Source organism: Variovorax sp. KK3 (assembly GCF_001984055.1).
Taxonomy (GTDB): Bacteria; Pseudomonadota; Gammaproteobacteria; order Burkholderiales; family Burkholderiaceae_C; genus Variovorax.
Window position 1 is genome coordinate 1 of record NZ_LYVO01000040.1, and the last position, 55,791, is coordinate 55,791.

Genomic DNA, 55,791 nt, shown 5'->3' on the forward strand with positions numbered 1-55,791 from the left:
CTGCTGGTCGACGCGCACGTGGGCTACTACCAGGACCGCAGCATCGTCGACCGCCTGCGCATCGACGTCGTCGAGCCTGCGATGGCCGCGGGCAGGCCGTCGATCTGGCTGGCCGGCATCTCGCTGGGCGGGCTCGGTGCGTTGCTGTATGCCGATGCGCATTCCGGCGACATCGCGGGCGTGTTGACGCTGGCGCCTTACCTTGGCGAGCCTCGAGCAGTGCCGACGTCGCTTCGGGAGGCCGGCCTGAGGAACTGGCAGGCGCCGCAGGAGGTGCAGGTCACGAAGGCCGACGATGAAGACGTGGGCTTGAAAGCCTGGCGCATCGCGCAGCGCTTCGTGCGTGCGGATCCGCCATCGACAAGGCCGCCGCTCTATCTGGGCTTCGGACTTTCCGACCGATTCGCGCCGGCCGAGCAGGTGCTGGCCGAAGCGTTGCCGCCGGCGCGGGTGTTCACCGCGGCGGGCGGGCATGACTGGAACCCTTGGCTGGGGTTGTGGCAGCGCATGCTCGCGGCGTCCGATCTGCCGCGTTGCCGCGCATGAGGACGGCGAGGACCGTGGCGACCACGAAGACCATGACGACCGAACGCCCGTCTTCCAACGCCGAGCCGGTGCGCCGCCTCGACGAATCGCTCATCCGCTCGTTGAATGCGCTGCTGGTCGACGCCAGCGTGTCGCGGGCCGCAGCGCGGCTCGGCATCGCGCAGTCCGCGCTCAGCCGGCACCTGAAGGCGTTGCGCGAGATCATCGGCGACGAGTTGCTCGTGCGCGTGGGCAATCGCATGGTGCTGACCGAGCGCGGCGAGGCGCTGGCCGCGCCGGTGCGGCGCATCCTGGGCGATCTTTCGCTGCTGACGGCCGGCGGGCCCGAGTTCTCCCCGACCACGTCGCGCCAGAAGTTTCGGCTGGCCGCCTACGATTTCCTGCCGAAGCGCTTCTATGCCGAGCTGATCCGGCGCGTGAGCCTCGCGTCGCCCGAATCGGAGATCACGGTGCGCGGGCTGGGCGACCGCTTCGACCACTACCGGCAACTCGCCGATGGCGAGATCGACATGGCGATCTCCGTGTGGCCTGAACTGCCGCCGCACCTGCGTGCCACGCATCTGCTGAGCGACGAGTTCGTGTGCGTGGTGCGCAAGGGGCATCCGCTGGCCAAGGGCACGCTCTCGCTCGACGCGTATCTGCGTGCGGGGCATCTGTCGTCGCTGGAGCACGTGGCGGGGCAGGGCTCGGTGATGGACGCGTTGCTGTCGACGCTGGGCGTGTCGGTGCACACGGCGGTGCGCACGCAGTTCCTGAGCCTCGCGCCGGCGATCCTCGCGAGCACCGACCTGGTGTTCTCCACCGGCCGCCTGCTGGCCGAGCAGATGGCGGCGGAGTCTCCGTTGCGGGTGCTGCCGTTTCCGGCGGCCATCAAGCCGCTTCGATATCACCTCGTGTGGCACGAGCGCACCCACAAGCATCGGGCGCTGGCCTGGTTCCGCGCCGAGCTGATCGAGGCCGCACGGGGGCTGAAGCGCAGGCAGGCCTCCGGCGGGTCATGACAGCGCAGCCATAACCTGCAGTACACCGGCCGGTCTGGCGCATCGTCGCTTCGAAGCCTACCGTGGAGGCCATCCAGAGGCTTCTTCGAAAGAGACGACGACACCATGACATGGACCGCATCGCAAGTGGCGCAGCAAGTGGCACAGCTGCCGAAGGTGGAACTGCATTGCCACGTGACCGGGACCCTGCGCCCCGCGACCCTCGCGGCGCTCGCCGGCAAGTACGGGTTGCAGTTGCCGCGCCCGGTCGACCAGCTGTACACCTACCGCGACTTCTACGACTTCCTCGAAGTGCTCCGCCTGGTCGCCCTCGTGCTGCGCGAGCAGGACGACTTCGAGCGCGTCGCCTACGAAGCCATCGAAGACGCTTACAAGACCAGCAACGTGCGGCACATCGAGATGTCCTTCAATCCGCAGTACTTCATTCCGTCGGGTGCCGGCTATGCGGCGCAAGTGGCGGGACTGGTGGCGGGCATCGAGGCGGCGGAGCGGGACTTTCCGGTGTCGGCCCTGTTACTGGCCTCGTTCGACAGGGAATGGGACGCGGCCAGCGCCGAAGAGACCATGGACCTGATCCTGTCGCACCGCCACGAGCGCGTGGTGGGCATCGGCCTCGACGGGCCCGAGCGCGCGGGGCCGCCGGCGAAGTTCGAAGCCGTGTACCGCCGCGCCACGCAGGCCGGCCTGAAGAAGACCGCCCACGTCTGCGAAGACAACCAGACCCTCGCCGAGGCACCGCCTTCGCACCTCGATGCCTGCCTCGACCTCCTGCGGTGCGATCGGCTGGACCATGGCTACAACTTGATGGCTTCCGACGCGGCCATCGCGCGCGCCAGGGACAGCGGTGTCTACTTCGCGGTGTGCGGCATCACGAGCGTGGCTGCCAACCGCGAGCGTCGCCTCGATGCGATCGGCCGCATGGCGGCGGCCGGCCTCAACACCACGTTGAACACCGACGACCCGGCGATGTTCCATACCGACATGGCGCACACCTACCAGCACGTGCTCGACGGCCTGGGCTGGGGCTGGCAGGAAGCCAGGCAGTTCAGCCTGAGCGGCGTCGAGGCCTGCTGGCTCGACCCGCAGGCCAAAGCCGATCTGCGCCGCGATTTCCAGGCGCAGATCGTCGAGCTCGAAGCGCAACCCGCCTGAAGGCAAACAACCCCATTCACCGCAGAGCGCACACCATGAACAACCTGCCGACTTTTTCGCGACGCGTACCGGCCATCGCCGCCTTTGCCGCGTCCGCCGCCTTCGCCGCGGTCGCACTGACTGCCGCACACCCCGCCGCCGCGGACACCTGGCCGTCCAGGCCGATCACGATGATCGTGCCGTACTCGGCCGGCGGCAACGTCGACGTGATGGCGCGCTGGGTCGCGCCCGAGCTGGCCAGGCGGCTGGGCCAGCCGGTGGTCATCGACAACGTCGTCGGCGCCGGCGGCGTGCTGGGCACCGAGCGGGCGACGCGCGCCAAGCCCGATGGCTACACCTTGCTGCTGTCGGTCGAAAGCTCCGTCGTCATCGCCAGGATGGTCACGCCGCAGACCGTGAAGTACAACGGCCTGAAGGACCTGGAGCCCGTGACGCTGCTCGGCTCGCAGCCCCTGGTGCTGGTGGGCAAGCCCGAACTCGCTGCGCGCTCTGCCGGTGAACTCTTCGCCGACATCCAGCGCTCGCCGGGCAAGTACAGCTATGCCACCTCGGGCGTCGGCACCTCGCTGCACCTGGGCGGCGAGATGCTCAAGCAGCAAGGAGGCGTGTCGATCGTCCACGTGCCATACAAGGCGGGGCCGCAGATCGTGACCGACCTCGCCGGCAACCAGATCGAGCTGGCGGTGCTACCGCTGTCGATGGTCATGCCGCAAGTGCAGGCCGGAAAGATCAAGGCTTACGGGCTCATGGCCGAACAGCCCTCCGCGGCCATGCCGGGCATCGCGCCGCTGGCGGCGGTGCCGGCCTGGAAGGGCGCGAACGTCTCGGTGTGGCAAGGCATCTTCGCGCCGGTGGGAACCGACAAGGCGATCATCGCCAGGCTGAACCAGGAACTCGGCGAGATCCTGCGCACTGCGGACATCCAGAAGAAGTTCGACGAGGCGGGCGTCACGCGTCTGGGCCTGGGGCCGAAGGAGTTCGCCGAGTTCCTGAAGTCCGAAGACGCCAAGTTCTCGGCGATCGTGAGGCGTGGGCAGATACGCGCGGACTGAGCCGCGCTCAGGCGGTGGACCGCAGGCAATCCGCGTTGTGCGGCTTCTTGAGCGAGCGCCGCGCGTAGTAGTCGAAAGCGACGGCGTTTCGCGTAGGCCGCAGGATCCAGTCGTGCGCCTCGGCGCCGAGCGCCGGGTCGATGGGCTGAATGATGCCTGAGGCGCTCGCCAGCAGCTGCATGCGCGCTGCGCGCTCGAAGGCGAGGGCGAGCACGCAGGCCTGCTCCACGGTGGCGCCCGCGATCAGCAGGCCGTGGTGCGACAGCAGCAGCGCGTGCTTGCTGCCCAAGGCGGCGGCGATGAACTCGCCTTCCTCGTTGCCGACGGGCACGCCGGGCCACTTCGCGACGAAAGCGACGTCGTCGTAGAGCACGCAGTTGTCCATGTGCGAAACCTGCAGCGGCTGCTCCAGCATGCCGAGCGTCGACGCATGCAGCGCGTGGGTGTGGACGATGCAGTTCACGTCCGGACGCGCCCGGTACACCCACGAGTGGAAGCGGTTGGCCGGGTTCGGGATGCCATCACCGTCTAGCACTTCGAGGTCTTCGTCGACCAGCAGCAGGTTGTCTTCGGCGATCTCGTCGAAGCCCAGGCCCAGGCGCTGCGTGAGGAACTGGCCCGGCGTGCCGGTGCGTGCGGTGATCTGGCCGGCCAGGCCCGAGTCGTGCCCGTTGTCGAAGAGGATGCGGCAGGTCAGCGCGAGCTTCTGGCGCAGCGTGTAGCCGCTGTCCTTGAAGTGCTGGTCCATGCGGCGGGTGGACTGCGTCACCAGCGCCGCCTTGTCGAGGCCGAAGGTATCGGGCATATCAGGGGTGGCGTTCATGCGATGGGCAATGGCGGCACGCCGTGCGTCTGGCGCGTCCAGTAGTCGAAGGTGGCGTTGACGATCGACGGCTTGAGCAGGTAGTCGTGCGCTTCTGCCGCCAGCGCATCGTCCACCGGCGTCAGGGGGCCGAAGGCCTGGGCACGGATCTGCATGCGCGCGGCGCGCTCCAGGTACACCGAGAGGTAGGTCGCTTCCTCGCAGGTCGCGCCGGCCGTCAGGTAGCCGTGGTGCGCGAGGATGATGGCGCGCTTGGCGCCCAGCGCCTTCGAGATGATCACGCCTTCCTGGTCGGCGATGGGCACCCCCGGCCATTCGCCGAGGAATGCGCAGTCGTTGTGCAGCGGCGTCATGTCCATCTGCGCGATGACCAGCGGTTGCCGTGCCGCGGCCAGGGCGGAGGCCCAGGGCGAATGCGTGTGGATGATCGAGTGCACGTCGGGCCGCGCGTCGTAGACCCACAGGTGGAAACGCGTGGCGGGGTTGGGCATGCCGTCGCCCGTCAGCGTGTTGAGATCGCGGTCGACCTCGATGAAGTCGTCGGGCGTGGCCTCGTCGAAGCCCAGGCCGAAGCGCAGGGTCCAGTAGGCGCCGGGCCGGTCCGACCGCACGCTGATCTGGCCGGCGAGGCCGGCTTCCTGCTCCGTCATGGCGAGGATGCGGCAGGCGTAGGCCATGGTCTGCTGCCTGCTGCGCTTGGCGGTCTGCAGGTGCTTGGCCATGTCCTGCGTGGCGCGCTGGTCGAAGTAGGCTTTTTCTCTGAGGGGTGCATCCATGTCGCAGGTCTCCGTCGAAGTGGTTAGGACACTTTGTGTCATTTAGGAAGCAATGATAGGTTCGCCTGCGCGCCGTGGCAAGTGCTGCGCGTCGGCTTTTTGGGGGCGTGCCAGAATCGCGGCCTCATGCAACTTCCGGAGGGTCGAGAGCAACGGGTCAGCCGGTTGCCGACCCCTTCAAGGCCTTGGCACTCCATCTCAAATACCTTCGCGTCCAGGCCGGAATGACCCTGGAAGACCTGGCCCGCGACTCGGGGCTGACACGCAGCTATTTGTCCAAGGTCGAGCGCGGCATGTCCACGCCTTCGATCGAGTCGGCCCTCAACATCGCGAAGGCGCTCGGCGTGACGGTGGACCGGCTCTTCGGCCAGCAGTCCGAGCAAGACCCGATCACCATCGTGCGGGGCAACGGCTCGATCGGCGGCGATGCCGCCACGCACCTGTCGCTGGTGGCGGGGCTGCAGACCGACCGCGTGATGCGCGCCTTCATCGTTCACCCTGGCAAGACGCAGCGGCGCGGTCGCATCATGAGCCACCACGAAGGCGAAGAACTGCTGTTCGTGCTCACCGGCGAGATCGCGATGCAGATCGGCGCGCGCAACGAGCACCTGAAGCCCGGCGACTGCGTGCAGTTCGATTCGACCATTCCGCACAAGCTCACCGCGCTGACCGACGAACCGGCTGCCGCGCTGGTGGTGATCGCCGCGACCGCGTGAACTAGGCCGGCACCAGCACGCCGTCGCGGCCGAAGCGCCGCATCTCCGGCGAAAGGCTGAGAAGGGCGCCCGTGCGCTGCTGGACCTCTTCGACGGACGCCTGCTCGAACAGGGCCTCCAGTACGAAGCCTTCGTTTGTGATGCCGACGATGGCCAGGTTGGTGAACACCCGGGTCACCACGCCCACGGCCGTGAGTGGCAGCGTGCAGCGCTGCACCAGCCGCGGCTGCGCATCGCGCGTGCTGTGGTCCATCATCACCCAGATCTGCCGCGCGCCCACGGCCAGGTCGATGGCGCCGCCGATGGCCGGCGGCGCGCCGTGCAGGTCGCCGGTGCTCCAGTTGGCCAGGTCGCCGTGCTCGGACACCTGAAACGCGCCGAGGATCGCGATGTCGAGGTGGCCGCCGCGCATCATCGAAAACGACAGGCTTGAGTCGAAGTAAGAGCCGCCGCGGGCCAGCGTGACCGGCATCTTGCCGGCGTTGATCAGGTCGCCGTCTTCCTGTCCCTCTGACGGCTTGGGGCCGACGTTGAGGATGCCGTTCTCGCTGTGGAGCATCACGTGCGAACCGGCGGGCAGATGGTCGGCGATGGCCGTGGGCGCGCCGATGCCCAGGTTGACGAAACCCTCCGGGGGCAGATGCCGGGCCACCAGCCGTGCGAGTTCCTGCCTCGAAAGCGAGTTGATCGCGTTCATCGAATTCGTCGAGTTCGTCGGGTTCATCGGATTCCAGCCTTTCTCGATACGAAGACGCGGTCGACGAAGATGCAGGGCGTCACGATGCCCTCGGGATCGAGCGCGCCGGCCTCGTGGACTTCGTCGACTTCGACTGCCACGACCGTGCCGGCCGTCGCCATCACCACCGAATGGTTGCGCGCCGTCTTGTTGTAGTTGACGTTGCCCAGCACGTCGGCCTGGCGGCCCTTGAGCAGCGAGAAGTCGGCGTGCAAGGGCTTTTCGAGCAGGTACTCGCGCCCGTCGACCGCGATCTTTTGCTTGCCGCTTTCGAAGACCGTGCCGACACCGGTCGGCGTGAGAAAGCCTCCCAGTCCTGCGCCACCGGCGCGGATGCGCTCGACCAGCGTGCCTTGCGGAACCAGTTCGAGCTCGACCGTGCCGGCGCGGTACTGCTCGGCGAACACGTCGGCGCTGCGCGGGTACGAGCAGACGATCTTGCGCACGATGCGCGCGTCGAACCACAGCGTCAGGTCTTCGCCGCCCGAGCCGGCGTTGTTCGAGATGACGGTCAGCTCGCGCACGCCCAGGTCGAGCACCGCGCGGATCATGTTGCGCGGCACGCCTGCACCGCCGAAGCCGCCCACCATCACGGTGTGGCCGTCGCGCAATCCGGCGACGGCGGCATGCGCGTCGTTCACCACCACGTTTCTCATGCCGGGTCTTTCCTGTCGATCGGAGGACGAGGGGGCGCCGCTCCGTATTCCTGGTGCAGCTGCTTGCCGATGCGGTCGAGCAGCATCTCGCTGGTGCCGTCGCCGAAGGCGCCCAATCGCGTTTCGGCGGATTGCATGGCGAGCCGGTGCGCGGCGCTGGCGCCGGTCGCGCCCATGGCGCGCAGGCACTGGTCGATGCCCCACAGCGCGACGTCGACCGCGAACTTCTTGGCCTGGGCCGCCAGCGTGAGCGCCGGCGCGTCGGCCTGCACGGCCTGGGCCGCGCGCCACACGAGCGCATCGGCGGCTTCGAGCCTGAGCGACACCTCCGCCAGCTCCCACGCCATGCCCTGGTGGCCGATCAACGGCTTGCCGAAGGCGTGCCGGTGGTGCGCGTGGTCGACGGCCTCGCGGAGCGCCGCCCGCATCGAAGCGACGCACATCGCCGCGACGTGCACGCGCGCCGCATTGACGGAGGCCATCGATGTCCTGAGCGCCTGGCCCGGATCGCCGAACAAGGCCCAGTCGGGCACGAAGTGATCGTGAAAGACCAGGTGCGACAGCCGGAACGACCGTGCGCCGGGCATGTGGATCTCTTCGCGGCGGAAGGTGTCGCCGTCGTTCAATGGAATCAGGAAGGACGCGAGCTGCCCTGCATCACCGCCGTCGTCGCCGCCGATGCGCGCCAGCACGTTCGCGCAATGGACGATCTGCCCGTTCGTGATCCACGACTTGGTGCCGGTGACGAGCCACCCGCCGTCCACGCGCCGCGCGGTGGTCGTCAGCGCGCCCAGGTCGCTGCCGCCGCCGGGCTCGGACATGGCGGGCGCGCACAGCACGTCGCCGCGCAGCATCGCTTGCAGCAGGTGTTCGCGTTGCACATCGGTGCCTGCGCGTGCGACCCGCGTCACCGAGCCTTGGAGGTTGTTGATGGCGAAGGCGGCCGCGAAGCCGTGCTCGGCCATGGTCTGGGCGACGCGGATCTTGCAGAGGAAGGAGGCGCCGTGGCCGCCGAACTCGCGCGGCGTCTGCAGGCCCAGAAAGCCCGCCTCGGCCCACTTGCCGATCCACGCTGCGTCGTAAGGCTGGCCCTGGTTGTGCGTGTCCAGCAGATGGTCGCTGAACGCGCCGCGGCAGAACTCGGCGGCGGCGGCGACGAGGTCCTGCTCCTCGCGCGGCAGCTCGGCATCGTGCGAATGTTGAAAGCTCATGGCGCGACTGTGCTCGTCGGGCGGTCAGCGCGCCAGCGGCGTCTTGAGCGTCTTGGCCCAGTTGTTCCAGAAGTCGATCTCGCGGGCCACCTGCCTGGCATAGGCGTCGGGCGAAGAGTCCTTGACCGGCACGGCGCCCAGCGTCTCCAGCTGCGTCAGGAACTCGGGGCTCGCGACGATCTTGTCGAGCGCTGCCGTGAGCTTGCGCGTCACCGCGCTCGGCAAGCCGGCCGGCGCGGCGATGCCGAACCAGGGCGACAGGTCCATCGGCTTGCCGCCGGCTTCCTGCACGGTCGGAAGGTTGGGGAAGGCCGGCGAGCGCTCGGGTGCCGCCACCGCCAGCGCCTTGATCTTGCCCGCCTTCACGTGCTGCGCGATCGTGGCCTCGGTGAAGAAGCCCACCTGCACGACGCCGGCGATCAGGTCGCTGATGGGTTGCGCGCCGCCCTTGTAGTTGACGAAGGTCAGCTCGGTGCCGTTCAGCGCGTCGAACAAGGTGCCGCCGATGTGCGACGTGGCCCCGAAGGTGCCGCCCGAGTTGAGCTTGCCCGGGTTGGCCTTGGCATAGGCGATGAGCTCCTGCACGCTGTTAATCGGCACCTGCGGGTTCACCACGACCAGGTTGCGCTGCTTGGCCAGGTTGCGGATGTACGTGAAGTCCTTGGCCTGGTCGTAGGGCAAGGTGGGGTTGAGCGCCTGCCCGCGCGTCTGCGATGACTCCACCGCGACCAGCAGGGTGTAGCCGTCGGGCTTGGACTTGGCGACCGCCTCCGCGCCGATGATGCCGCCGGCGCCGCCCCGGTTGTCGACGATGACCGAGCCCTTGAGCTCCTTGCCCAGCGACTGCGCGATCACGCGGGCAATGATGTCGGTGGGGCCACCGGGAGGAAAGCCGACCACGAGCTTGATCGGCTGCGACGGATAGCCTTCATCGGCCGATGCGGGCGCGGTGGCGATGCAGGCGAGGGCGATGGCGGCGAGCCATCTCGTGATCGTGACGGGCTTCATTCTTGCTTCCTTCATCCAGGTCGGGGTTGGTGGAGCGAGTATGAAATTGCAGGACACTTTGTGTCAAGAAGGAATCTTAAGAAAAGCGCAAGAACATCGTTGCTTCCAATGTAGAAAGGGAAATTGGAAGAAAAAAGTGCTGGCTGTTTGCTAGACGATCGGTCTAGAATGCGCCGCATGACGACCCGCAAGCCCAAGCTAGCAGTGCCACGCACGCGCAGCGCCGCACCCGCCTACTCGACCACGCGAGAGGTGTTGATCCGATGCGGCATGGAGTTGTTGACCGAGCAGGGCTTCAGTGCGACCGGCCTCGATGCGGTGCTGAAGCGGGCGACGGTGCCCAAGGGCTCCTTCTATCACTACTTCGAGAGCAAGGACGCCTTCGGCGCCGCGGTGATGGACGCCTACGACGACTACTTCAAACGCAAGCTCGACAAGTGGCTGCTCGATGAAACGCGTGCACCGCTCGACCGGCTCGCGGACTTCATCGCCGACGCATCCCAGGGCATGCGCAAGCACCGCTACACACGCGGCTGTCTGGTCGGCAACCTGAGCCAGGAACTCGGTGCGCTGCCCTCGGGCTTTCGCGAAAGGCTCGACGCGATCCTGGTCGGATGGCAGGTGCGCGTGGCGACTTGCCTGCGCGCCGCGCAGGCGCAAGGCAGCGTGTCGGCCGAACTCGACATCGACCAGGTGGCCGAATTCTTCTGGATCGCCTGGGAAGGCGCGGTGCTGCGCGCGCGGCTGGTCCAGAGCGATCGGCCGCTGGTCACTTTCATCGCCGCGTTTCTTGCCGGGCTGGGTGCGTCGCCGAAGGCCGGCGCGCCACGCCGGCCAAGTCGCTAATTTTTCATCGAGATCGAAGAGGCATAGAAGCACATGAGCACGTTCAAAGGCATCGTCGTGGAGAAAGACGCCGAGGGTTATCGCGCGTCGGTGAGCGAACTGGACGACAGCCGCCTGCCCGCGGGCGACGTCACGGTTCGCGTCGAATACAGCACCCTCAACTACAAGGACGGGCTCGCCATCACCGGCAAGGGTCCCGTGGTGCGCAGCTTTCCGATGGTGCCGGGCATCGACTTCGCCGGCGTGGTCGAGCAGAGCGAGCATGCGGACTTCAAGCCCGGTGATCGCGTGGTGCTCAACGGCTGGGGCGTCGGCGAAACGCATTGGGGCGGCCTGGCGCAGCGTGCGCGCGTCAAGGGCGACTGGCTCATTCCGCTGCCGCAGCGCTTCGGCGCCAAGGACGCCATGGCCATCGGCACGGCCGGCTACACGGCGATGCTGTGCGTGCTGGCGCTCGAGCGCCATGGCCTGAAGGCAGGGCAGGGGCCGGTGCTGGTCACCGGCGCCAATGGCGGCGTGGGCAGCTTCGCCATTGCGCTGCTGGCCGGCCTGGGCCATCAGGTCGTGGCCTCGACGGGCCGGCCGCAGGAGTCGGAGTACCTGCGCCGCCTGGGCGCGGCCGAGGTCATCGACCGCAAGGAATTGGGCGAACCGGGCAAGCCGCTGCAGAAGGAACGCTGGGTCGCGGCCGTCGACTCCGTCGGCAGCCACACGCTGGCCAATGTGTGCGCGCAGGTTCGCTACGGCGGTGCGGTGGCGGCGTGCGGCATGGCGCAGGGCCTGGACCTGCCGGCGTCGGTCGCACCGTTCATCCTGCGTGGCGTGGCCCTGCTCGGCGTCGACAGTGTCATGCGTCCCAAGGCCGACAGGCTGGCCGCATGGGACCGCCTCGCGCAGGACTTGCGCGGGCCCATCCTCGAAGACATCGCTGCCGAGATCTCGCTGGACCAGGCCGTGGATGCGGCGGCACGGCTGATGCGCGGCGAAGTGCGCGGCCGCGTGATCGTCAACCCCAACGCCTGATCGCGCCGACATGGTCTATCGAGTTGCGGACGCCATCGTCGACAGCATGGTGGCGCACGGCGCCGACCGTGGTTTCAGCGTGCCCGGCGAGAGCTTCCTGGCGCTGCTCGACGCGCTGCACGCGCGCGCGGATTTCGACCTGGTGACGTGCCGTCACGAGGGCTCCGCAGCCCTCGCGGCCATCGCCGATGCCAAGCTGACCGGCCGCCCCGGCGTCGTCATGGCGAGCCGCGGCCCCGGCGCGTTCAATGCCGCGATCGGCGTCCACGTGGCGTCCGAGGAAGCGATTCCCTTGATCCTGCTGATCGGCCAGGTCGATCGCCCCAACCTGGGCAAGGGAGCGGTGCAGGAGATCGACACGTCAACGGCGTTCTCGGGCTTGCTCAAGTGGTCGGCGCGCATCGATCGCGCCGAGTCGGTCGCAGAAATCATGGCGCGAGCCTTCGTGGCCGCGGCCTCGGGCACGCCGGGGCCGGTGGCCGTCGAGCTGCCTGAAGACGTGCTCACCGAAGCCGTGCAGCAGCGGCCTGTGCGCGTGCACGGCCTGGCCGTTCCTACCGTGAGTGCGGAAGACGCCACGCGCGTTCGCGAACTGATCGCCGCTGCGAGCCGGCCTTTGCTGATCGTGGGCGGCGAGTGCCGCAGCGCCGAGTTCCGCCGCGACCTGCACGATCTGGTCGGCCTGTGGGACGTGCCGGTCGTGCTGACCAACAAGAACCAGGACCAGTTCTCCAACCTCGACCCGCACTGGGCTGGGCAGATCGGCTTTTTCGCTTCCCCGGCCCATGCCGCGCTGGTTGGCGAGGCCGACTTGCTGATCGCGCTCGGCAGCCGCATGGGCGACCTGTCTTCGCTCGGCTTCGCCTTTCCGCGCCAGGACGAGAGCCCGCAGCGGCTGGTGCACGTGTATCCCGACGCGGGAATGATCGGCCGGCACTTCCACACCGATCTGCCGATCGTTTCTTCGTCGCATGCCTTCGTGCGCGCCGCGCTGCGCGATGGCGAGCGCGCCGCGACGTCGCCGGGCTGGATGCGCCGTGCCGCCGAAGCGGCGCAAGGCGCACACGGCTGGCAGCCCGCCGAGGTCGCGCCCGACGACGTGATGGGCCATGCGGTCACTGCGTTGAGCCGGTTGGCCAGGCCCGATGCGATCCTGACCACCGACTCGGGCAACTTCGCATCGTGGGTGCACCGCATCTTCAGGATGACGCCGGCCAACCGGCTGCTGGGCTCGGCCTGCGGCGCGATGGGCACGGGCGTGCCTTCGGGCGTGGCGGCCGCGCTTCGCCACCCCGGGCGACAGGTGCTCGCCTTCGTGGGCGACGGCGGTTTCCTCATGAATGGCAACGAGCTGATCACGGCCGTCGACCGGCGCCTCGACCTGCGCGTGATCGTTTCGAACAACGGCTCCTACGGCACCATCCGCACGCACCAGCAGCGCCACTTTCCGGGCCGCGTGAGCGGCACCGACCTGGCGAACCCCGACTTCTGCCGGCTGGCCGAGGCCTTCGGTGCGCGTGGCTTCAAGATCGAGAACGGCAGGGATGCAGTTGGCATCGTCGAACAGGCCATGGCCGTCCCGGGTCCGGTGGTGATCGAGGTATGCAGCCATCCGGACGTCTCGGCCGTGCCACCGAAGTCGAAGAACTGAATCGAAGCGCGGGTCACAATCGCGGCTTGTGACCCTGCCGATGGAGCCGATCCATGATCGACGCTGCGCAACTGCGCGAACTCGCTTCCCGCAAGCTCGAGGCCCAGGCCGCCACCTGCCGCTGCCGCGTGCTGCAAACGCCCGCTTGGGAGAGCATCACGCTCGAGCGTTGGCCCGAGGGCGTCGACCCGGTCGGCACGCTGCGGGCGCCCGACATCGACGAGCCGACCTTCGAGGAGTTCCACCCCGACGGCACCCGCTACGATTCGCCCGATGCCCCGATCGCGGTGGCGTGGTTCCCGTTCAACCGAAGCGACGTGCACGTGTGCGGCGCATGTCGCACGGTGTTCCTGCGCTACACCGAATACGGCGGCTACTACGTCGACCACCGTGTGCGGATGGTCGATCCAGCTCTGGTGGTCTAGGCGTTCTCAACGCAGAAGGAAATTCGATGTCGAACGGGAAAGTGGCGGTGGTGGTGGGTGGCGGCAGCGGCATGGGCGCCGCAGCGGCACGCAAATTGGCCGAGAAGGGCTTCGACGTTGCCGTGCTCTCGTCGTCCGGCAAAGGCGAGGCGCTCGGCAAGGAACTCGGCGGCATCGGCATCACCGGATCGAACCGTTCGAACGACGACCTGGGCCGCCTGGTCGACACCACGCTGGAGCGCTGGGGCCGCATCGACGTGCTCGTCAACGGCGCCGGCCACGGTCCCAAGGGAGCGGTGCTCGACATCACCGACGAGCAGTGGCAAACGGGCATGGAGTTCTACCTGCTCAACGTGATCCGCCCCACGCGGCTGGTCGCGCCCATCATGGAAAAGCAGAAGGGCGGCGCCATCATCAACATCTCGTCGGCCTGGGCCGTGGAGCCCAGCGCGATGTTCCCGACCTCGGCCGTCTTCAGGGCGGGCCTCGCCGCGTTCACCAAGCTCTTCGCGGACCAATACGCCGCGTCGAAGGTGCGCATGAACAACGTGCTGCCCGGCTGGATCGACAGCCTCCCCGAGAAGGACGACCGCCGCGACAGCGTGCCCCTGCAGCGCTACGGCACGAGCGAGGAGATCGCCGCGACGATCGCCTTCCTGGCCTCCGACGATGCGGCCTACATCACGGGGCAGAGCCTGCGCGTAGACGGCGGGCTCATGCGGTCGCTGTAGCGCGCCTCTGCCCGATGTCGCGCGCCGAACGCCTGCTGTCGCTGATGCAGTGCCTGCGCCGTCATCGGCAGCCTGTCGGCGGCGCGGCCCTGGCGCGTGAACTCGACATCAGCCTGCGCACGCTCTACCGCGACATCGCGAGCCTGCAGGCCCAGGGCGCGGACATTCGCGGCGAAGCCGGCGTCGGCTACGTGCTGCGGCCGGGCTTCACCTTGCCGCCATTGATGTTCTCGGTGACGGAACTCGAGGCCCTGCTGCTGGGCGCCCGCTGGGTCGCCCAGCGTACCGACAGCGAACTCGCGGACGATGCCCGCAATGCGCTGTCGAAGATCGCGGCGGTGTTGCCGGCCGACCTGCGCCAGTCGCTCGACGATTCCACGTTGTTGATCGGCCCGGCAGGCGCCGGCACGGACGGCACGGGTGGCACGAGCAATCAGGCGCATCTGCCGGTGCTGAGGCGGGCGATCCGCCTGGAGCGCAAGCTCCGCATCGGGTATCTCGATCTCAAGGGCATCGAGAGCGAACGCACCATCTGGCCGTTCGCCCTGGGGTTCTTCGACCAGGCGCACGTCGCCGTCGCATGGTGCGAGTTGCGCCAGGAGCAGCGCCATTTTCGAGTGGATCGGATGACGGCCGTCGAGGTGCAGGAAGAACGGTATCCGGAGCGCCGCCAGGCGTTGTTGAAGGCGTGGCGGCGCAAGGAAGGCATCGCTCCCACGCGATGAAGCGGGGAGGGCCGTCGCACTGCTGCCGGAAACTGACAGCAGCGCTTCTTAGCATGAACTCACTGAAGCGCCAGCCCGATGCGCGGGCTGCGACGCACCCAGTGACCCTGCTTCGGAGAACACATGCTCGATCTCAACTTCTTCCTTCTGTACGTCGACAGCCCTGCGCGCAGCGCCGACTTCTACGGCCGTCTGCTCGGCCATCCGCCGGTCGAATCGTCGCCGACCTTCGCGCTCTTCAAGCTGGCGTCCGGTGCGATGCTGGGCCTGTGGTCGCGCGGCACCGTCGAGCCGACCGCCACACCCGTGGGTGGCAGTGAACTCGGCTTCGCCGTCGGCGACGACGCCACCGTGCGGCAACTGCATGCGCGCTGGTCCGAGGACGGCATGCGCATCATGCAGGCGCCGCAGCAGATGGACTTCGGGTTCACCTTCACTGCGCTCGATCCGGACGGCCATCGTCTGCGGGTGTTCAGCCCGTCGACGCCTTGAAGCTGCGCGGGCGGCGCTTCACGCCTTGTGAAGCCCCCAGGGCAGCGCGCAAGTCACCCTGCACCGGCCCGCCGCAGCCGGATCGGCCCGCCGCCGGCCATCGCGTCGACGACGACACCACCGCGCGTGACCTTCAGCGCGCCCTCGTCCGACAGCGCCGCGGCCACGCGCCGGATCTCGGGCATCAGGGCGCGCCACGACTTCTCGTCTGCAGCCAGCGCCCGTGCGACGTCGGAGGGGCAGATCGACGACGTCGGCGAACGCGCGTCGAGCAGCGTCCAGATCGTCCTGGCGATGGTGGCGTCGTTCATGACGCCATTCTGTCGCGGTGCATCGGCAAGTGCGCCGGCAAGGTCAGTCGCGCAGTGCGCGCAACCAGGTGTCGAAGGCCGCATTCGCCTCGGGCCTGATGCCGATCGCGCCGACACCGCTGCGCATGCCCTTGCGCACGTCGCGAGGGCTGTAACCGTACTGGTCGCGAAACGCGCGGCTGAAATGCGTGGGACTGCGAAAACCATGGTCTTCGGCCACGCGGCCGATGTGCACGCGCTTGTTCGGATCCGCGAGCAGCGAGTGGATGCGGGCCAGGCGTCGCTCCTTGATGTAGCGCGTCACGCCGTCCAGTGGCTCGAAGCAGCGATACACGGTGGTGCGCGACAGATTGAAGAAGGCGGCCAGGTCGTCCGCCGACAGGTCCGAGTTGTCGAGGTGCAGGTCGATGTACCGGCACATCTGGCGCAGCACGGTCGCCGCCACGGCGGGCCTCGCGCGGTCCATGTTGTGCGATGACGGTTGGAGTGCGGCAGCCAGCAGGCTCACCGTGGCCTGCGCCAGGCCGGGGGCTTCGGCGATGTTCAAGCCGTCGGACGCGCTGGCCATGGCGCGCAGATGAGAAGCCAGCATGCCGGCGGCGACGCCGCGCGGCACGGCGCCGTGCAGGTCCATGGCGCGCGGGAGCGCTTCGTCGAGCATCTCGCGCGGCACGATGAGCGCGATGCCCTTGCCGGCGTCGTAGTCCAGCGTGTCGGGGCGGGACATGTCCGAAATCAGCAGCTCGCCCGCTTGCTGAATCTGCCGCACGCCGTCGTGGTCGCAGCGCACGCAGCCGTCGAGCCTGAGCATCAGCCGGTAGTGGTCGAGCTGGTCCGAGCGCAATTGCCGGCTGGCCCGTGTCGATACATGGGCGTCGTATTCCAGCGCACCGACCACGACCTTGTCGTGCCGCCACCAGGTGCCGCGATAGCGGAAGTCCTGCGCCGCGGTCGATGGGGCGGAGCCCGGGCCGAAGTCGTACACGCCGCCGAGCCAGGAGCGCACCCAGTCGAGGCGCTGGGCGGCCGGGACGACCAGCGAATCCGTCGGCAGGGTCGGCAGCTGCCCGGCATGAAAGTCGTCTGGCTGTGCCACGCCGCTCCTTTCCCGGTGCTCGGATGAGACCGGGATTGTCCCTGGCGGGTTTTCGCCTGGCAAGGCGTCCATGCGGCCTATGGCGCCGCGCAGCGAGGCGTGCTTCAGCCCTTGCGCGCCGCCTCGATCGCGGCGACGTCGATCTTCTTCATCGTCATCATCGCGTCGAACACGCGCTTCGCCACCGCCGGATCGGCGTCGGTGTACGACTCGGTCAGGACCCGCGGCGTGATCTGCCACGACAGGCCCCACTTGTCCTTGCACCAGCCGCATTCGCTTTCCTGGCCGCCGTTGCCGACGATCGCGTTCCAGTAGCGGTCGGTCTCGGCCTGGTCGTCGGTGGCCACCTGGAACGAGAAGGCCTCGCTGTGCTTGAACGCGGGGCCGCCGTTGAGCCCGAGGCAGGGAATGCCCAGCACGGTGAACTCGACCGTCAGCACGTCGCCCTTCTTGCCCGAGGGGTAGTCGGTCGGTGCGTGGTGCACGGCTTTCACGGCGCTGTCGGGAAAGGTCTTGGCGTAGAACTCCGCGGCTTCCTGCGCGGTGCCGTCGTACCAAAGGCAGATCGTGTTCTTGCTGATCATGTGCGGTCTCCGGGTTGGTGAGGGGGATGACGAGTACAGGCAGTCGCGCCCATCATACGTATCGGCCATCTGCCGATGTGCGCCGTCTTGACATCGGCCGACTCGCCTCCGCACACTCGCCGATCGATTCGGAGGGGATGGACATGGCGAGGCGGGTGGCGATCATCGGTGCGGGGCCGGGCGGGTTGGCCGCCGCGCGCTGGCTGCAGTCGGAGGGCTTCGAGCCCGAGCTGTTCGAGCAGACGGCGGGGCTCGGCGGGCAATGGAGCGGCGATGCGCGATGCAGCGGCGTCTGGCCGTCGATGCGCACCAACACGAGCCGCATGCTCACGCAGTTCAGCGATCTGCCGCATCTGCCGGGCCTGGCGCTGTATCCGTCCAACCAGGAGATCCGCGCCTATCTGCAGCGCTACGCCGACGCCTTCGGCCTGACGCCGCGCATCCGAACGAACACCAGCGTGCGAGAGATCGCCGCGGCCCCTGGCGGCTGGGCGGTGCGGCATGACGAGAACGACGAAGACATCTTCGAGAAGGTCGTGGTCGCGAGCGGCCGCTTCCACCGCGCCAGCATCCCCGACGTGCCCGGCCTCGCGGGCTTCACGGGCAGCGCCGGTGTGCTTCATACCCACCGGTACAAGAACCCCGAGCTGTACCGAGGCAAGCGCGTGCTGGTGGCCGGATGCGCCATCAGCGCGCTCGAGATCGCGAGCGACCTCTGCATGCTCGGCGCGGCGCGCGTCGTGGTGTGCCATCGCCGGCAGCGCTACGTGCTGCCCAAGCTCAAGGCCGGCGTGCCGACGGACCACATCGTGTTCTCACGCTACCAGGCGCTGGCCGAAGAGCTGCTGCCGCGCGCCGAGTTCGGCGACTTGCTCGAGTCGCTCGTGATCGAGGCCAATGGCAGCCCCGAGCAGTACGGCGCGCCGAAGCCCGCCGCCGACTTCTTCGCCGCCGGCCTCACGCTGAGCCAGCACTATCTGCCGCTGGTGGCCGAGGGACGCATCGACGTGCGGCCATGGTTCGACCGGGTCGATGGGCCACAGGTCCGCTTCGTCGATGGCCGCGAGGAGAGCTTCGACGGCATCCTGTTCGGCACGGGCTTCGCGCTCGACCTGCCGTTCCTGAGCGAGCCGATCCGCCGCACGCTGAACCTCGGGGCACAGCGCATCGACCTGTTCCGCCACACCTTCCACCCGCGGCTGCCGGGGCTCGCCTTCATGGGCATGTGGGACCAGTCGGGGCCGTTCTTTCCGCCGCTGGAATTGCAGGCGCGGTGGATCGCCTACGCGTGGAGCGGTGCCGTGCCGTATCCGACAGATGAGGACATGGCACCGTCGCTGGCCGAATTCGACGCGCGCGGCGGCAGTGCGCCGAAGACCAAGATGAACCTGGTCGCGCTGACGTTCGCGCGTGCCGCGGGCGTGGAGCCCGATCCGCAGCGCTGGCCCATGCTTCGCCGCGCGTTGCTCTTCGGGCCGCTGCTGCCGCTGTCGTTCAGGCTGCAGGGCCGTGATGCATTGCCCGATGCGGCGGCCCGGTTGGCCGAGGAAGCGGCGGCCTTCGGTGGCACGCAGGCCGCCGAGTTCTCGGCCGCCGAACTGCAGAAGCTGAGGAAGCTACGACTGTCCGCAGCCGGCGTCGCCGAGAACGCTCAGACGTAGCGGCGCTCGAGCGCGTCCCACTCCGGCTTGCCCACCAGCCGTTGCCGTTCGGCGAAGGGCGTCACCAGGGCCGGGTCTTCCTTCAGCTGCCGCGTGTCGCGCAGCACCGTCAGCGCCTTCTGCATGCCGGCCACGGCGCCCTGCAGCGCAGCGTTCGCATAGAGCACGATGCCGTAGCCCAGCCCGCCCAGGTCTTCGGCGCTGAAGATCGGCGTCTTGCCGCCGATCACCATGTTCATCAACTGCGGCGGTCCCAGGCGCTTCGGCAGCGCGCGAATCTCCTCTTCGGTGGTCACCGCCTCGACGAAGAGGATGTCGGCGCCGGCCTCGGCGAACTTCTGCGCGCGCTCGATCGCCGCCTCGAAGCCGTGCACGGCACAAGCGTCGGTGCGCGCCAGGATCAACAGGCCCGCGTCCTGCCGCGCATCGGCCGCCGCCTTGATCTTGTTCACGGCTTCTTCGGTCGACACCACGTCCTTGCCGCTGAAGTGGCCGCATCGCTTGGGCGCGACCTGGTCCTCGAACTGGATGCAGTCGGCGCCGGCGCGCTCCAGCGTTCGCACGGTGTGGCGCACGTTGAGCGCGTTGCCGAAGCCGGTGTCGGCGTCGACGATGAGCGGCAGCTCGACCGCGTCGCGGATGCGCGCGGTGTGGTCGGCGATCTCGGCGAGGCCCATGAAGCCCTGGTCCGGCATGCCGAACCACATGTTGGTGACGCCGGCGCCGGTGACGTAGAGGGCCTCGTAGCCCAGGTCTTCGATCACGCGGGCCGACAGCGCGTTGAAGGCGCCGGGGACGATCACGCCGCGGCGTGCGTCGACCAGCGCGCGAAGCCGTTGCTTGGTGTTGCCGATGTCGTGGCTCATGGGGTGGTGCTCACTTTTCCTGCATTTGCGCGGCCTTGACGATCTCGCCCAGCCGCTTGCGTTCGGCATCGACGAACTTCACGAACTCGGGGCGCGTGCCGCCGATGGGCTCGATGCCGACGTCCTTGAGCTTCTTCGCGGCGGCGGGATCGCGCATGGCCTTGTCGACCGCGGCGGCCACCTTGTCCATGATGTCGTCGGGCGTGCCGCGCGGTGCGTGCAGGCCGGCCCAATGCGCGATCTGCAGGTCGGGAAAGCCTTGCTCTACGGCGGTCGACAACTGCGGGTAGGCCGAGATGCGCTTGGTCCAGGTCGTGGCCAGCGGCTTGAACTTGCCGTCTTTCTTGATGTGGGGCAGGGCGATGATGCTGGCCTCGGAAGTGCCTTCGACCTGACCGCCCAGCACGGCGGTGGTGCTTTCCGATCCGCTCTTGTAAGGCACCGGCTGCAGCTTGGCGCCGTACTTCACGTTGAGCATCTCGGCGACGAAGTGCGGCGTGCTGCCGGTGCCGGCGGTCGCGAAGTTGAAGCCCTGGCCCTTCTTGGACGCCTCGACGAAGTCGCGCAGGTTGTTGTACGGCGCCGACTTCGGCACCACCACCACCGAAGGCGCCAGGCCGATCATGGCCACGGGCACCAGGTCGTCGTCCTTGAAGGGGAGCGACTTCTTGATCATGCTGTTCGAGATCACGCCCGCGGCGCTGATCAGGAAGGTGTAGCCGTCCGGCGCGCTCTTGGCCACCAGGTCGGCGCCCAGCGAGCCGCCCGCGCCGGGCTTGTTGTCGATGATCACGGGCTGGCCCAGCACCTTGCCCGCGCCCTCGGCGGCCGCACGTGCCATCAGGTCGTTGGCGCCGCCGGCCGAGAAGGGCACGATGAAGCGGATGGTCTTGGTCGGCCAGGCCTGGGCGTTGGCGCTGTCGGGCAGCACGAAGCCCAGGGTGGCGGCCGCGGCGCAGGCCACGGTGGTGAAGCGTTGGAATGTCATCAGGTCTCCTTGGATGAATGAACGGCATCGCCGTCGAGGGTCACGCTTGCCTTGAGCGCAAACGCCGTGCCAAACGAGGCAGGCCCGTTGCTGCAGCCGCAAGTCATTGATTTCAAAGGGAGCCGCGCGGATGGCGCGCCAACAAGTTCGCCCGGGTGTTTCATTCACGTTTCAATAATGAGACAATCAGCGCCGCTGAAATGAATCGAATCGCACCGCCCGACGTTCCCGCCGCCCGACCGCCCCGCATCGTCGCGGTCGCCCGCCATCGCCTGGGCCGCGTGCTGGCCCGCGTGGTCCCCGAAATCGCGTCGCAGGCCCAGGTCGAGCTGGTGGGCCATGCCTTCGACGAAGCCGTCGCGGCCGTGCGCGCGCTGGATGCCAGGTCGCCGGTCGACGCGGTGGTGGCCGCGGGCGCCAGCGGCGAATGGTTGCGGCAGCACCTGGACATTCCGGTCGCGATGGTCGAGGTGCGCGGCTTCGACCTGATGCGCGCACTGGCCGCCGCCCGCGCCATCTCTCCGAACGTGGGCCTCGTGTCCTTCGACGGCCCGTCGGAGCACCTGGCGCAGCTCGATGCGCTGTTCGGCATGGGCATCGCGCAGTTCAGCTACAGCGGCCCGGAGGACGCGCCCGCCTGCGTCGAGGCCCTGCGCCGCGCGGGCATCGAAGCCGTGGTGGCGCCCGGCCTCGTGTCGGACCTGGCCGAGCAGGCCGGCATCGCGAGCGTGCTGATGTATTCGGACGAAGCCGTGCGGCAGGCGCTGCAGGACGCGGTGCACCTGGCGCGCGTCGGCCGTGCCGAGCGGGCGCGGCACGAACGGCTCGGCACCATCCTCGGCCAGCTGCAGGATGGCGTCGTCGCCGTCGACCTGCGGCAGCGCATCGAAGCCATCAACGCGACCATGGCCGAACTGCTGGGCGCGTCGGGGGCCGAACTCACCGGCCGCACGCTCGGCGAGGTGGCGCCGGTGCTGGACCTCGGCGCCACGCTGCTGCTGCGCGAGGCACCGGCCGAAGAGGTGCTGCAGATCGGCGCGCGAACGCTGGTGGTGCGGCGCGCGCCGATCATCGAAGGCGGCGAGGTCACCGGCGCGCTGCTGGTGTGCCGCGACCCGGCCGTCATCCAGCGCGCCGACCGCCATTTGCGCGCGAACCAGCGGCCGCTCGGCGCGCCGGCGCGCTACCGCATCGAGGCCTTCGCCGGCGACAGCGCCGCGGCGCAGCGCGTGCGCGAACTGGCGGCGCAATGCGCGGCCAGCGATGCCACCGTGCTCGTCACCGGCGAGAGCGGCACCGGCAAGGAACTCGTGGCGCAGGGCATCCACACGGCCAGCCGGCGCGCGACGCAGCCCTTCCTGGCCGTCAACTGCGCGGCACTCGGCGAGAGCCTGCTCGAAAGCGAACTCTTCGGCTACGAGGAAGGCGCCTTCACCGGCGCGCGGCGCGGCGGCAAGACCGGCCTGGTCGAGGCGGCCCACACCGGCACGCTGTTCCTGGACGAGATCGGCGACATGCCGCTGGCCCTGCAGACGCGGCTGCTTCGGGTGCTGCAGGAGCGCGAGGTGCTGCGCCTGGGCGCCACCGCCGCGGTGCCGGTGGACCTGCGCGTCATCGCCGCCACGCATGCCGACCTGGCCGCCCAGGTCGAGCGCGGCCTGTTCCGGCGCGACCTGTACTACCGCCTGGCCGTGCTGCGCATCGACACGCCGCCCTTGCGCGAGCGCGGCACCGACATCGCCGCACTGGCCACGTCCCTGATGAAGCGCCGTGCCGCTGCATCCGGCGTGCGCCCGGCCCACGCCGCGGCCGCGCTCGACGCCTTGCTCGCGCTCGCCGAAGGCTACGCCTGGCCGGGCAACGTGCGCGAACTCGAGAACATGGTCGAGCGCCTGCTGGCCTGCCATGCCTTCATCGCGCCGGCCGGCAAGCTCGACCGCGCGCGGCTGGTCGAGGTCTTCCCCGAGTGCGCGCAGGCGCGGCCGGCGCCCGTGCGTGCCGCGCTGCTCAAAGGCGCGGCGCGCGCTGCCGAGCTGCGGCGCGTGCGCGAGGTGCTGCAGTCGGTCAACGGCGATCAGCGGCAGGCCTGCGCGATCCTGGGGATCAGCCGGGCGACGCTGTGGCGGCGGTTGCGGGACGAATCATCAGCAGGGCCGTGAGGCAACACGACTGGCCTCGCTGGGCTTCACCCCATCCACATCGACATCGACAGCGACATCGACGCGTCCACGCAACTGCCTGACATTGCAGGCGCCGCTCAAGGCCATGGCCACCTCGAGTTCCGCAGACAGGATGCCCAGTGCGTGGTGCACGCCGGCCTCGCCGGCTGCAGCCAGGCCGTACAGGGCGGGGCGACCGATCTGGACGGCATCGGCGCCCAAGGCCAGGGCCTTGGCGATGTCGGCGCCGTGCCGGAAGCCGCTGTCGATCAGCACCGTCATGCGTCCGTCCGCGGCCTCGGCGATGCGGGGGAGCTGTTCGATGGTGGACCCGGTTCCGTCCAGTTGCCGACCGCCGTGGTTCGACACCACGACGCCGTCGATGCCGGCCGCCAGCCCCATCCGGACGTGCGCTGGCTCCGACACCCCTTTCAGGACCAGCTTGCCTGGCCAGCACGAACGCAGCCAGTCGAGGTCGCGCCAGGTGAAGGCATCGCTGATCTGGCGCTGCACGACCTCGGTGATGGTGCTGCCGGGCTCGATGCGGCCGACGACTTCGGCGAAGAGCTGCAGCGTCGGTGATCCGGTGTGCAGCATCTGCATCGCCCAGCCCGGCCGCAGGGCGGTGTCGATGAGCTTCCGGCCACTCCATCGGAAGGGCAGGGTGAAACCATTCCGCACGTCGCGGTTGCGCCGGCCTGTCACGGCGGTGTCGACGGTCAGCTGGAGCACCTGGAAGCCTGCAGCGTGGACACGTTCGAGCAGTGCCTGCGCCAGGCCACGATCCCGCAGCATGTAGAGCTGGAACCATCGCAGGGGCCCGGCTTCTGCAACCAGCGTTGCGAGCTTCACCGTGGCAGCGGTGCTCATGACGAAGGGAACGTTCGCTGCCTTCGCCGCGCGGGCGAGGCAAAGGTCACCCTCCGCCCAGTACGCGCCGTTCATGCCCGTCGGGCCGATGACCAAGGGCATCGCCACGGGTTGGCCGAACAGCGAGGTCTCGAGCGTCCTGGCCGACAAGTCGACGAGGATCTCGGGCCGAAGCAGGAAGCGTTCGAACGCACTGCGATTGCGGCGTGCCGTCGACTCCGCGCCCGACGCGCCGTCGATGTAGTCGAAGACCATCCGCGGAAGCTTGCGACGCGCGAGCGTGCGCAGGTCGTCGATGCTGGCCGCGCGGGCCAGCGCACCGTGCCGGGCCACCTCAATCCGCCCGCAGCTTCGCACTCTGGATGAGCGCGCGCGAGCTCAGGTACTCGGCGTCGATCATCTTCTGGAAGCTGGCCGATGCGCCGCCGACCGGGTTCGTGCCCATCGTTTCCAGGCTGGCCTTGAACTCGGGCTCCTTCAGGAACTGGTTGATCGTCGCGTTCATCTTCGCGATGGCAGGCTGCGGTGTTCCCTTCGGCGCGAAGATGCCGAGCCAGGTCAGGTGGCTGTACGACGTGCGGGTGACTTCGGCGACCGTCGGAACATCGGGCAGGCTGGGCCACCGTTCCGCCGAGGTCACCGCCAAGGGCTTGATCTTTCCCGCCTTGATGACCGGCATCGCCGCGGCCAGGGTCGACGAGACGATCGGAATCTGCCCGCCCGCCGCATCGGCCAGCGAAGGGCCCGAACCCTTGTACGGCGCGTGCGCGAAGCTGGTGCCCGACTCGCGCTGGAACAGTTCGAACGCGATGTGGCTCGGCAACCCGATGCCAGGACTGCCGTACGCGATCGAGCCGGGAGAGGCCTTGGCCTGCTTCATCATCTCGGCGAGGTCCTTGAACGGCGCGTTGTTGGCCGCCACGAACACCGACGGGCCGCGGGTGACTTCGACCACCGGCGCGAAGTCGTCGAGCTTGTAGGGCGGCTTCGCGAAAAGCGAGACGTTGACCGTGTGGTTGTTGCCTGTGAGCAGGAAGGTGTATCCATCGGGTGTCGCGCGCGCGACGTTCTCGGTGGCGATGTTGCCGCCACCGCCACCCTTGTTGTCGACGATCACCGGCTGGCCCAAGGCCCGGGACAGCCGGTCGCTCAGCATCCGTGCGACGGCGTCGGCGCTGCCGCCCGGAGACGAGGGCACGACGATGCGGATCGGCTTCTCGGGCCACTCGGCGCGGGCAGGGGTCGCGATGGTGCCGATCGACGCGGCAAGGGCGCTGACGAGGAAGGCGCGGCGGAGGACGACCACGTGGGAGTTCATACGACTGTCTCGGCTGTAGCGGTGGGAGAAGGGGTAAGCGAAACGGAAGCGGGCTCTTCGACCGGGCGAACATGCACCACGCCGGCGTCGTTCAAGCGAGCGATCTCGGTCGTGGCATAGCCCAGTTCCTGCATCACCTCGGCGGTGTGCTGCCCGTACAGCGGCGCTCCCCTGCGGGTCACGCCGTTGCCTTTCGAGAACTTGATGGGCAAGCCGAGCGCGTCGATCTCGCCGGCCACCGGGTGTTCGACCCTGATGACCATGTCGCGCGCGCGCGTCTGCGGATCGTCGAGCACCTGCTTCATGTTCTTCACCGGCCCTGCGGGCACGCCGGCCTTCTCGAAGATCGCGACCCAGTCGTCGGTGCTGCGCGTGCGGGTCGCGGCCGACATGGCTTCCACCATCGCATCGCGGTTCGCCATGCGGGCGCCGTTCGTCGCGAAGCGCGGGTCTTCCGCCATCCGCGGAAGACCGAGCGCGTTGCACGTGCCGACCCACAGGCTCTGGCTCATGGCGCCGATGTTGAGCCAGCCGTCCTGCGTCGGAAACGCCTGGTATGGGGCCGCCACGGGGTGTGCCGACCCCATGGGCCCGGCCGATTCACCGGTGGCGAAGGCCAGCGCGGCGGGCCAATAGGTGTGCACCAGCGACGACTCGAGCAGCGAGGTGTCGACGTATTGCCCTTCACCCGTGCGAAGACGCTCGATGTAGGCGGCCAGGATGCCGGTCGCGGCCAGGATGCCCGCGGTGACGTCGCCGACCGGCACGCCCACCTTGACCGGCGGGCGGCCCGGCCCTTCTCCAGTGAGGCCCATCAAGCCGGACATGCCTTGCGAGATCAGGTCGTAGCCGGCGCGCTGCGCGTAGGGGCCGGTGATGCCGAAGCCCGTGATCTTGCAGTAGACGAGGCCCGGGTTGGTCTGGCGCAGCGTGTCGAACGCCAGGCCCATCTTCTCCATGGTGCCCGGGCGGTAGTTCTCGAGCACGATGTCGGCCTGGTCGATCATCCGCTTCACGAAGTCGCGGCCCTCGGGGCTCTTGAGGTCCACCGCGACACCGCGCTTGTTCCGGTTGAGGATCATGAACGACGCGGCCTCGCCATTGATCTCCGGCGGCACCGTACGGCGCGTGTCGTCGCCGCCGGGCAGCTTCTCCACCTTGACGACATCCGCACCCATGTCTGCCAGCAGCAAGCCGCCGACGGGCCCGGCCATGACGTGCGCGAGTTCGACCACGCGCAAGCCGGCCAGCGGCCCCTTGCGAACCGGATCGAGAGAGGGCTTGGGTTGCATCACTGTCCTTTGAATCGAGGGGGTTGCTTGGCGAGGAAGCTTCGATAGCCCTCGACGAAATCTTCGGTGTCGTAGCAGGCGTAGCCTTCGTGTTCCTCGGCCTCGGTCAGCGGCGTGCCTTGGCGCAGCCGGGCCACGAACTTCTTGTGCCATCGCGCGGACAGCGGCGCCCCGGCGACGATGCGGCCCACGGTCTTCGCAAGTTCTTCGTCGTACTGGGCGGCCGGCACCACGCGGTTCACGATGCCCTTGGCACAGGCCTCGGCGGCGCCGATGACGCGGCCTTCGAGCAACAGTTCGAGCGCGACCTGCGGCCCTGCGAGCCGCACCAAGCCTTCGAGCTCCGGATAGGCGAGCACGGCGCCCAGGCGTGCGATCGGCACGCCGAAGCGGCCGTCGTCGCTGCTGATCCTGAAGTCGCAGCCGGCTGCCAGTTCGAGCCCGCCGCCCACGCACACGCCCCGGATTGCGGCGACGGTCGGGATGGGGCAATCGCGCACCGCGTGCATGGCGCGGTGGCCGTGCTTGCCGAAGGCGATGCCTTGCGCCTTCGACGCGCGGATGGTCTCGAACTCGTCGATGTCCGCGCCGCTGCCGAAGGCCTCGGTGCCGGACCCGCGCAGCACGATGCAGCGCAGGTCGGGCTCGGCCGACAGTGCCAGCACCGCATCGCCCATGGCGATCCACATGGCGCGGCCCATGGCGTTGCGCTTGCCGGGGTTGTCGATGGTGATGGTGGCGACGTGGCCGTCGCGCTCCACAATGATGCTTCCACTCACGTGCAGGTCTCCGTTGAATGACCGGGAGTCTGATCGGCAGCGGCGGACCTGAAAAATACCGTTGAGAGCTTCCGTCATACATCCGCGGTATGCCGGGATAACCCTATGGAAGTTGCCTTGGAACTGCGTCAACTCAAGTACTTCACGCGCATCGTCGAGATCGGCAGCGTCACGCGCGCCTCTCAATCACTGCACGTCGCGCAGCCCGCGCTGAGCCTCCAGATCAACCGGCTCGAAGAGGAACTCGGCAAGAAGCTGCTGATGCGCAGCGTGCGCGGCGTGACGCCGACCGAAGCCGGCCTGGCGGTCTACAAGCAGGCGCAGCTGATCCTCAAGCAGGTCGAGGCCACCCAGCTCATCGCGCACCAGGCCGATGTCGGGCCCGCGGGCCGGGTCGCGATCGGGCTGCCGTGGACCGTGAGTTCGGTGCTCGGCCTGAAGCTCTTGCAGCAGGTCAGGACGCAGCTTCCGTCGGTGCGCCTCGAAGTCTTGGAGGGCCCCAGCTCGGTGCTGGCCTCGATGCTGGCGCAGGGCAAGCTGGACATGGCCGTGCTCTTCGACGCCAGCGTGGATGCGGGCCTGCGGATGAAGCCGCTGATCTCCGAGGCCCTGATGCTCGTCGGTGCACATGGCAAGCTGGATGGCCGCACCGCGACGACGCTCGCCGATGTCGCGGCCCTGCCGTTGCTGTTGCTCAGCCGCCCCAACGGCATCCGCGAAGCGATCGAACGCGAGTGGGCCGCCCGCGGATTGAAGCCCCAGGTCGTGGCGGAGATCAATGCGCCGTCGCTCCTCATCGAAGCGGTGCGGGCGGGGCTGGGCTTCGCCGTGCTTCCCTCGTGCGCGATGGAAGGCAACCTGCGGCGCGGCGAGATCGACGCGATCGAGCTGGAGCAAGGCACGCTCACGCGCACGGTCTACCTGAGCACCTCGCGGCTCTTCGAACTGACGCTGGCGACCGAGCACGTTCACGGCGTCGTCGAGCAGCTGATGCAGCAGGCGGTGGAAGACGGCAGCTGGAAAGGGCAGTGGCTCGAGGCACCCGTCGACGGCGTGGCCGACTAGCGCCTGCGTGCGCGTCGTGCCAGGGGCTCAGTCGGCGCGCGCGACCAGGTGATCCACCAGGGCTTGCGCGGCTGGCGAAAGTCGAGCGGCGTCACGAAAGCACACCACGAAGCGCCGCGCGGCCCATGGCTCGTCCAGTGCGATGGTTCGCAGCGCATTCGCTTCCCCGTGCCGGTCTGCCACTTCCTTCGGCACCACGCTGATGGCGAGCCCTGCAGAGACGACGCGAAGCGCGGCCTCGAAATTGCTGACCACGATGCGGCTGACCAAGGTGCGCTCGACCTTCGCGGCGCTGCGTTGCAGCAACAGGCGCACGGCGCTGTTGACGGGCAGGCCGACGTGCTCGAAGTCGAGCGTCTCCGCGAACCGGACACGCGCGCGTCGCGCCAGCGCGTGGCGTGCGGGCACGACGACGCAGAGATGGTCGCTGCGGTAGGGGCGAGACGCCAAGGCGCCGAGGTCGACGGCGTCCCAGCAGACGCCCAAGGTGGCCAGGCCCTCGCGCACGCCGCGCACGATCTCGGGGCTGATCCTCTCTTCCAGGTCGACCAGGGTCGCGCCGTGCGCCGGCAGGCTCAGGAACGCTGCGACGTCTTCGGCCAGCGATTCGGTCATGGCAGACACGCTGGCCAGCACGCGGACCTTGTCGCGGGTGCCGGCCACGTAGCTTTGCATGTCGCGCTGGATGCGTGCCGCGCTGTCCATCATGCCGCGCGCATGTTCGAGCAGCGTGTGGCCCGCCGCAGTGGGCACGACGCCATGCCGCTTGCGCAGCAGCAGCGGCGTGCCGACCTGGTCTTCGAGCTGCGCCAGGCGCTTGCTGATGGCCGAGCCGACGATGTTCGCCGTTTCGCCCGCTCGAGCCATGTTGCCCGTTTCGCACACGGCGACGAACAGCCGCAGGGTGGTGAGGTCGAAGTCTCTCAAGATATTCCGATATGGAACTTCAAGTTTCCGAAATGTCCAAGATTTCTTGAATCGGAAATTCTAGACTTCGCGTCGGGTCGCAGCAACCGCGCTGACGACCAATCAAGGAGACACATGAACCCCACTGACGCCACCGCGTTGCCGCAACGTGTCGTGATCCGCGAGATGGGCTTGCGCGACGGGCTGCAGAGCATCTCGCAGGTCGTGCCCACGGCCGCCAAGATCGAATGGATTCGCGGCGCCTACGAAGCAGGGCAACGCGAGATCGAGGTGGGCTCCTTCGTTCCGGCGCGCCTGCTTCCTCAGCTTGCGGACACGGCCGAGGTCCTGGCGTTCGCTCAGACCCTGCCGGGCCTCAAGGCGACCGTGCTGGTGCCCAACCTCAAGGGCGCCGAGCGGGCGATGGAATGCGAGGCCGAACTGATGCTGCTGCCTTTGTCTGCCAGCCAAGCGCACAGCCTGGCGAACTTGCGCAAGACGCCCGACCAGGTGGTCGAGGACATCGCGCGCATTCGGGACGCACGCGACGCGCGCGGGTCGCGAACGCAGATCGAGGTCGGCATCAGCACGGCATTCGGCTGCACGATCCAGGGGCGCGTCGAGCCTGACGAAGTCGTTCGCCTGGTCGAGGCCGTGGCCGCCATCGGCGTCGACGCGATCAGCCTCGCCGATACCGTGGGCTATGCCGATCCCGCGATGGTGCGGTCGCTGTTCGAGGCAACGCTCCCCGTGGCCGGTGGCAAGCTCGACTGCGGCCATTTCCACGACACCCGCGGCCTGGGCCTGGCCAACGTGTTCGCCGCGCTTCAACTCGGCATCACGCGCTTCGACGCCTGCATCGCCGGCATCGGCGGTTGCCCGCATGCGCCGGGTGCCAGTGGCAACGTCGCCACCGAAGACCTCGCCTACATGCTCGCGAGCATGGGCATCGACACGGGCCAGGACATCGATGCGCTGCTGGCGCTGCGAAGCCAGGTCGAGCGATGGCTCGAAGGCGAAACCTTTCACGGCACGCTCTGGCGGGCCGGCCTCCCCAAGACGATGAAACCGGAGCAGCAGAGATGAGTCAGGACAACCAGGTCGCGCAACCCCTGAAAGGATTGCGCGTCATCGAGTTCACGCACATGGTGATGGGCCCGACCTGCGGCATGGTGCTGGCGGATCTCGGTGCCGAAGTCATCAAGATCGAACCGGTGGCGGGCGACCACAGCCGCCGCCTGCTCGGTGCCGGTGCGGGCTTCTTCCCGATGTTCAACCGCAACAAGAAAAGCATCGGCATCGATTTGCACACCGACGAAGGCGCGGAGACGGCGCGTCGGCTCGCAGCCACGGCCGACGTGGTGGCCGAGAACTTCAAGCCGGGCACCATGGGCAAGTACGGGCTGGACTACGCCTCGCTGTCGAAGGTGAACCCGCGCATCATCTACGCGAGCCACAAGGGCTTTCTGCCGGGGCCCTACGAGAATCGCACGGCGCTGGACGAAGTGGTGCAGATGATGGGCGGCCTGGCCTACATGACGGGCCGCCCGGGTGATCCGCTGCGCGCCGGGACCAGCGTCAACGACATCATGGGCGGTCTGTTCGGTGCCATCGGCGTGCTGGGCGCGTTGATCCAGCGCGGCATCACCGGGCGCGGCATGGAGGTGCAGTCGGCGCTGTACGAGAACAACGTCTTTCTGATGGGCCAGCACATGCTGCAGTACGCGGTCACCGGAAAGCACCCGGCGCCCATGCCCGCGCGCGACAACCCATGGTCCGTGTACGACGTGTTCACGGTGAAGGACGGCGAGCAGATCTTCCTGGCCGCGGTGAGCGACGCGCAGTGGGCGACGTTCTGCGACGCCCTGGGCTTCGCCGATCTCAAGGCCGAGCCCGCATTGGCGACCAACAACGAGCGGGTCGTCCACCGGCCTCGCTTGCTGAAGACGATCGCCGAGCGGATCGCCCACCGCACTGCGGCCGAACTCGCCGCCGCGATGCAGGATGCGGGGCTGCCATTCGCGCCGATTCGCAAGCCGGAAGACCTGTACGACGACGAGCACCTGCAGGCCACCGGCGGCCTGGCGGACATGCACCTCTCCGACGGCCCGAAGGCAGGGCACACGGTCAAGACGGCCCTGTTTCCGTTCACGCTCGAAGGACGCCGCCTGGGTGTGCGTCTCAGCCCGCCCAAGCTGGGGGAGCACACTGCGGAGTTGCTGGGGCAACTGGGCTACGGCAGCATCGAACAGGAGGGCATGCGTTCCAGGAACATCGTGAGCTGAGCCAACTGCCGTCTGCCATCTGCCATCCGTCGGCTGCACGTCGTCAGTCGACGGTCTTCAGTCGCAGACGAATTTCGAGATCGAAGGAGACAACCATGATCGCGCCATCCAATCATTCCCGTCGTTCGATGCTGGCCGCTTCGGCGGCGGCCATCGCCGTCGCACTATGCCCCATGCTGGCAATGGCTCAAAGCGGCACCGTGCGGCTCGTGCTGCCCAACGCCACCGGCTCCGGCGTCGACGCCATCGCACGCGCCGCGCAGCCAGCGCTCGCCAAGTCGCTCGCCGCTGCGGTGGTCGTCGAGAACCAGCCTGGGGCGGGTGGCGTCGTCGGCCTGCAGACGCTGGCGCGCGCGGCGCCGGACGGCAGCACGCTGTCGATCGTGTCGAACAACGTCGTGATCTTGCCGAGCGTTCTCAAGTCCGTGCCTTTCGACATGCCCGGGGACTTCACGCCGATCGCGCTGGTCGGCGCGACGCCGATGGTTCTGGTCGTGAACCCGGCCAAGGTGGCGGCGACCAACAGCAAGGAGTTCATCGCCTTGCTCAAGAGCAAGCCGGGGGCACTGAACTTCGCATCCGGCGGCAACGGCACGATCCTGCACCTGGCGACGGAACTCTTCCTGGAACAGGCAGGCGTCACGGCCAAGCACATTCCCTACAAGGGCGTCGGTCCGATGGTGACCGACCTGATCGGAGGACAGGTCGAGTTCGGGACCGCGGCACTTTCGAGCGTCCAGCCTCACATCGCCAGCGGCGCCCTTCGCGCGATCGGAACCTTGGCCCCGCAGCGCACCCCGATCGCGCCAGAGATTCGCACCTTTGCCGAGCAAGGCCTCCCGAGCCTCGTCGTCGATGCCTGGTTCGCCGTGATCGGCCCGAAAGGAATGAGCCCGGCCAACGTGAAGAAGGCACATGACGCCGTGGTGTCGGCATTCGCCGATCCGGCCGTGAAGGAGGCCATGTCGAAGCAGGGCAACACGATCGCGATCAGCACGCCGGAGCAGGCGCAGGCGGCGTTTAAGACCGAGCTTGCGAAGTATGCTGCGCTGGTCAAGAAAGCGGGCATCGAGCCTCAATGACCGAAGCCGCCGACGTGATCACGTTGCATCACTGCGTCAGCGCGCGTTCCTTTCGCCCGCTCTGGGCGCTTGAAGAGATTGGCGCTCCTTACGAACTCGTGATGCTGCCTTTTCCGCCTCGCGTGCTGGCTCGGGACTATCTGGACATCAATCCCTTAGGCACCGTCCCCGCCTTTCACCACGGGGCAGTGCGCATGACGGAATCGGCGGCGATCTGCCAGTATCTCGCGGCACGCTTTTCGCCCCGCAACCTCGATGTCGCTGTCGATGAGCCCGATTTCGGCGCTTACTTGAACTACCTGCATTTCGGTGAGGCGACGCTGACGTTTCCGCAGACCCTGGTTCTGCGGTACGCACACTTCGAGAAGCTCGAGCGCCGGCAGCCGCAAGTTGCCGACGACTACGCACGCTGGTTCAACGCGCGTTTGCGGTCAGTGGAGCCCATGTTGGCGGAGCAGGAATTCCTGTGCGCGAATCGCTTTACCGCAGCGGATATCTCAGTCGGCTATGCGTTGTTGCTGGCGCAGCATCTGCAGCTCGATCAAGGCTTCACCCGATCAGTGGCGGCGTATTGGCAGCGCTTGCAACAACGCCCTGCCTTCAAAAGAGCGCTGGCCTCACAGGCCCATGCAGCCAGCGCACAAGGCGTCCCGATGACTCCATCGCCCGAACTTCGGTCTTGAATGGCGACCCGAACGCCGCGTGCGAGCGGGCCTACTGCGCCTGCTGCGCCACGCTCGCGTGCCTGCCGCGACCCGCGGCCTTCGCCTTGTACAGCAAGGCGTCGGCTCGCGCGACCAGTGCGCGCCAGCCGCCGTCGGAATCGCTTCCCAACGCCACGCCGACGCTCGCCCCTATCTCCAGCTGCAGCCCGCCCACCTCGAACGGTGGCTCCGCCGATGCCACCACCTTCTCGGCGATGGCATCGGCATGCGTGCCGTCGCGGATGCCGGCCAGCGCGATCGCGAATTCGTCACCGCCCAGGCGGGCCACCGCGTCGGTCGGCCGCACGAGCGCATGAAACCGCTGCGCGACCTGCTGCAGCAGCTGGTCGCCCACCGCGTGGCCGTGCGTGTCGTTGACCTGCTTGAAGCGGTCCAGGTCGATGTAGAGGATGGCCAGCGCGTGCGTGCTGCCGTGCTGGTTCAACCAGGCCTCGAAGCCCGAACGGTTGAGCAGGCCGGTCAGTGGGTCGCGCTGCGACAGTTGCAGCAGGCGCACGTTTTCCTGCTTGTGGCTGGTGACGTCCATGCCCACCGCCACGAAGCCGTCGACCTCGCCACGGCCTTCGCCGCCATCGAGCCACAGGGGGATGAAGTTGAACGCGAGGTGGCGCACGTCGGTGCGGTCGGGGTAGTCCTTCTCGAAGCTCACGGTCTCGCCGGCCAGGGCTCGATCGATCCAGGCCTGGCTGCGCGCATGCTCGTCGGGTCCGATCACTTCCTGCATCGTGTGCCCGACGATCGCCGCGCGGGCCATGCCCGACCAGCGCTCGAACGCGCTGTTGACGAAGCGGTAGCGCCCGTCGCGGCCGACCACGGCCACGATGGCCGGAATGGCCTCGGCCACCGAGCGCAGCGTGGCGGCCTGCCGCTGCTGCTCGCGCTCCACGGCCAGCTCGTCGGTGATGTCGCGCATGATCGACGAGTACAGGTTCACGCGCCCGTCGGCTCCGCGATGCGCGATGACCATCTGGTCGACGTTCACGATGCGCTGGTTCGCCACGTAGACCGTGGTCTCGCCGACCCACACACCCTTCGCCTTGGCGGCGGGCAGGATGGTGTCGACGAAGAGCTGATTCGTCTCGGGCGTGTTGAACTGGCCGACGTCGAAGCCGCGCACCGAAGCATCGGGGCCGATCTCCAGCGCACGCCGCACGGCCGCGTTCATGTAGCGCACGCGGCCGCGTGGGTCGGTCTGCACCACGTAGTCGGTGGTGTTGTCGAACACGGCGGCGATGCGGCGTTCGCTTTCGACCAGCCGGCTCAGCACCGGCTGCACCTGGCTGCGCTGGGCATAGATGGCCAGGGAGATCATGGCGACGAGCGCCGCCGCGAGCAGGGCCAGGCGTTCGCGCAGTGGCGCGTAGAGCGTGGCGACGTCGGTGTTCACGGCCAGGCCCAGGCCGGTGTCCCGGATCGGCGAGTAGGCCGCGAGCACGTCGGTGCCGCGTGCGTCCTTGGCGACGAGCACGCCGCTCTGGCCCTGCAAGGCGTCGGCGATCGCGTGCGCCATGGTGCCTTCGGCCTCGTTCATCGGAAAGGACACGTTGGTCGGCCGATCGTGCGTCGGTGCGCACACGGCGTCCATGCCGACACGTCCGCAGATCGATGCCTCGGAGGTCGCATCGACCGAGCGCAGTTCCTGCAGCAGCCGGTCGAACAGCGGCAGGTGCTGCTCGGCGACCAGCCGCCCGACGACCCGGCCCTGGTCCACGATGGGCACGTGCGAGATCAACAGGTAGCCGTCGCGCCAGGCCAGCCAGGCCGGCTGCTCGGCGTTGGCCAGCGCCAGCAGCAGGCCCGGCCTGCGTGGTGCGTCGCCGACGCTGGCCACCAGCGCGCCGCGGGTGTCGATGAACTCGGCGCGCGTGAGCGTGCCGCCCAGGCTGCCGGCGGCCGCCTGCAGCATCTCCATCGATGCGGTGTCGCCGCGGTCACGCTCCAGTCGCTCGAGCGCCTGCCGCACCGAGGGCCGCGTGGCCACGGTGCGCGGCAGCAGCGAGCCCAGCTCGATCGCGTGGGCGAGCGACGCCGCGTTGGTGGTGGCCGTGAGCCGCAGGTTGCGTGAAACGGTCTGCTCGAAGGTGTCGCGCATGATCGCGAAGCCGGCGATGCCAGAGCCCAGCGTCACCAGTGCGATGACGGCCAGCGAACGGCTCTTGATGCGCTGCTCGGCCTGCGCCAGCTCGAATCGCTGCGAGCGCTCGAGCAGCGCCCAGAGGCCTGCACCGATCGCGCAGAGGCCCAGCGCCGTGGTCGGCAGGATGCGGTTGAAGTTCGCGAACTTGTACAGCGTTTCGAGGCCCAGCACGTGCCCGATGAAGCCGGCCAGCCCGATGAGCACGATGGCCACCGTCGTGACGGTGTAGACCCGTCTGCGCGCGTCGACCAGCGGCCTGCGCAGCAGGTAGAAGGCGAGCCCGGTGAGCATGAAGGCCGCGCAGGCGTTGGGCGACAGCCGGCCCGGAAACGGATTGACCGCCGATGGCAGCGCACCGGGCCGCGGCAGGTCGACGCCCAGCGCGATGCCCGTCGCGCCTTCGAACAGGTGCGCCATGGGCAGCAGGATGAGCGCCGCGATGCACAGCGCCGTCGTGTGGCGCCATGCGGGATGCTGCCGCGATGCCTGCGGCAGGTCGTTGCCGATCAGGCACACGGCCGTCGCCAGGAACAGCAGGGGGTTGGCGAGGCCGACCGATGTGGAACCCGGAACAAAGCGCGAGATGAACTCGATCTCGCGTTCCCAGTGCATCACGAGCACGGCGCCGAGCAAGGCAACCAGCAGGCCCGCGATTCGCGGCGCCGTCAGGGGCACTCTGGGCATTCGATGAAGTCTCCGAAGCTGAAGCCTCGGCATTGTGGCGCCTTCGCCCGTCACCCTGGTTCAAGCACCCGGTCGACGTGCTGCCTTCGGGCACCGGGCGGCAGTGCCAAACCATCGCCAAACCATCGCGGTCGGGTCGGCGCGGCGCGGTGTGCCATCCAAGGGTTATCCCTGATGTCCGGAAGGGCGTGGAAGTTCAAACTACCTAACGTTCGTAAGGCATCTAGCAGTCGTTAGATTCGACGATGAATGCAAGGAAGCAGTCCATGACAACCCCCTCCATGAAACCCATCCGTTCGTTTCTGTTCGTTCCCGGCAACAAGGCGAGCTGGATCGAGAAGTCCATCCACGCGAAGGCCGACGCGCTGATCCTCGACCTGGAAGACAGCGTGCCGCCGGCGCAGAAGGCCGAGGCCCGCGAGATCGTGCGCGGCAAGCTGGAATGGCTCGCACAGCAGAAGCAGCGCATCTGGGTGCGCATCAACCGCAGTCCGCATCTCTACGACTTCGACGACATCCTTGCCATCGTCGGTCCGGTGGTGGAAGGCATCGTCATCTCGAAGCCGTGCGGCCCGGAAGACATCCACCCCGTCGCATCGATGCTGTCAGAGGCCGAATACCGCGCCGGCGTCGAACTGGGCCGCACCAAGGTCATCCCGCTGCTGGAGACGGCACGTTCGCTTCAACTGGCGTACGAGATCGCCCAGCACGAACGCGTGCCGGCCATCGTGGGCGCGACGGCCAAGAACGCCGACGTGGCGCGTGCCCTCAAGACCGTCTGGTCGCTGGAGGGCCGCGAAACGCAATACCTCAAGTCGCGCATCGTGATGGCCGCACGCGCCGCCGGCAAGCTGCCCATCGGCGGCGTCTGGCAGCAGGTGCACGACCTCGAAGGCCTGAAGGTGTCTTCGGCGAACGACCGCCAACTGGGCATGAGCGGCGAACTGGTGCTGCATCCATCCAATGTGGAGATCGTCAACAAGACCTACAGCCCCACCGACGAGGAAGTCGGCTTCTACCAGGGAATGATCGATGCGCTCGACAAGGCCCAGGCCGAGGGCCGCGCCTCGTGCATCTACGACGGCGAGCACATCGACATCGCCCACGTCAAGACCGCGCGCGAAATCATCGAGCTCGCGCGCTCGTTCAACAGCTGATCCGCTTCGGCAACCCCAATCAGGAGACAGACAATGGCAGGCCTTTATTTCGAAGAGTTCAAGCCCGGCATGGTGATCGAGCATGCGATCCGCCGCACCGTCACCGAGACCGACAACGTGCTGTTCTCGGCCATGACCTACAACTGCGCCCCGCTGCACATCGACGCCGAATACAGCGCCAAGACCTTCTACGGCCAGCGCCTGGTCAACAGCATGTTCCTGCTGGCGCTCGTGGCCGGCATCACGGTGTACGAGACGACGCTGGGCACCACGCTCGGCAACCTGGGTTTCGGCGAGATCGCCTTTCCCAAGCCTACCTTCCACGGCGACACCATTCGCGTCCAAACGGAGATCCTGGAAACGCGCATCTCCAAGAGCCGAAGCGACTCGGGGATCGTCACCTTCAAACACGTGGCGAAGAACCAGCGCGACGAGGTCGTGTGCACGGCCATCCGCACCGGCCTGATGATGCTGCGACCCGCCGTCGCGGCCTGATGCGCCTGAGGACACCACGATGAACTACCAACTCAGCGACGAGCAGCACGCCATCGTCGACGCGGCGCAGAAGATCTGCACCGATTTCCCGCTCGACTACTGGCGCCGGAAGGACAAGCAGCACGAGTTTCCACACGAGTTCTTCGAAGCCGTGGCCAGCGGCGGCTGGCTCGGCATCTGCATGCCCGAGGACGTGGGCGGCGCCAACCTCGGCGTGACGGAAGCGGCCCTCTTCATGCGCGCCGTCGCCGAATGCGGCGGGCAGGCCGCGGCCTCCACCATCCACATGAACATCTTTGGCCTGGCGCCGGTGGTGCACTTCGGCACCGACGAGCAGAAGAAGCGCTGGCTGCCCCCCTTCGCGCGCGGCGAGAACAAGGCCTGCTTCGCCGTCACCGAGCCGGACACGGGCCTTGACACCACCAAGCTCAAGGTGGTGGCGAAGAAGCAGCCCGACGGCAACTACCTGATCTCCGGCAAGAAGGTGTTCATTTCCACGGCCCAGGTCGCCGACCACATGCTGATCCTCGCGCGCACCACGCCGGTCGAGCAGGTGAAGAAGCACAGCGAAGGCCTCAGCCTGTTCTACACGAAGCTCGACCGCAAGTACGTCGAGATCCGCGAGATCGACAAGCTCGGCCGCGCCGCGGTCGACACGAACGAACTGTTCATCGACAACCTGCCGGTGTCCAAGGACTCGTTGATCGGCGAGGAAGGCAAGGGCCTTTCGTACATCTTCCATGGCATGAACGCCGAGCGCGTGCTCGTCGCTGCCGAGCAGGTCGGCATCGGCCGCGCAGTGCTCAAGCTCGCCACCCAGTATGCGCAAGAGCGCGTGGTGTTCGGCCGGCCGATCGGCCAGAACCAGGGCGTGCAGCACCCGTTGGCGCGCAACTGGGCCGAGCTCGAGGCAGCCAACCACATGATCTTCGCGGCCGCGGGCCTGTACGACCAAGGCCTTCCCTGCGGCTCCGAGGCCAACGCCGCCAAGCTGCTGGCGTCCGAGGCCTGCATGAACGCCTGCCAGACCTCGATGCTCACGCACGGCGGCTTCGGCTATGCGAAGGAATACCACGTCGAGCGCTTCATGCGCGAGGCCTGGATCGGCTACATCGCACCGGTGACGCCGCAGCTCATCCTGTCGAACATCGCAGAACGCAAGCTCGGGCTGCCGAAGTCCTACTGAAAATGCATCGTCCACGCCGATGGTGCGGTGCATGCATCGTCGGCCCACAGGATCAGGAGACAAGAACATGTCAGCGACAAGGCCCCTGGAAGGCATCCGCGTCCTCGACCTGACCGTTGCGCTGGCGGGGCCCTACGGGGCGCTGCTGCTCGGCGGTCTCGGAGCCGAGGTGATCCACGTCGAGGCGCCCGGCGGCGGCGACATCGCGCGCACCAATCCCCCGTATGTCGGCAGCGAGGGCATGCACTTCGGGGCGCCGCGCGGCGACGACGTATCGCTCACCATCCTCAACCGCGCGCGCAACAAGAAGAGCGTCACGCTCGACCTGAAGTCGCCGCGCGGGCGCGAGCTCTTCATGCAACTGGCCAAGGAATGCGACGTGCTCATCGAGAACATGAGCGAAGGCGCCACGGCCAAGCTCGGCGTGGACTACGAGCGCGTGCGCCAGGCCAACCCGAAGATCGTCTATGCCTCCATCAAGGCCTTGGGCGAGCCCAGTCCCTTTCCCAAGCTGAAGGGCATGGACATCATCGTGCAGGCGCTGTCCGGCATCATGGAAGTCACGGGCGAGCCCGGCAATCCTCCCACGCGCTGGGGCCTGCCCATCGCCGACATGGTGGCGCCGCTCTACGCCGTCAACGGCATCCTGGCGGCGCTCATCCACCGCGGCAGGTCGGGGGAGGGCCAGCTGGTCCAGGTCTCCATGCTGGACTGCCTGGCCTCGCTGGTGGCGGAGGAGCATTTCGACGTCTTCAGCGATGCCGGCTACCCGCTACGCTCGGGCAATTTCCATGACCGGCTCGTGCCTTTCGGCGTCTATGGCACCCAGGATGGCTATGTGGCCATCGTCGCCTTCAACCCCGACTGGTTCCGCAGCCTCATGGAGGTGATCGGACGGCCGGAGTTCGCCGACGATGCCCGCTTTGCCAGCCGCGGCCCGCGCATGAAGCACGCCCAGGAGATCAACGCCCTGGTCGATGCATGGACGCGGCAGCACACCTCGGAAGAGGTGGTGCGCGAACTGCGCGACAAGCGCGGCGTGCCTTCGGCGCCGGTTCGTTCGCCGCTGGAGGTGCTGAACGATCCCTTGTTGCACGCCAGCGGTGCGCTGATGAAGCTGTCGCATCCGCGCCTGGGCGCCCTCGACGCGGTGGGCATGGGCCTGCCGATCCGGTTTTCGAAGACGCCGTCGCAGTTCGACCAGCCGGCCACCGACCTCGGCGCCGGCAACGACGAGATCTACAAGGGCCTTCTGAAGCTCGGCGATGAAGACCTGGCCAGGCTGCGCGCCGATCGGGTCATCTGAGCATGGCCGCGCGTTCCGGTCCGCTGTCGGGCATCAAGGTGGTCGAGATCGCCGGCATCGGCCCCGGGCCGCTGGCCGCGATGTTCCTCGCCGATCTGGGCGCCACGGTCATCCGCGTGGACCGCAAGGAGCCCTCGGGCCTGGGCGCGCCGCGGCCGGTGGCGTTCGACCTGGGCCTGCGCAACCGCAGGTCGATCCGCGTGGACCTCAAGGACCCCGCCGCTGTCGAGATGGTGCTCGAGCTCATCGGACAGGCCGATGCGTCGATCGAAGGATTCAGGCCCGGCGTGATGGAGCGCCTGGGCCTGGGCCCGGACGCGTGCCTGGCGCGCAACCCGCGGCTGGTCTATGGCCGCGTGACCGGCTGGGGGCAGGAGGGGCCGCTCGCGCAGGTGGCAGGGCACGACCTCAACTACATCGCGATCACCGGTGCGCTCGACGCCATCGGCCGCGAAGGCCAGCCGCCCACGCCGCCGCTCAACATCCTGGGCGACTATGCGGGCGGCTCGCTCTACCTCGCGTTCGGCCTGCTGGCCGGCATTCTCGAGGCGCGCAGTTCCGGCAAGGGGCAGGTCGTGGATGCGGCCATGGTCGACGGCGTCGCGTCGCTGATGACGGTCATGCATGGCCTGCACGCGGCCGGCATGCTCGCCGGCGGGCGCGGCAAGAACATGCTCGACTCCGGCGCGCACTTCTACGAGGCCTACGTCTGCGCAGACGGCAAGTACGTCACCGCTGCGCCGATCGAGCCCAAGTTCTACCGGCAGCTGCTGGAGCGGCTGGGCCTGGCAAGCCATCCGTCGTTGCAGGGGCAGATGGACCGCGCCACGTGGCCGGCAGCCAAGGCCGTGCTGGCGGCCAAGTTCAAGGAGCGCAGCCGCGACGAGTGGACCGCGCTGCTGGGCGAACTCGACGTCTGCTTCGCGCCGGTGCTCGACTTCGACGAGGCGCCGCACCATCCCCATCTTCGTGCGCGCGGCACCTTCATCGAGGTCGACGGCGTGGTGCAGCCGGCCCCGGGGCCGCGCTTCTCGCGCACGCCGGCCGCCCGGCCCGAGGCGCCCGCATCGCCGAGTACCGAGAACGCCGTCGCCGCATTGCAAGGCTGGTTGCCCGATGCGCGCATCCGGCGCTACCAGTCGCAAAAGACCTTCATCTGACAGGAGACAACCATGACGACAGCCATGACGACGGCCATGACTTTCACGTGCAAGCTCGCCGGCGTTGCCGCCCTGGTGGCTGCCGTGGCATCGAGCATTCCGGCCAACGCGGCGGACTTTCCGGACGGCAAGCCCATCAAGATCGTCGTGGCCACCGGCGTCGGCTCGGGCTCCGACCTCACGTCACGCCAGATCGCCGCGGGCCTGGCCAAGGACTGGGGCTCGCCCGTCATCGTCGACAACAAGGCCGGCGCGGGCGGCGTGATCGGCACCGACTTCGTGGCCAAGGCCGCACCCGACGGCTATACGCTGCTGGGCACCTACGCCCAGCATTACACGAACCAGCTGGTCCAGAAAACGCCGTACGACGCGGTGAAGGACTTCGAGCCCATCGCCCGCATCGCCAATTCCGCCTTGGTGATCTCGGTGGCGACGGATTCGCCCTACAAGTCGCTGAAGGACGTGATCGAGGCCGCGAAGAAGAAGCCCGGCGTGATCTCCTATGGCTCTTCCGGCAACGGCACCACGTCGCACATGGCAGCCGCCTTGTTCGCGAGCATGGCGGGCGTGTCTCTCAACCACGTGCCCTACAAGGCGCCGGGCCAGGTCGCGCTCGACGCCGCTGCCGGGCAGATCGACCTGAGCTTCAACGGCATGTCGTCGGTGCTTCCGCTGATCAAGGGCGGGCGGCTGCGCCCGCTGGCCGTGACGACGGCGCAACGCTCTCAGAGCCTGCCCGACGTGCCGACGGTGGCCGAGCTGGGCTTCGCCGGTTACGAAGCCGCTTCGCCCATCTGGATCTTCGCGCCGCGCGGCACGCCGCAGCCGATCGTCGACAAGCTGTCGGGCGCCGTCGTGCAGCAAGCCCAGTCGCCGGCCTTCAAGGAGTTGTGCATCACCCAGGGTCTGGAGGTGGACGTTCAGAACGCCGCCGCGGCCAAGGCGGCCGGCCCGGGCGAAATGGAGAAGTGGCGCAAGCTCATGAAGTCCACCGGCGCCAAGGCGGAATGACGATTACCCGCATCGACATGGACGACGACATGCAGCAGGCCGCGCTCGCCCAGGTCCAGCGCGACTGGAACGCGGCCGCCGAACGCTGGCATGCAGACCGGCTCGCGGAGGTCTACACGCAGGACGCGCTGTTCTTCGGCGGCCGCCCGGGGCATTCCGTCGGGCGCTCCGCCGTGCAGGACTATTTCGCCACCTACGTCGGCGTCATCGAATCCGGCGCCATGGTGCTGGCCGAGCAGCATCTTGCGCAGCTCGGCCCCGACTGCCTGCTGGCCCAGGGCTATGTCGACTTCTCGTTCACGCTGCAGGGCGGGCAGCAGACGCGTTCGCGCCTTCGCGCAACGCTCGTGCTGGTGCGCGAGGGCGCGGCCTGGCGCATTCGCCAGCATCACTTTTCGCCGACCCCGGAGGCGCCGCCGCTCGGCCAGTCATGAGGCGAACCCGATGACCGAAACCTTCGAGCATTCTTCCGGCCAGCGCGATGTCGAAGCCTTGCGCGGGCTGATCTTCGGCCGCGCCACCTGCCGCGCCTACCTTCCGCAACCCGTGGCACACGACGTGATCCGCAGCATCGTGGACGTCGCGCGCGGCACCGCCTCGTGGTGCAACGTGCAGCCGTGGAACCTCGTTATCACTTCGGGCGACAGCACGGAGGCTTTCAGGGCCGCGCTTGCGGAACACGTCAGGCAGCATCCCCGCGTCGATTCCGACATTCCCTTCCCCGCGGAGTACCGCGGCGTGCACCTCGAACGGCGGCGCAAGGCCGGCTTCCAGCTCTACGAGGCGCTGGGCATCGGGCGCGGCGACCACGAAGCGCGCGAGAACCAGTCCTTCCAGAACTTCCGCCTCTTCGGTGCGCCGCACGTGGCCATCGTCACCATTCCCGAAGAGCTGGGCACCTACGGGGCCGTGGACGCGGGCGGCTTCATCTGCGCCTTCCTGCTCGCGGCCCAGGCGCACGGCGTGTCCACCACGCCGCAAGCTGCGCTGGCCATGCAGTCCCGTTTCATTCGCCGCCATTTCGACATTCCGGATGAGCGCAGGATGGTCTGCGGCATCTCCTTCGGCTATGCCGACCCCGCGCATCCGGCCAACGGCTACCGCACCGGCCGCGCTGCCGTCGACGACATCGCGCGTTTCGCGTGAACACAGGCAAGGCCATGACCATCGTCATCGACGATCCCGCGCCGCACGTGCGGCGCATCACGCTCGACCGCCCCGAACGCATGAACGCGCTCGACGGGCCGACGCTGCGGGCGCTCGACGATGCGCTTCTGCAATGCGCCGCATCCGGCCAGGACGTGCGCGTGGTCATCGTGCGCGGCACCGGCCGGGCTTTCTGCGCCGGCAATGACCTGAAATGGCTCGCCGAAGGCGTGCTCGACGATCGCGCGGCGCACATGCGCCACCAGGACCTGATGCAGCAGACCTACGAACGCATCGAATCCGGCCGCCAGATCGTGATCGGCAGCGTCAACGGCTTCGCGCTGGCGGGCGGCTTCGAGCTGGCGCTGGCCTGCGACCTGGTCGTTGCCGACGAAGATGCCCAGCTCGGCGACGAGCACATCCGGCGCAACCTGCTGCCCAGCGGAGGCAGCTCGCAGCGCCTGCCGCGCAAGCTGGGCCTGCAGCGGGCCATGTACTACCTGCTCACCGGCCGCAGGATGAGCGGCCGCGAGGCCGTGGAGCTGGGGCTTGCCGTGGCGGCCGTGCCTGCGGCGCAGCTCGAAGCCACCACCCTCGCATTGGCCTGCGAGATCGCGCGCGCCGACCCGAACGCGCTGGCCGCCATGAAGTCCATGGCGCGGCGCGCGCTCGAACTGCCGTTGAAAGAAGGCCTCTGGATGGAGCGCTGGACGCAGCATCGCTACCGTGCGACCTCGCCAGCGCTCGAGGCGGGCGTGCGCGGCTTCGCGAAGCCCGGTTCTCCGGACGGGCCGGAACCGGCTCCGTGACGTTCTGCAGCGGAGGCCTCGATGCAGCGCCACCGGAAGCCACGGCCCGCATACCGGCCGCCTGATCGTTCAGCTCAGCTCGCGGATCATGTTGCGCGCGATCACCGTCTGCTGGATCTGCGTGGTGCCTTCGTAGATGCGGAACAGCCGCACGTCGCGGTAGAAGCGCTCGATGCCGTACTCGCTCATGTAGCCGGCGCCGCCGAAGATCTGCACCGCCCGGTCGGCCACGCGGCCGCACATTTCCGAGGCGAACATCTTCGCGCACGAAGCCTCGGTGCTCACCGGCAGCTTGTCGTCGCGGCGGCGCGCCGCATCCAGCACCATGCAACGCGCCGCATAGATCTCGGCCTTGCTGTCGGCCAGCATGGCCTGGACCAGTTGGAAGTTGGCGATGGCCTGGCCGAACTGCTTGCGCTGCACCGCGTAGTCGAGCGCCATGTCGAGCATGCGTTCGGCCACCGCCACGCAGACGGCGGCGATGTGGATGCGGCCCTTCTCGAGCACCTTCATCGCGGTCTTGAAGCCCTGGCCCTCCTTCAGGCCGATCAGGTTGGCCGCGGGCACGCGCACGTCGTCGAAGATCACGTCGCAGGTGTGGGCGCCCTTCTGGCCCATCTTGCGGTCGTTCTTGCCGAAGCTGATGCCGGGCGTCTTCGCATCGACGATGAAGGCCGACACACCGCCCGCACCTTTCTCGGCCGGGTTGGTGCGCGCCATCAGCGTGAAGATGCCGGCCTGCGGCGCATTGGTGATGAAGCGCTTGGTGCCGTTCACCACGTAGTCGCTGCCATCGCGGACCGCCGTGGTGCGCAGCGAGGCCGCGTCGGAGCCGGCCTCGGGCTCGGTGAGCGCGAACGAGGCGATCAGCTCGCCGGTGGCCAGGCGCGGCAGGTACTTCTCCTGCTGCTCGGGCGTGCCGTCGAACAGGATGCCCTGCGACCCGATGCCCACGGTGGTGCCGATCAGCGAGCGGAACACCGGCGACGCGCGGCAGAGTTCGAACACCGCCAGCACTTCTTCTTCCATCGTCAGCTGCAGGCCGCCGAACTGCTCCGGAATGGTCAGCCCGAACAGGCCCATCGCCTTCATGTCGTCGACGATGTCCGCGGGAATCTCGTCGTCCTCGGCCACGCGCTCCTCGTTGGGGACGAGGCGCTCGCGCACGAAGCGCGCGATGTTGTCCAGCAGGACGTTCAGTGTCTCTTGGTCTCTGATCATGGCGTGAGGGTTCGGATGAGGATGGACGTCACCGCATGCTCGTGCGGCGCCGGCGTCGTCGTCAATTAGCCGCGGCTTGATGTTCCGTACTTCGGAAGGTCGGAGCCGGGTGCGCAAAGTGCCGAGCCCGTGTGGTCGGCGATTCCAAATTCCGATGTACGGAACAATCATGAAACCGTTGTTGCGACGAGCGTCCATGTGGTTCATCGTTCAGGGCATCGACCATGAACACGCCCTTCGATCCACACGCATTGCTTTCGCGGCGCTTCGCACCGATCGAGCATGCCTACGCCATTCGGGACACCCAGCTCTACGCGCTGGGCGTCGGCCTGGGCGCGGACCCGCTCGACCCGCAACAACTCGACTATCTGTACGAAGGCGTCGACGGGCGATCGCTGCGCGCCATGCCGACCCTGGCCAACGTGCTGGCGTATCCGGGGTTCTGGGCGCGCGAAGCCGACACCGGCATCGACTGGCGCAAGATCGTGCATGCGGAACAAGAGATCGTGCTGCATGCCTCCCTCCCGCCCGGTGGCTGCGTCGTGGGTCAGAACCGCGTGTCGGCGCTGTGGGACAAAGGGCCCGGCAAGGGCGCGCTGATGCAGCAGCAGCGCGAAGTGCGCGACGCTGCCGACGGTGCGCTGCTGGCGACCGTGACGCAGTTGTCGCTGCTGCGCGGCAACGGTGGCTTCGGCCCGGGCGGCGGCAATAGTGCGCCGCCGGTGCCGCACGCACTGCCCGACCGCGCACCCGACGTCGTCCACGACATCCGCAGCCTGCCGCAGGCGGCGCTGATCTATCGCCTGAGCGGCGACCTCAACCCCTTGCATGCCGACCCGGCCATCGCGCGCGCGGCCGGCTTCGAACGGCCCATCCTGCACGGCATGGCGACCATGGGCTTCGCCGCGCATGCCGTGCTGGCAGCGGTGCTCGGCTACGACGCCACGCGCTTCGCCGGCATGCGCGTGCGCTTCACGGCGCCGGCATTGCCGGGCGACACCTTGCGCACCGAGATGTGGGTCGACGGCAAGGTGGTGTCGCTGCGCACCACGGCGCTGGAGCGCGGCGTGATGGTGCTCGGGAATTCGCGCGTGGACCTGCATTGAACGGTTCACGAGACACGAGACACGAGACACGAGACAAGACAGGAGCGACACATGGATCTGGGACTCAAGGACAAGGTGGCCATCGTCACCGGCTCGGCGCGCGGCCTCGGGGCCGCCACCGCCCGCAGGCTGGCCGAGGAGGGCGCGAAAGTGGTGGTCACCGACATCCTGGCCGAACAGGCGCAAGCCACCGTCGCCGACCTCCAGGCCAAGGGCCTGGCCGCGCACTGCGTGGTGGGCGACATCACGAAGGCTGCCGACGTCGAGCGCCTGGTCGCCGAGGCCGTCGCCACCTTCGGCGGCGTGCACGTGCTGGTCAACAACGCCGGCTTCCCGCGCGACAAGTACCTGGTCAAGATGAGCGAGGAAGACTGGGACCTGGTCATGAACGTGATGCTCAAGGGCGCGTTTCTGGCCACCCGGGCGGTGATGCCGAAGATGATCGAGCAGGGCTGGGGCCGCGTCATCAACATCAGCTCGCGCGCCCACCTGGGCAACCCCACGCAGGCCAACTACTCGGCGGCCAAGGCCGGCCTGATCGGCATGGCGAAGGCGCTCGCGATCGAGCAGGGCCGCTACGGCATCACCGTCAATTGCGTGGCGCCGGGCTTCATGGAAACCGAGATGGTGCAGGCACTGCCCACCTACGAGACCATCAAGGAGCGGGCCGTCGCGGCGCAGCCCATCAAGCGCGTCGGCCGACCGCAGGACATCGCGGATGCGGTGGCCTTCCTGGCCAGCGAGCGCGCCGGCTTCATCAGCGGCGAGGTCGTGCATGTGACCGGCGGCCGCTACGGTTGAACGCCCGCGCGCCGCATCAGCAACCCGCATCGCATCAAGGAAGAGACATGAAAAGAGCTGCAATCGTTTCGCCGCTTCGCACAGCCGTCGGGGCCTATGGCGGCGCCCTCAAGCCCGTGCCCGTCGAGGAACTCGGTGCCAGCGTCGTGCGTGCCATCGTGGAGCGCACCGGCATCGACCCGGGCCGTATCGAGGACGTGGTGTTCGCCCAGAGCTACACGAACGGCGAGACACCCTGCACGGGCCGCTGGGTGGCCCTGCAGGCCGGTTTGCCGATCGAGGTGGCAGGCATGCAATTGGACCGCCGCTGCGGCGGTGGCGTGCAGGCGCTGGCCACGGCAGCGATGATGGTGCAGACCGGCGCGGCCGACGTGGTGGTCGCCGGCGGTGTCGAGAGCATGAGCAACGTGGAGTACTACACCACGGACATGCGCTGGGGCAAGCGCGCGGGTTCGGTCACGCTGCACGACCGGCTCGAACGCGGCCGCGAGCGCTCGCAGCCCGAGTCGCGCTTCGGCCGCATCAGTGGAATGATCGAGACGGCCGAGAACCTGGCGCGCGACTACGGCATTTCGCGCGAGGCCTCGGATGCCTTCGCGGCGCGCAGCCACCGCAATGCCGCCGCGGCGTGGGCCGATGGCCGCTTCGCCGGCGAGATCGTCGGCGTGCAGGTGCCGCAGCGCAAGGGCGAGGCCGTTCTCGTCGACAAGGACGAGGGCGTGCGCGGCGACACCACCGCGGAAAGCCTCGCCAGGCTGCGCCCCATCATGAAGGACGGCGTCGTCACCGCCGGCAATGCCTGCCAGCAGAACGATGCCGCCGCGGCCTGCCTGGTGGTCGCCGAAGACAAGCTCGCGCAGCTCGGCCTCACGCCCATCGGCTGGCTCGTCGGCTGGGCCGCGGCCGGCTGCGAGCCCTCGCGCATGGGCATCGGCCCGGTGCCCGCGGTGCAGAAGCTGCTGCACCGCACCGGCCTTCGCTTCGACCAGATGGACCTCATCGAGCTCAACGAGGCCTTCGCCTGCCAGGCGCTGGCGTGCGTCAAGGGGTGGGGCAGTTCCATGGACGAACTGGAGGGCCGCCTGAACGTCAACGGCTCCGGCATCTCGCTGGGCCACCCCGTGGGCGCCACCGGCGTGCGGATCATGACCACGCTGCTGCACGAGCTGCAGCGGCGCCAGGCGCGCTATGGCCTGGAGACGATGTGCATCGGCGGCGGGCAGGGCATCGCCGCGATCTTCGAGCGAGCCTGACATGAGCACCGACGCAAAGACCGACGCACACACCTGGCAGCCCGGGCAGGCGCAGTTGGAAGCCTCCGGCATCGCGCAGCTCATGCGGGCGTTCGGCGCGAGCCGCTACGAAGACCTGCAGGCGCTGTCGAACGACGACCCCGCGCGCTACTGGTCCGAGGTCATGAAGTTCTGCCGGATCGAGTGGAGCACTGCGCCGAGCGCGCACGTCGACCTGAGCGCCGGCCCCGAGTTTCCGAAGTGGTTCCCGGACGGGCGGATCAACTGGGCGAACATGGTGCTGGACTGGGCCGATCGTGCGGAGACGCGCGACCAGCTCGCCGTGGTGGCCGAAGGCGAAGACGGCAGCGTCAAGTCGGCCACCTACGCGGAGCTCGCCGAGATGGTGGGTCGGTTCACGGCGGCCTTGGCCGCGCAGGGCCTGCAGTGCGGCGACCGCGTGGGCTTGCTGATGGCCAACGGGCTGGAAGCCACCGTGTCGCTGCTGTCGCTGGTGTCGCTGGGTGCCGTGGTGGTGCCGCTCTTCAGCGGCTTCGGCGTCGACGCCATCGTGGCGCGCCTGTCGGCGGCCGAGGCGGTCGCGGTCATCGCCTCCACCGGCTTCAGCCGGCGCAGCAAGCGCGTGAACGTCGAAGGGGCGCTGCGCGAGGCCTGGCAGCAACTGCTCACGGTGCGCAACGTGATCTGGAAGCGCACGGGCGACGAGGCGCTGGCCGACCCACGCGACCTCGACTGGCAGACGCTCATGGATGGCGCGCATGGCCGATCGCTGCCGCCGGTGGTGCTCGCGTCCGATGCGCCCTTCATGGTCATCTACACCTCGGGCACCACGGGCAAGCCCAAGGGCGTGGTGCACTCGCACGGCAGCTTCCCCATCAAGATCGCACACGACGCCGTGGTGCATTTCGACGTGCATCCGGGCGACGTGTTCTGCTGGCCCGCCGACATGGGCTGGATCGCCGGTTCGCTGGTGCTGGGTTGCGCACTGCTGCGCGGCGCCACGCTGGTCTGCTACGACGGCGCACCCGATTTTCCGGACTGGTCGCGCATGTCGCGGCTGGTCGAGCGGCACAAGATCACCCACTACGGCTCGGCGCCCACGCTCATCCGCGGGCTGGCCAGCCACGAGGCGGTGGCCCTGCAGGGCGACGTGTCTTCGGTGCGCTTGCTGATCACGGCCGGCGAGGGCATCGACCCCGAGCACTTCACCTGGTTCCAGCGCACCTTCGGGCGCGGCACGCAGCCGCTGATCAACTACACCGGCGGCACCGAGGTGTCGGGCGCATTGCTGTCCAGCGTGGTGGTGCGGCCCATTCCGCCCAGCGGCTTCAACACCACGTCGCCCGGCGTCGACGTGGACGTGGCCGACGGCCAAGGCAACCCGGTCACCGGCGCGGTCGGCGAACTGGTCGTGCGCAAGCCCTTCATCGGCATGACGCAGTCTTTCTGGCGCGACGATGCGCGCTACCTCGACACCTACTGGCACACCATTCCCGGCCTGTGGGTGCATGGCGACCTGGCGCTGCGGCGCGAGGACGGCAACTTCTTCATGATGGGCCGCTCCGACGACACGCTGAAGGTCGCCGGCAAGCGCCTGGGCCCGGCGGAGGTCGAAGAGGTGGTGCTCGAGCTGCACGGCGTGGCCGAGGCTGCGGCCATCGGCGTGGACGACCCTGACAAGGGCCAGAAGCTCGTGGTGTTCGTGGTGCCCGCGCCCGATGCGAGCGCCGATCCGGCTGCGCTGTCGCAGCAGGTCGAACGTCACGTCGACAAACGACTGGGTCGGCCCTTCCGGCCGAGCGCGGTGCATCCGGTGGCGCAACTGCCCAAGACCCGCAGCTCGAAGATCATGCGGCGCGTGATCCGCAGCGTGTACTGCAGCCTGCCCCCGGGCGACCTGTCCTCGCTCGACAACCCGTCGGCACTCGACGCCATCCGGGCGGCCGCTTCGGGCGGAGCCTGAGCCATGCCGCTTCGAGGCGTCGAACCGATGGCACGGCCTTCCGGCGCCGCTGGGCCGGCGTCGGGTCGCGCGCCCGCCGACAAGGCCGGCCAGGCGATGGTCACGCCTTTCGCCCGTGCCATGGAGTTGCTGTGGGCCTTCACGCCGCAAGACCGCTGGCTGGGCAACCGCGAACTCGCGCAGCGCACGGGCCTGCCCGCGTCCACCGTGTCGCGCATCGCCCAGACGCTGGTGCTGCTGGGCTACCTGCATCACGATGCGGCCGACCGCAAGTACCGGCTCGCGCCGCCGGTGCTGGCGCTGGGCTACGGCGCCATCGCCAACTCGGGCGTGCAGCGCGCAGCGCGCCAGCAGATGCAGGCGATGGCGGACCAGCACCGGCTGCACGTCAACCTCAGCTCGCGCGACCGGCTCGACCTGATCGTGCTCGAGAGCTGCAGCGGCGCCGGCGCGCCGCTGGCGCTGAACCTGCACGCCGGCGTGCGCGTGGGCATCGCGTCGTCGCCCATGGGGTGGGCGCTGCTGGCGGCACTGCCGGAGCTGGAACGCTACTACCTGCTCGAGAACGTCGAGCGCCGCATGCCGCGCGAATGGCCGCGCCTGCGCCGCCGCTCCAGCGAGGCGATCGCGCAGGTGCATCAGCTGGGCTTTTGCGCCTCGCTGGGCGAGTGGGATGCCGAGCTGGGCATCATCGCCGCGCCGCTCGTGGTCGAGCACCATGCGCCGCTGGTCGTGGCCTGCGTGGGCTCGAGCGCGCAGATGACGCGCGCGCGGGTCGAGCGCGAGCTGGGGCCGAAGCTGCTGGCGGCGGTGTCGGCGGTGCAGCAGAAGGTGGGGGAAGCATGACCGCTACCGCGACGCCCTCCGGCGGCGTGCTGACCGTCGCGCGCGGCATGCAGGTGCTGCGCGCATTCCGGTCCGACCGCGCCTCGCTGTCGAACGCGGAGCTGGTGCGGCGCACCGGCCTGTCCAAGGCCACGGTGTCGCGGCTCACGTCCACCTTGCTGCAGCTGGGTGCGCTGCAGCGCGTGCCGGGCGGGCGAGAGTTCGAACTCGGCGCGGCGCCGGTGGGCATCGGCCACGCCTATCTGGCCGGCAGCGACCTGCAGGCGCGGGTCAACCCCTATCTGCAAGACCTGGCAGACCGGCTCGACGTCTCGGTGGCGTTGGCGGTACGCGACGACATGGAGATGCTGTACCTCGGCTACCGCGTCGGCCACAAGGTGGCCACGCTGCGCCTGGGCCAGGGCTCGGTGCTGCCGCTGGGCACCACCTCGATCGGCCATGCCTACCTGTGGGGCCTGCCACCTGCCGAGCGCGAGGCGCTGGTCGCGACGGTGTCGCGCGCCTATGGGGCCGGCGCCGCGCAGGTCGAGCGCGCCATCCACCAGAGCTTCCGCGACATGGAGGCCAACGGCACCTGCGCTGTGCTCGGCGGCTACCAGCGCGATGCCTACGGCGTGGCGCTGCCCGTGCGCCTGGGCCGGCGCGGCATCGTCATGGGCCTGAGTTGCGGCAAGGCCGACATGCAGCCCGATCTGGCGGCCGAGCAGCGGCGCATCGCGCCGGTGCTTCGCAACGCGGCAAAAGAGTTCGAGAAGGCAATGGCCGATTTCGAAGGCATGCCATGACCCAGCCCCGACTGTCGCGCACTTCGTGTCGCTCGCATCCCCCCTCGAGGGGGCGCATCCAGCGGCCGGGCAAAGCCCGTTCCGCGGGTGCCCCGGAAAAGAAAAGCACCACTGACGGGAACTTCGAATGAACAAGGTATTGGAAGGCGTGAAAGTCCTGGACTTCGGCCGCTTCATCGCGGGGCCGTACTGCGCGGCCCTGCTGGCGGACTTCGGTGCGGAGGTGATCCGCATCGACCGCGTGGGCGGCAGCGAAGACCGCTTCATCGTGCCCGTGTCCGAAGAGGGCGAGGGCGCGCTCTTCCTGCAAGTCAACCGCAACAAGCGGTCGCTGAGCCTGGAGATCGACACGCCCGAAGGCAGGGAGGTGATGCAGCGCCTGCTTCGCACGGCCGACGTGGTCATCGCCAACATGCCGCCCAAGACCATCGCCGCCCTCGGGCTGGACTACGAGAGCCTGTGCAGGATCAAGCCCGACGTCATCCTCACCGCCTCGTCGGCCTTCGGCGCCTCGCCCACCATGCGCGACCGCATCGGCTTCGACGGCGTGGGCCAGGCCATCAGCGGTGCCGTGCACATCACGGGCGAGAGCGATCGGCCGACCAAGTTCATGGTGCCCATCGTGGACTTCGCCACCGCCATGTCCTGCGCGCTGGGCACGGTGATGGCGCTGTACGAACGCAAAAGCAGCGGCAAGGGGCAGGAGGTCGGCGCGTCGCTCTTGCAGACCGCGCTCAACTTTTCGAGCGGCGCGTTGATCGAGGAAGCCGTGCTGCGGCTGAACCGCGGCGGCACCGGCAACCGCGCACCGCAGTACGCGCCCTCCGACATCTTCAAGACCCGCGACGGCTGGATCATCACGCAGGTCATCGGCCCCGTGATGTTCAATCGATGGGCGCGGCTGGTGGGCCGGCCCGAGCTGGTGGACGACGAGCGCTTCAAGGACGACCGCAGCCGCGGCGAACATGGCGAACTGCTCAGCGGCCTGATGACGCAGTGGTGCGCGCAGTACACGCGCGACGAAGCGCTGGCGCATCTCGAAGAGGCGCGCATTCCCGCCGGCCCCGTCTACTCGCCGCGCCAGGTGCTGGACGACGAAGGCATTCGTGCATCGGGCGCCTTTTATCCGGTCGAGTACCCGGGCATCGCGGAGCCCGTGCCGCTGGTGTCCGCGCCCATCTCGCTGTCGCGCACGCCATCGGCCATCGAGCGCCGTCCGCCGAAGGCCGGCGAGCACACCGACGAGATATTGCACGAACTGGGCTACTCGGCCGGCTACATCGCCGGGCTGCGCGAGCGAGGGGTCGTGTAGGCGTCGATTCGCTGCACAGGAATTCAACAGAACGGAGACGACGACATGATCGACAAGAGAACACTCATCCTCGCGGCCGCTGCTTCGACGGCGCTCGCGGCCTCGGGGCTCCATGCACCGGCGCAGGCGCAGGCCGCCTATCCGACCAAGCCCATCCGCCTCATCGTCCCCGCCTCGCCCGGCACGGCCGTGGACGTGACGGCGCGCTTCTTCTCCGAGCGCCTCGCGCGCCGGCTCAATTCGCCGGTGGTGGTCGAGAACCGCGACGGCGCGGGCGGCGCGGTCGGCATCACCTTCGTCTCGAAGGCGCCGGCCGACGGCTACACCATCCTCTTCGCCGGGATCCCGCTCTACGCCACGCCGCACGTGTCGGAGGCGCCGGTCAGCTTCGACCCGGTCAAGGACTTCACGCCCGTCGCTCGCTTCAACGGCGCGGCCCTGGCCTTCGTCGTGCCCGCCTCGTCGCCCTACAAGACGCTGCAGGACCTGATCGCCGCGATGAAGGCGCGGCCCAACGACCTGACCTTCGCCTCGGGCGGCAACGGAAGCACCTCGCAGATGTGCACCGCGCTGCTCAACGAGATGACGCGCACCAAGGCCCGGCACGTGGCCTACAAGGGCAACTCGCCGGCCGTCACCGACACGGTGGGCGGCCAGGTCGACTTCACCTGCAACAGTTCGGCCGTGGTGCCGCTGGTCAAGAGCGGCAAGCTGCGTGCGCTGGCCGTCACCAGCCGCGTGCGCTGGGACGAGTTGCCCGAGGTGCCCACGGTGGCCGAGGCCGGCGTGCCGGGCTACGAGATTTCGTCGTGGATCGGCGCCATCGCTCCCGTCGGCACGCCGGCTGCCATCGTGCAGAAGCTGTCGGACGAATTGGTGGCCATCGCGCAGGGCAGCGAGTTCCGCGAGTTCTGCGTAAAGCAGACCATGTACGTCGAGATCGTCGACGCCAAGCCCTTCCAGGCCGGCGCGGTCGCCGAGGCCGCGCGATGGAAGCGGCTGGCGGATCTGACCAAGGCGAACTGAATGCACGCGAACCGAGCGACCGAGCCCGACGACATCGAAAGACACCGAGCACCTGCCATGACCGACCCACGCAACGACGGCCAAACCCTCACGCATTGCCCACCGCTCGAACAGGCGGTGGTCCGCTTCATCCAGGACCTGCGCTACGAGCACCTCGACGCCGCCGCGCATGCCGGCGTGAACCGCCTCATGCGCGACCAGCTCGCGCTGCAGATCGGCACCTCGCGCATGCCCTGGTCGCGTCAGCTGCTGGAATACGCCGTGGCGCAGCAGCGCCCCGGCAAGAGCCGCGTGTCGGCAAGCCGCCTCACCATGAGCGCGCAGGACGCGGCCTTCGTCAACGGCGCCTACGGGCACGGCTTCGAGTACGACGACGCGCACGGGCCGAGCGCCAGCCACCCCGGCAGCTGCGTCATTCCGACGGCGCTGGCCATCGGCGAAGAGCTGGGCTCCAGTCTCGAAGAAGTCGTCACCGCGATGGTGGCGGGCTACGAGGTCTACACCCGCATCGGCGTGCTGGCCGCACCCGACCTGCTGCGGCGCGGCTTCCATCCGCATGGGGTGCTGTCCAACTTTGGCGCGGCAGCCGTGGCGGCCAAGCTGCGCGGCTTCGATGCCGAGACCACGCTGCATGCGCTGGCCATCGCGTTGAGCCATGCGTCGGGCACCACCGAATACACATCCACCGGCGGTTCCATCAAGCGCATCCACGCCGGCATCGGCACGCGCAACGGGATGGTCGCGGCCGACATGGCACGCGCCGGCATCACGGGGCCGCGTGCGCCTTTTTCCGGCAACAAGGGCTTCTTCAAGACCTTCCTGCAGCGCGG

General features: G+C 68.4%; 55 protein-coding genes (1 of these 55 only partly in view). 37 read left to right on the top strand and 18 right to left on the bottom strand.

Translation table 11 applies throughout. From position 1 onward, the window contains the following. The 4 genes from B0W80_RS35555 to B0W80_RS19255 form a co-directional block, all read left to right on the top strand. The coding region (locus B0W80_RS35555) for a hypothetical protein (protein ID WP_077000765.1) at positions 1-546 on the top strand (546 nt) is incomplete at its 5' end. Positions 547-578: 32 nt separating this feature from the next. Further along, positions 579-1,547: a LysR family transcriptional regulator gene (locus B0W80_RS19245; RefSeq protein WP_179106974.1), complete on the top strand. Its 969-nt coding sequence runs from the start codon at positions 579-581 to the stop codon at positions 1,545-1,547. A gap of 105 nt (positions 1,548-1,652) precedes the next feature. Continuing rightward, on the top strand, positions 1,653-2,699 hold the full coding sequence (gene add / locus B0W80_RS19250; RefSeq protein ID WP_077000767.1) for an adenosine deaminase: 1,047 nt from the start codon (positions 1,653-1,655) through the stop codon (positions 2,697-2,699). 35 nt (positions 2,700-2,734) lie between these two features. Beyond that, positions 2,735-3,751, top strand: coding sequence for a tripartite tricarboxylate transporter substrate binding protein (locus B0W80_RS19255; RefSeq protein WP_077000768.1), 1,017 nt, complete (start codon positions 2,735-2,737; stop codon positions 3,749-3,751). Between the two features lie 7 nt (positions 3,752-3,758). On the opposite strand, the gene B0W80_RS19260 is transcribed toward B0W80_RS19255, so the two are convergent. Both B0W80_RS19260 and B0W80_RS19265 read right to left on the bottom strand, forming a co-directional pair. Then, positions 3,759-4,556 carry an aldolase gene (locus tag B0W80_RS19260; protein WP_077000769.1) on the bottom strand — a complete coding sequence of 266 codons (798 nt, stop codon included), beginning with the start codon at positions 4,554-4,556 and terminating at the stop codon, positions 3,759-3,761. A 14-nt stretch (positions 4,557-4,570) separates the two neighbouring features. Beyond that, on the bottom strand, positions 4,571-5,350 hold the full coding sequence (locus tag B0W80_RS19265) for an aldolase (RefSeq protein ID WP_077000770.1): 780 nt from the start codon (positions 5,348-5,350) through the stop codon (positions 4,571-4,573). A 107-nt stretch (positions 5,351-5,457) separates the two neighbouring features. On the opposite strand from B0W80_RS19265, the gene B0W80_RS19270 reads away from it, so the two are divergent. Next, complete coding sequence (locus B0W80_RS19270) at positions 5,458-6,066, top strand: helix-turn-helix domain-containing protein (protein ID WP_256856625.1); 609 nt, start codon at positions 5,458-5,460, stop codon at positions 6,064-6,066. A gap of 1 nt (position 6,067) precedes the next feature. Here B0W80_RS19270 and B0W80_RS19275 read toward each other — a convergent pair whose 3' ends face one another. The 4 genes from B0W80_RS19275 to B0W80_RS19290 are packed head-to-tail and all read right to left on the bottom strand — an operon-like array spanning position 6,068 to position 9,677. After that, complete coding sequence (locus tag B0W80_RS19275) at positions 6,068-6,754, bottom strand: 3-oxoacid CoA-transferase subunit B (protein ID WP_077000814.1); 687 nt, start codon at positions 6,752-6,754, stop codon at positions 6,068-6,070. 32 nt (positions 6,755-6,786) lie between these two features. Beyond that, positions 6,787-7,458 carry a 3-oxoacid CoA-transferase subunit A gene (locus tag B0W80_RS19280; protein WP_077000772.1) on the bottom strand — a complete coding sequence of 224 codons (672 nt, stop codon included), beginning with the start codon at positions 7,456-7,458 and terminating at the stop codon, positions 6,787-6,789. Further along, positions 7,455-8,669 (bottom strand): acyl-CoA dehydrogenase family protein, encoded by a 1,215-nt coding sequence (locus B0W80_RS19285; RefSeq protein WP_077000773.1) that lies wholly within the window; start codon positions 8,667-8,669, stop codon positions 7,455-7,457. The genes B0W80_RS19280 and B0W80_RS19285 overlap by 4 nt, the downstream gene beginning before the upstream one ends. Positions 8,670-8,693: 24 nt before the next feature. Then, positions 8,694-9,677 carry a tripartite tricarboxylate transporter substrate binding protein gene (locus tag B0W80_RS19290; RefSeq protein WP_143684695.1) on the bottom strand — a complete coding sequence of 328 codons (984 nt, stop codon included), beginning with the start codon at positions 9,675-9,677 and terminating at the stop codon, positions 8,694-8,696. A gap of 177 nt (positions 9,678-9,854) precedes the next feature. Between B0W80_RS19290 and B0W80_RS19295 the strand changes: the two genes are divergently transcribed. From B0W80_RS19295 to B0W80_RS19325, 7 genes are all read left to right on the top strand, one after another. Beyond that, entirely contained in the window at positions 9,855-10,523 is a 669-nt protein-coding gene (locus B0W80_RS19295) for a TetR/AcrR family transcriptional regulator (RefSeq protein WP_083745506.1), read from the top strand. Between the two features lie 33 nt (positions 10,524-10,556). Beyond that, complete coding sequence (locus B0W80_RS19300; RefSeq protein ID WP_077000775.1) at positions 10,557-11,546, top strand: MDR family oxidoreductase; 990 nt, start codon at positions 10,557-10,559, stop codon at positions 11,544-11,546. A 10-nt stretch (positions 11,547-11,556) separates the two neighbouring features. After that, positions 11,557-13,197 (top strand): thiamine pyrophosphate-dependent enzyme, encoded by a 1,641-nt coding sequence (locus tag B0W80_RS19305; RefSeq protein ID WP_077000776.1) that lies wholly within the window; start codon positions 11,557-11,559, stop codon positions 13,195-13,197. A 53-nt stretch (positions 13,198-13,250) separates the two neighbouring features. Continuing rightward, positions 13,251-13,622, top strand: a complete 372-nt coding sequence (locus B0W80_RS19310) for a hypothetical protein (protein WP_077000777.1) — start codon at positions 13,251-13,253, stop codon at positions 13,620-13,622. A gap of 26 nt (positions 13,623-13,648) precedes the next feature. Beyond that, the gene (locus tag B0W80_RS19315; protein WP_077000778.1) at positions 13,649-14,353 is read left to right on the top strand and encodes an SDR family oxidoreductase; all 705 of its coding nucleotides are present in this window, start codon (positions 13,649-13,651) and stop codon (positions 14,351-14,353) included. A gap of 14 nt (positions 14,354-14,367) precedes the next feature. After that, on the top strand, positions 14,368-15,078 hold the full coding sequence (locus tag B0W80_RS19320) for a YafY family protein (protein WP_077000779.1): 711 nt from the start codon (positions 14,368-14,370) through the stop codon (positions 15,076-15,078). A 123-nt stretch (positions 15,079-15,201) separates the two neighbouring features. Beyond that, a complete protein-coding gene (locus B0W80_RS19325; protein ID WP_077000780.1) occupies positions 15,202-15,570 on the top strand; it encodes a VOC family protein in 369 nt (122 codons plus the stop codon). Between the two features lie 53 nt (positions 15,571-15,623). Here the strand turns inward: B0W80_RS19325 and B0W80_RS19330 are convergent, their stop codons facing one another. The 3 genes from B0W80_RS19330 to B0W80_RS19340 form a co-directional block, all read right to left on the bottom strand. After that, complete coding sequence (locus B0W80_RS19330; protein ID WP_077000781.1) at positions 15,624-15,881, bottom strand: DUF3253 domain-containing protein; 258 nt, start codon at positions 15,879-15,881, stop codon at positions 15,624-15,626. Between the two features lie 43 nt (positions 15,882-15,924). Beyond that, complete coding sequence (locus B0W80_RS19335) at positions 15,925-16,977, bottom strand: helix-turn-helix domain-containing protein (protein ID WP_077000782.1); 1,053 nt, start codon at positions 16,975-16,977, stop codon at positions 15,925-15,927. Between the two features lie 104 nt (positions 16,978-17,081). After that, positions 17,082-17,561 carry a VOC family protein gene (locus B0W80_RS19340; RefSeq protein ID WP_077000783.1) on the bottom strand — a complete coding sequence of 160 codons (480 nt, stop codon included), beginning with the start codon at positions 17,559-17,561 and terminating at the stop codon, positions 17,082-17,084. A gap of 143 nt (positions 17,562-17,704) precedes the next feature. On the opposite strand from B0W80_RS19340, the gene B0W80_RS19345 reads away from it, so the two are divergent. After that, positions 17,705-19,222, top strand: a complete 1,518-nt coding sequence (locus B0W80_RS19345) for an NAD(P)/FAD-dependent oxidoreductase (protein ID WP_077000816.1) — start codon at positions 17,705-17,707, stop codon at positions 19,220-19,222. Here the strand turns inward: B0W80_RS19345 and B0W80_RS19350 are convergent. Further along, the gene (locus B0W80_RS19350; RefSeq protein ID WP_077000784.1) at positions 19,213-20,088 is read right to left on the bottom strand and encodes an oxaloacetate decarboxylase; all 876 of its coding nucleotides are present in this window, start codon (positions 20,086-20,088) and stop codon (positions 19,213-19,215) included. The genes B0W80_RS19345 and B0W80_RS19350 overlap by 10 nt on opposite strands. A 10-nt stretch (positions 20,089-20,098) precedes the next feature. Next, the gene (locus B0W80_RS19355; protein ID WP_083745501.1) at positions 20,099-21,076 is read right to left on the bottom strand and encodes a tripartite tricarboxylate transporter substrate binding protein; all 978 of its coding nucleotides are present in this window, start codon (positions 21,074-21,076) and stop codon (positions 20,099-20,101) included. 200 nt (positions 21,077-21,276) lie between these two features. Between B0W80_RS19355 and prpR the strand changes: the two genes are divergently transcribed. Then, positions 21,277-23,235 carry a propionate catabolism operon regulatory protein PrpR gene (gene prpR, locus B0W80_RS19360; RefSeq protein WP_077000785.1) on the top strand — a complete coding sequence of 653 codons (1,959 nt, stop codon included), beginning with the start codon at positions 21,277-21,279 and terminating at the stop codon, positions 23,233-23,235. Here prpR and B0W80_RS19365 read toward each other — a convergent pair. From B0W80_RS19365 to B0W80_RS19380, 4 genes are read right to left on the bottom strand one after another with little or no spacing between them, the layout of a single operon-like run. Then, positions 23,221-24,462 carry an alpha-hydroxy acid oxidase gene (locus B0W80_RS19365; RefSeq protein ID WP_256856626.1) on the bottom strand — a complete coding sequence of 414 codons (1,242 nt, stop codon included), beginning with the start codon at positions 24,460-24,462 and terminating at the stop codon, positions 23,221-23,223. The two genes, prpR and B0W80_RS19365, sit on opposite strands and share 15 nt — an antisense overlap. Then, on the bottom strand, positions 24,440-25,423 hold the full coding sequence (locus B0W80_RS19370) for a tripartite tricarboxylate transporter substrate binding protein (protein WP_077000786.1): 984 nt from the start codon (positions 25,421-25,423) through the stop codon (positions 24,440-24,442). The genes B0W80_RS19365 and B0W80_RS19370 overlap by 23 nt, the downstream gene beginning before the upstream one ends. After that, positions 25,420-26,715, bottom strand: a complete 1,296-nt coding sequence (locus B0W80_RS19375) for a CaiB/BaiF CoA-transferase family protein (RefSeq protein WP_077000787.1) — start codon at positions 26,713-26,715, stop codon at positions 25,420-25,422. Before B0W80_RS19375 ends, B0W80_RS19370 begins: the two co-directional genes overlap by 4 nt. After that, positions 26,715-27,494 carry an enoyl-CoA hydratase/isomerase family protein gene (locus B0W80_RS19380; RefSeq protein ID WP_077000788.1) on the bottom strand — a complete coding sequence of 260 codons (780 nt, stop codon included), beginning with the start codon at positions 27,492-27,494 and terminating at the stop codon, positions 26,715-26,717. Before B0W80_RS19380 ends, B0W80_RS19375 begins: the two co-directional genes overlap by 1 nt. Positions 27,495-27,611: 117 nt before the next feature. Here B0W80_RS19380 and B0W80_RS19385 point away from each other — a divergent pair, with 117 nt between their 5' ends. Beyond that, positions 27,612-28,559 carry a LysR substrate-binding domain-containing protein gene (locus B0W80_RS19385; protein ID WP_077000789.1) on the top strand — a complete coding sequence of 316 codons (948 nt, stop codon included), beginning with the start codon at positions 27,612-27,614 and terminating at the stop codon, positions 28,557-28,559. 27 nt (positions 28,560-28,586) lie between these two features. Here the strand turns inward: B0W80_RS19385 and B0W80_RS19390 are convergent, their stop codons facing one another. Beyond that, on the bottom strand, positions 28,587-29,486 hold the full coding sequence (locus B0W80_RS19390) for a LysR family transcriptional regulator (RefSeq protein ID WP_077000790.1): 900 nt from the start codon (positions 29,484-29,486) through the stop codon (positions 28,587-28,589). Between the two features lie 114 nt (positions 29,487-29,600). On the opposite strand from B0W80_RS19390, the gene B0W80_RS19395 reads away from it, so the two are divergent. The 4 genes from B0W80_RS19395 (at position 29,601) to B0W80_RS19410 (ending at position 33,515) form a co-directional block, all read left to right on the top strand. After that, on the top strand, positions 29,601-30,551 hold the full coding sequence (locus B0W80_RS19395; RefSeq protein ID WP_077000791.1) for a hydroxymethylglutaryl-CoA lyase: 951 nt from the start codon (positions 29,601-29,603) through the stop codon (positions 30,549-30,551). After that, on the top strand, positions 30,548-31,750 hold the full coding sequence (locus tag B0W80_RS19400) for a CaiB/BaiF CoA-transferase family protein (protein WP_077000792.1): 1,203 nt from the start codon (positions 30,548-30,550) through the stop codon (positions 31,748-31,750). Before B0W80_RS19395 ends, B0W80_RS19400 begins: the two co-directional genes overlap by 4 nt. Positions 31,751-31,845: 95 nt before the next feature. After that, on the top strand, positions 31,846-32,832 hold the full coding sequence (locus B0W80_RS19405) for a tripartite tricarboxylate transporter substrate binding protein (RefSeq protein WP_077000793.1): 987 nt from the start codon (positions 31,846-31,848) through the stop codon (positions 32,830-32,832). 14 nt (positions 32,833-32,846) lie between these two features. After that, the gene (locus B0W80_RS19410) at positions 32,847-33,515 is read left to right on the top strand and encodes a glutathione S-transferase family protein (protein WP_077000819.1); all 669 of its coding nucleotides are present in this window, start codon (positions 32,847-32,849) and stop codon (positions 33,513-33,515) included. Positions 33,516-33,546: 31 nt separating this feature from the next. Here the strand turns inward: B0W80_RS19410 and B0W80_RS19415 are convergent, their stop codons facing one another. Beyond that, positions 33,547-36,378, bottom strand: a complete 2,832-nt coding sequence (locus B0W80_RS19415; protein WP_179106975.1) for a diguanylate cyclase domain-containing protein — start codon at positions 36,376-36,378, stop codon at positions 33,547-33,549. 266 nt (positions 36,379-36,644) lie between these two features. Here B0W80_RS19415 and B0W80_RS19420 point away from each other — a divergent pair, with 266 nt between their 5' ends. The 9 genes from B0W80_RS19420 to B0W80_RS19460 all read left to right on the top strand — a co-directional run bounded on the left by B0W80_RS19420 (position 36,645) and on the right by B0W80_RS19460 (position 44,648). Further along, positions 36,645-37,535, top strand: a complete 891-nt coding sequence (locus tag B0W80_RS19420) for a CoA ester lyase (protein WP_077000795.1) — start codon at positions 36,645-36,647, stop codon at positions 37,533-37,535. Between the two features lie 33 nt (positions 37,536-37,568). Further along, entirely contained in the window at positions 37,569-38,030 is a 462-nt protein-coding gene (locus B0W80_RS19425; protein WP_077000796.1) for a MaoC family dehydratase, read from the top strand. Between the two features lie 19 nt (positions 38,031-38,049). Next, complete coding sequence (locus tag B0W80_RS19430) at positions 38,050-39,216, top strand: acyl-CoA dehydrogenase family protein (RefSeq protein WP_077000797.1); 1,167 nt, start codon at positions 38,050-38,052, stop codon at positions 39,214-39,216. A 67-nt stretch (positions 39,217-39,283) separates the two neighbouring features. Next, positions 39,284-40,522, top strand: coding sequence for a CaiB/BaiF CoA-transferase family protein (locus B0W80_RS19435; protein WP_077000798.1), 1,239 nt, complete (start codon positions 39,284-39,286; stop codon positions 40,520-40,522). 2 nt (positions 40,523-40,524) lie between these two features. After that, positions 40,525-41,682 carry a CaiB/BaiF CoA-transferase family protein gene (locus B0W80_RS19440; RefSeq protein ID WP_077000799.1) on the top strand — a complete coding sequence of 386 codons (1,158 nt, stop codon included), beginning with the start codon at positions 40,525-40,527 and terminating at the stop codon, positions 41,680-41,682. Positions 41,683-41,694: 12 nt separating this feature from the next. Next, positions 41,695-42,693 carry a tripartite tricarboxylate transporter substrate binding protein gene (locus B0W80_RS19445; RefSeq protein ID WP_256856627.1) on the top strand — a complete coding sequence of 333 codons (999 nt, stop codon included), beginning with the start codon at positions 41,695-41,697 and terminating at the stop codon, positions 42,691-42,693. Continuing rightward, positions 42,690-43,127 carry an SgcJ/EcaC family oxidoreductase gene (locus B0W80_RS19450; protein ID WP_256856628.1) on the top strand — a complete coding sequence of 146 codons (438 nt, stop codon included), beginning with the start codon at positions 42,690-42,692 and terminating at the stop codon, positions 43,125-43,127. The genes B0W80_RS19445 and B0W80_RS19450 overlap by 4 nt, the downstream gene beginning before the upstream one ends. Before the next feature lie 10 nt (positions 43,128-43,137). Continuing rightward, complete coding sequence (locus tag B0W80_RS19455) at positions 43,138-43,839, top strand: nitroreductase (RefSeq protein ID WP_077000800.1); 702 nt, start codon at positions 43,138-43,140, stop codon at positions 43,837-43,839. Between the two features lie 14 nt (positions 43,840-43,853). Then, positions 43,854-44,648, top strand: a complete 795-nt coding sequence (locus B0W80_RS19460) for an enoyl-CoA hydratase/isomerase family protein (RefSeq protein ID WP_077000801.1) — start codon at positions 43,854-43,856, stop codon at positions 44,646-44,648. 69 nt (positions 44,649-44,717) lie between these two features. Here the strand turns inward: B0W80_RS19460 and B0W80_RS19465 are convergent, their stop codons facing one another. Then, positions 44,718-45,869, bottom strand: coding sequence for an acyl-CoA dehydrogenase family protein (locus tag B0W80_RS19465; protein ID WP_077000802.1), 1,152 nt, complete (start codon positions 45,867-45,869; stop codon positions 44,718-44,720). 224 nt (positions 45,870-46,093) lie between these two features. Here B0W80_RS19465 and B0W80_RS19470 point away from each other — a divergent pair, with 224 nt between their 5' ends. From B0W80_RS19470 to B0W80_RS19510, 9 genes are all read left to right on the top strand, one after another. Then, positions 46,094-46,975 carry a MaoC/PaaZ C-terminal domain-containing protein gene (locus tag B0W80_RS19470; protein WP_077000803.1) on the top strand — a complete coding sequence of 294 codons (882 nt, stop codon included), beginning with the start codon at positions 46,094-46,096 and terminating at the stop codon, positions 46,973-46,975. A 51-nt stretch (positions 46,976-47,026) separates the two neighbouring features. Then, positions 47,027-47,776 carry a 3-oxoacyl-ACP reductase FabG gene (gene fabG, locus B0W80_RS19475; RefSeq protein WP_077000804.1) on the top strand — a complete coding sequence of 250 codons (750 nt, stop codon included), beginning with the start codon at positions 47,027-47,029 and terminating at the stop codon, positions 47,774-47,776. A 47-nt stretch (positions 47,777-47,823) separates the two neighbouring features. Continuing rightward, on the top strand, positions 47,824-49,029 hold the full coding sequence (locus tag B0W80_RS19480; protein WP_077000805.1) for an acetyl-CoA C-acetyltransferase: 1,206 nt from the start codon (positions 47,824-47,826) through the stop codon (positions 49,027-49,029). Position 49,030: 1 nt separating this feature from the next. Continuing rightward, complete coding sequence (locus tag B0W80_RS19485) at positions 49,031-50,992, top strand: AMP-binding protein (RefSeq protein WP_077000806.1); 1,962 nt, start codon at positions 49,031-49,033, stop codon at positions 50,990-50,992. Between the two features lie 27 nt (positions 50,993-51,019). Then, positions 51,020-51,838, top strand: coding sequence for an IclR family transcriptional regulator (locus B0W80_RS19490; protein WP_077000822.1), 819 nt, complete (start codon positions 51,020-51,022; stop codon positions 51,836-51,838). Continuing rightward, the gene (locus B0W80_RS19495) at positions 51,835-52,623 is read left to right on the top strand and encodes an IclR family transcriptional regulator (RefSeq protein WP_077000807.1); all 789 of its coding nucleotides are present in this window, start codon (positions 51,835-51,837) and stop codon (positions 52,621-52,623) included. The genes B0W80_RS19490 and B0W80_RS19495 overlap by 4 nt, the downstream gene beginning before the upstream one ends. 127 nt (positions 52,624-52,750) lie before the next feature. Next, complete coding sequence (locus tag B0W80_RS19500) at positions 52,751-53,935, top strand: CaiB/BaiF CoA-transferase family protein (protein ID WP_077000808.1); 1,185 nt, start codon at positions 52,751-52,753, stop codon at positions 53,933-53,935. A gap of 45 nt (positions 53,936-53,980) precedes the next feature. Beyond that, on the top strand, positions 53,981-54,961 hold the full coding sequence (locus B0W80_RS19505) for a tripartite tricarboxylate transporter substrate binding protein (protein WP_077000809.1): 981 nt from the start codon (positions 53,981-53,983) through the stop codon (positions 54,959-54,961). A 57-nt stretch (positions 54,962-55,018) separates the two neighbouring features. Next, positions 55,019-55,791 carry the 5' portion of an MmgE/PrpD family protein gene (locus B0W80_RS19510; RefSeq protein ID WP_077000823.1) on the top strand. It continues 646 nt past the right edge of the window, so 773 of the gene's 1,419 nt are visible here — the first part of the coding sequence; its start codon is at positions 55,019-55,021; the stop codon falls past the right edge of the window.

Coding starts and splice junctions, on each gene's coding strand:
- B0W80_RS19405 (WP_077000793.1), top strand. CDS start 31,846: ATGATCGCGCCATCCAATCATTCCCGTCGTTCGATGCTGGCCGCTTCG.
- B0W80_RS19400 (WP_077000792.1), top strand. CDS start 30,548: ATGAGTCAGGACAACCAGGTCGCGCAACCCCTGAAAGGATTGCGCGTC.
- B0W80_RS19480 (WP_077000805.1), top strand. CDS start 47,824: ATGAAAAGAGCTGCAATCGTTTCGCCGCTTCGCACAGCCGTCGGGGCC.
- B0W80_RS19320 (WP_077000779.1), top strand. CDS start 14,368: ATGTCGCGCGCCGAACGCCTGCTGTCGCTGATGCAGTGCCTGCGCCGT.
- B0W80_RS19295 (WP_083745506.1), top strand. CDS start 9,855: ATGACGACCCGCAAGCCCAAGCTAGCAGTGCCACGCACGCGCAGCGCC.
- B0W80_RS19255 (WP_077000768.1), top strand. CDS start 2,735: ATGAACAACCTGCCGACTTTTTCGCGACGCGTACCGGCCATCGCCGCC.
- B0W80_RS19300 (WP_077000775.1), top strand. CDS start 10,557: ATGAGCACGTTCAAAGGCATCGTCGTGGAGAAAGACGCCGAGGGTTAT.
- B0W80_RS19485 (WP_077000806.1), top strand. CDS start 49,031: ATGAGCACCGACGCAAAGACCGACGCACACACCTGGCAGCCCGGGCAG.
- B0W80_RS19355 (WP_083745501.1), bottom strand. CDS start 21,076: ATGACATTCCAACGCTTCACCACCGTGGCCTGCGCCGCGGCCGCCACC.
- B0W80_RS19325 (WP_077000780.1), top strand. CDS start 15,202: ATGCTCGATCTCAACTTCTTCCTTCTGTACGTCGACAGCCCTGCGCGC.
- B0W80_RS19330 (WP_077000781.1), bottom strand. CDS start 15,881: ATGAACGACGCCACCATCGCCAGGACGATCTGGACGCTGCTCGACGCG.
- B0W80_RS19350 (WP_077000784.1), bottom strand. CDS start 20,088: ATGAGCCACGACATCGGCAACACCAAGCAACGGCTTCGCGCGCTGGTC.
- B0W80_RS19450 (WP_256856628.1), top strand. CDS start 42,690: ATGACGATTACCCGCATCGACATGGACGACGACATGCAGCAGGCCGCG.
- prpR (WP_077000785.1), top strand. CDS start 21,277: ATGAATCGAATCGCACCGCCCGACGTTCCCGCCGCCCGACCGCCCCGC.
- B0W80_RS19435 (WP_077000798.1), top strand. CDS start 39,284: ATGTCAGCGACAAGGCCCCTGGAAGGCATCCGCGTCCTCGACCTGACC.
- B0W80_RS19370 (WP_077000786.1), bottom strand. CDS start 25,423: ATGAACTCCCACGTGGTCGTCCTCCGCCGCGCCTTCCTCGTCAGCGCC.
- B0W80_RS19455 (WP_077000800.1), top strand. CDS start 43,138: ATGACCGAAACCTTCGAGCATTCTTCCGGCCAGCGCGATGTCGAAGCC.
- B0W80_RS19305 (WP_077000776.1), top strand. CDS start 11,557: ATGGTCTATCGAGTTGCGGACGCCATCGTCGACAGCATGGTGGCGCAC.
- B0W80_RS19290 (WP_143684695.1), bottom strand. CDS start 9,677: ATGAAGCCCGTCACGATCACGAGATGGCTCGCCGCCATCGCCCTCGCC.
- B0W80_RS19465 (WP_077000802.1), bottom strand. CDS start 45,869: ATGATCAGAGACCAAGAGACACTGAACGTCCTGCTGGACAACATCGCG.
- B0W80_RS19345 (WP_077000816.1), top strand. CDS start 17,705: ATGGCGAGGCGGGTGGCGATCATCGGTGCGGGGCCGGGCGGGTTGGCC.
- B0W80_RS19505 (WP_077000809.1), top strand. CDS start 53,981: ATGATCGACAAGAGAACACTCATCCTCGCGGCCGCTGCTTCGACGGCG.
- B0W80_RS19280 (WP_077000772.1), bottom strand. CDS start 7,458: ATGAGAAACGTGGTGGTGAACGACGCGCATGCCGCCGTCGCCGGATTG.
- B0W80_RS19495 (WP_077000807.1), top strand. CDS start 51,835: ATGACCGCTACCGCGACGCCCTCCGGCGGCGTGCTGACCGTCGCGCGC.
- B0W80_RS19430 (WP_077000797.1), top strand. CDS start 38,050: ATGAACTACCAACTCAGCGACGAGCAGCACGCCATCGTCGACGCGGCG.
- B0W80_RS19285 (WP_077000773.1), bottom strand. CDS start 8,669: ATGAGCTTTCAACATTCGCACGATGCCGAGCTGCCGCGCGAGGAGCAG.
- B0W80_RS19500 (WP_077000808.1), top strand. CDS start 52,751: ATGAACAAGGTATTGGAAGGCGTGAAAGTCCTGGACTTCGGCCGCTTC.
- B0W80_RS19375 (WP_077000787.1), bottom strand. CDS start 26,715: ATGCAACCCAAGCCCTCTCTCGATCCGGTTCGCAAGGGGCCGCTGGCC.
- fabG (WP_077000804.1), top strand. CDS start 47,027: ATGGATCTGGGACTCAAGGACAAGGTGGCCATCGTCACCGGCTCGGCG.
- B0W80_RS19470 (WP_077000803.1), top strand. CDS start 46,094: ATGAACACGCCCTTCGATCCACACGCATTGCTTTCGCGGCGCTTCGCA.
- B0W80_RS19445 (WP_256856627.1), top strand. CDS start 41,695: ATGACGACAGCCATGACGACGGCCATGACTTTCACGTGCAAGCTCGCC.
- B0W80_RS19310 (WP_077000777.1), top strand. CDS start 13,251: ATGATCGACGCTGCGCAACTGCGCGAACTCGCTTCCCGCAAGCTCGAG.
- add (WP_077000767.1), top strand. CDS start 1,653: ATGACATGGACCGCATCGCAAGTGGCGCAGCAAGTGGCACAGCTGCCG.
- B0W80_RS19420 (WP_077000795.1), top strand. CDS start 36,645: ATGACAACCCCCTCCATGAAACCCATCCGTTCGTTTCTGTTCGTTCCC.
- B0W80_RS19425 (WP_077000796.1), top strand. CDS start 37,569: ATGGCAGGCCTTTATTTCGAAGAGTTCAAGCCCGGCATGGTGATCGAG.
- B0W80_RS19415 (WP_179106975.1), bottom strand. CDS start 36,378: ATGCCCAGAGTGCCCCTGACGGCGCCGCGAATCGCGGGCCTGCTGGTT.
- B0W80_RS19490 (WP_077000822.1), top strand. CDS start 51,020: ATGGCACGGCCTTCCGGCGCCGCTGGGCCGGCGTCGGGTCGCGCGCCC.
- B0W80_RS19245 (WP_179106974.1), top strand. CDS start 579: ATGACGACCGAACGCCCGTCTTCCAACGCCGAGCCGGTGCGCCGCCTC.
- B0W80_RS19460 (WP_077000801.1), top strand. CDS start 43,854: ATGACCATCGTCATCGACGATCCCGCGCCGCACGTGCGGCGCATCACG.
- B0W80_RS19340 (WP_077000783.1), bottom strand. CDS start 17,561: ATGATCAGCAAGAACACGATCTGCCTTTGGTACGACGGCACCGCGCAG.
- B0W80_RS19265 (WP_077000770.1), bottom strand. CDS start 5,350: ATGGATGCACCCCTCAGAGAAAAAGCCTACTTCGACCAGCGCGCCACG.
- B0W80_RS19440 (WP_077000799.1), top strand. CDS start 40,525: ATGGCCGCGCGTTCCGGTCCGCTGTCGGGCATCAAGGTGGTCGAGATC.
- B0W80_RS19395 (WP_077000791.1), top strand. CDS start 29,601: ATGAACCCCACTGACGCCACCGCGTTGCCGCAACGTGTCGTGATCCGC.
- B0W80_RS19315 (WP_077000778.1), top strand. CDS start 13,649: ATGTCGAACGGGAAAGTGGCGGTGGTGGTGGGTGGCGGCAGCGGCATG.
- B0W80_RS19260 (WP_077000769.1), bottom strand. CDS start 4,556: ATGCCCGATACCTTCGGCCTCGACAAGGCGGCGCTGGTGACGCAGTCC.